Genomic DNA, 56,641 nt, shown 5'->3' on the forward strand with positions numbered 1-56,641 from the left:
AAGCGCGACTTCCGCACCGAGTTGAGCGACGAGCAGATCGAGCGCTTTGACCGCAAAGCCCTCGACAAGCTGGGTGCAGAATGCGCACAGTGGTTGGAGACCGGTGAAACCCCGACAACGGGCTAGTTTTCACCGTCACCACGTGGACGCCCGCGGGACCTCGCGTGACAATCCTGACAATGAGGTCCCGCGGACGCACGTGGGGCCCGCGGCCACGGCGCAGCGCGTGCTGATGCCGCGCCAGCGCCTCCTCATGGAGGCGGTGGCCGTGGGCTACATCGTGGTGGCCGCGCAGTGCGAAGGCCGGCACTACCTGTTCTTCCCGGGCCTCGCGGCCCTCGCGTACGACGTGCTGACCCGGCCCTGGGGCACGTGGGCGAGCCAGCCGGCGCGGCTCGTGCTGACGCCGTCGGTGGGCGCGGTCGTCGGAGTGTGGATCACCCGGCAGTTCCCGTACCACGTTGTGACGGTCGTAGCACTTGTCACCCTGTGCCTGCTGGTTGTCGCGGCGCTCAAATCGAGCATCGCGCCGACCATCGCGGCGGGCGTGCTGCCGCTGGTCCTGGGCATCACGAGTTGGGTCTATCCCGCCTCGATAGCGGCCAGTCTCGTTGTGCTGCTTTGCGTCTTACTGCCGTGGCAGCGATACTGCCGGCGCAGATACCCGTGGGCCGGCGCGACCGCGGCCACGAATCTCGACGACATCCTCGAGACGCCACCCGGCGGGCGCGCCTGGATCGTGCCGTTCTATGCCTTCGTGACGGTGATGGCGGTCTGCGCCGCGTCCTCGGGCCTGCGGTTGCTGCTGTTCCCGCCGCTGATCGTGATCGCCTATGCGATGTTTGCGCATCCCGAGTCATGTCCCTGGGCCGGCAAGCCGATCGCTCTTGTGGCCGCATGCGCAGTGATATCGACTGCAGGCTGGATCGTCGTAACCCTTTGGGGAAAGGGTGGTTTCGCGGCCGGATGCGCGATGGTGTTCGGCATCGTCGTGCTTCGCGTCCTGAAATTCCACCTGCCACCGGCGCTGGCGATCGGATTGCTCCCGCTCGTCATCGGTTCTCCCGGTAGCGAATTTCCCGTCTCCGTGACCATCGGGGCAGCGGCCCTGACGCTCGCCTACCTGCTCTACCGGCGGCTCAATATGAGGAGTGCATCGTGTCAAACGCCCAACTGACTCACGTCATCATCGTCCTGCTCTTACTGGTCGGGCTCGCCCAACTGCTGGGGTACCTGTTCGTGAAACTTCGGCAGCCCAAGGTGGTCGGCGAAATCCTGGCCGGCATCGTGCTGGGCCCCGCGGTGCTCGGCCAGATCCCGTTCATGGACCACCTCGTCACCAGCGCCACACATCAGGGCAACGTCTTGACGTTCGTCTACTGGCTCGGCCTGCTGCTGCTGATGTTCGTGTCCGGTGCGGAGATGCAGCAACTGTTCGGCCGCGGGGAGCGCCGCACGGTGAGTTGGCTCGTCATCGTCGGGACCGGCATCCCGTTCCTGCTCGGCCTGATTTTCGGGCCGCATCTCATCCGGCCCAGCCTGGCCGGGCCGCACGGAAATCGGTTGTCGCTCATCATCATTCTCGCTGTCGGCGTCGCGGTGACCTCGGTGCCGGTGGTGTCGAAGATCTTCGCCGACCTCAACATCATGGACACCCGCTTCGCGCGGCTCATCCTCGGCGTCGCCGTGCTGGAGGACATCGTGTTGTGGCTGGCCCTGGCCATCGCGACTGCGGTCGCGGCCAAGGCCGCGCTGCGGCCCGAGGAGATGGCCGTGCACCTGGCGGTCACGGTGGCCTACTTCGCCATCGGTCTCACGCTGGCGCCGCGCGTCATCAGGCGCATCAACGTGGCCAGGTGGAACGTCCTGGCGCAGCACTCGCCGACCGGCTACGCCATCTCGATTCTGTTGACCTATTGCGCCGTCGCCGGGGCACTCGACGTCAACCTCGTCTTCGCCGCGTTCCTGGCGGGCTTCGCCGTCGTGCACAAGGAGCGCAGGATCTTCGACGACTCGATGGAGGCGATCAGCAAGGTCTCCTTCGCGTTCTTCATCCCGGTGTACTTCGCGATCGTCGGCCTCAAACTGGACCTCATCCGCGGCGTGTCCCTGCCGATGATCGTGATCTTCATCGCCGCTACCTGCGCGGTCAAAGTGGTCTCGGTCGCCCTGGCCGGCCGGTTGGCCGGGTTCCGGGGGCTGGACCTGATCAACCTGGCGATCACCACCAACGCCCGCGGCGGCCCGGGGATCGTGCTGGCCAGCGTCGCCTTCGACGCCGGCATCATCAGCCCTAAGTTCTACACCACCCTCGTGGTGGCGGCCGTGCTCACCTCGCAGGTGGCCGGGGCGTGGCTCGACTACGTCCTGCGTAAGGGCTGGCCGTTGCTGAAATCCGACGTGGCCGAGACGGCCTCCGACACGGATGCGGCGGCCTCCGACGTGGCCGAGGCGGCCGAACCCGTTGGCGGGCCGCATGACTCCGAGGCGGATGCCGCCCGGCTCAGTGACCGGTCAGCCCCGCCAGCAGCAGTACACCGCCCACGACGGTGAGGAGGGCGGCCACCTCCAGGCGGTGCCGTGAACGAATCCAGTCGTGCAGCGCCGTCACGGAGGCGCGGGTCGCCCGCGGTGCCAGCAGGTAGGCCAGCAGTGGGATTTCGACGAACGCGAAGGCCACGGCGTTGAACATCAGCAACGCGCCGACCTGCGTCGCGGCGGCGGCGCCGGAGGCCAGGATCACGGCCAGCGCGGCCAGATAGTCCACCGACGGCAGTGCGATGCCCAGGCCGGCCACCCCGGCGACCCACAGCGACCGCCCGTGCAGCAGCCTGTGTGTCCGCGCGGGCAGCCCGACCGAACCGGATCGCCCGGTGGCGACCCGGCCGGCCAGGACGGCGGCGACGAGCAGCGCGAGCAGCCCGATCACGATCTGGACTCTGGGCAGGGTGAAGTAGGTCGAACCCAGCAGGATGCGCCGGAAGACGAACAGGACGGTCAGGCCCACCGTCATGCCCATCGCGAAGCCGCCGGACAAGAAGGCGAGCAGTTGCAACAGCGGTCGCGGCCGGTTCAGCATCAGCATCGTCAGGCCGATGCGGAACGGTTCGAGGCTTACGGCGACGGCCATCACCAGGATGGTGATCAGCATGGCGAATCCTGGTTGCGGACGGGCGTGTCCGCTCAGACGTGCAAGCGGGCGAGCCGCCTGACCTTGCCGCCCGTCGGCGTGGGCATCGATCCGGGCGACACGCCGACGTCGTGTTCGCCGACGCTGAGCTTGTGCACAACCTCATCGTGGCGATCGCCGCGCTCGGTGATGCTTTCCCCGACGGTCTGCGCGGCGCAATATCGCACTACCCTCTCATCCGGCTGCAGTCCGGTGCGTTCGCGCAGCAGGGAGAAAACGGACGAGTTCTGCATGGCGTCAGGTTACCGGTCCGTGCCTGGTCTGACGCTGGGCGTTCGGCAGCGTTGAAATGCCCGGCGGCTCAGGGCTTCAGCAGTGTGTTCTCCGTGACAAGGAGCCGGTCGTGACGTGCGGCAGACGGCCAGTAGATCGCGATTCGCCACAGCGGCTCGCCGCCATCCCGGCAGTCCCGGGGCGCGTCATCTCTTCGCTAACCCCATGCGAACTCGTTGGCGGCCAATTCCTCCTGCCAGTGCGGCGGCAGCGGTAGTGACGACGGTGCCGGCTCCGCCCGTCTGCGGTTGTTGTATGCCAGCGTCGATGCCAGCCAGCCGCTGGCCATGATCAGGGCGGCGGCCGGGCGCTCGCCTTCCTTCTCCTTGTCGTCCTTGCCCGGGCGGTTCTTGCCGTTTCGATCGCCGCCGTGGCTATCAGCCACCGCGGACGCCGCGCCTCCCCCGGACGTCGTGCCTACCATCGCCTCTTGCATCGCCATTCCCGGCGGCAGGCCGGCGGCGGCCGCCGGGGCGGCGCCGGCGTTGGTGGCCGCCAGCGACACCGCTACCGTCTTGGCCCCCGCGGCGGCCGTGGCCCAGCTGGGCGGCACCGACAGCGCTCCGATCGAATACGCCCCTGGCATGCCCGCAGTCGGCAAGCCGGCAACGTTCGGGCCGAGCAACGCAGTTTTACCCAGACCGCCGAGCGACCCGCCGACACCGGACAAGTTGTTGAACCCGCCCAGCCCCTCGAACCAGGTATAGCCCGCCATCCCGCCGCGCACGAGGCCTTCGCGCCAATAACCGAAGGCGTTGGTGCCTATGGTGTAGAAGGCCGTGAAGTAGCCGAGCGGGACGTTGGTAGTGTCGCCCACCGCCTGATTGACCCAACCCAAACCCTGTACGGTAAGACCACCAGCAGTGGAGTCCAAAAACGCCAGCAGCGCCGACGGACTCAACGTGCTCGCCGCGCTGGACGCCGCGGCCTGGGCGTGGGTCGCGGTGCTGGCGCCGGCCTGGGCGACCGCGCCGGCCTGGGTGTCCAGCCCCGCCGCGTTGGTGGTCAGTGGCGGCTCACGGAACGGTGTGAGCACGCTCGCCGCCGACGAAGCACTGGCGTAGGTGTACATCGCGGTGGCGTCCTGCGCCCACATCTCCGCGTAGTGCGCCTCGGTCGCCATGATCGCCGGGGTGTTCTGCCCGAAGAAATTCGTGGCGACCAACGCGGCCAGCGTCGCCCGGTTGGCGGCGATCACCGGTGGCGGCACGGTCGCGGCAAACGCCACCTCGTAGGCCGCCGCGGCGGCCTTGGCCTGGATTGCCGTCCGCTCGGCTTGCGCCGCGCTGGCCTGCAACCACTCCGCATAGGGAGCGGCCGCACTCGCCATGATCGTCGAGGACGGGCCGGTCCACTCGATGCCGGTCAGTTCCGAGACCACCGAGGCGTAACCGGTCGCGGTCAACTCCAGTTCGTTGGCGAGCGCGTCCCACGCCGCCGCGGCTGCCAGCAGCGGCGCCGCCCCGGGGCCCGCGTACATCCGCCCCGAGTTGATCTCCGGTGGAAGTGATCCGAAATCCATGGGTGTTTGCCCACTTTCGTGTCAGCGTGGCTAAGTAGTAGATACGAGCAAGTCCTTGCCAGATGGTGTGATTCGGGGAGCGCGACGACCATCCGGGCATGCGGGCGCGCGCACGCGCATCCGTTCCGGTCGTACCGTTCAGCCGCCCGCGGGGGAGCGCGACACCACACTGGGCCGGCGGGCGGCCGCGCGCGCCGTCGCCCCACCGAGACCACGGCCGGCCAGGGTGCCCAGCATGGTCTCGCCGAACGCCCCACCCGGGAAGCCCCCGGCGGCGGCCGGAATGGCGGTCGCGCTGCTGACCGGCAGGGTGAAGGACGCCGGCGTGATCGCCGCGGCAGGCGTCGCCCAGCTCGTCGGCACCGACAACGCGCCAATCTTGAGTGCCTGGCCCGCGCTCGCGGCCGCCCCCGCGGCGCGCGCCGCCCCGCCGCCGAAGCTCAACGCCGCCGGACCCACGAACGGCGGGTTCAGCGTTTCGGCCAGGCCGCCGGGGTTTTCGGCCGTCCACGTCAACAGACCGATCCCGTTGTTGGCGTTGCTGAGGGCATTTGCCATATCGGCCCAGGAGGCGGTGCCATTGCCGAACGCCTGGCCCCCGTAGCCGGCCGTCTGGTTGAGCAGGCCGTCCCCGTTCACGAGGTCGCCATTGCCGAGTATCTGCTGCAGCCACGACGGCAGGCTCGATCCGCCGCTGTTGCCGGAGGCCTGGGCGACCGAAGCGGATTGGGCCGCCTGCGCGGTCGGGTTGGTGTTCTGCGTCGGTTGGCTGAACGGGGTGAGTCCCGACGCAGCCGCCGACGAACGGGCATAGCCATGCATCGCGGTCGCGTCCTGAGCCCACATTTGCGCGTACTGGCGTTCGGTCTCCCCGATGGCGGCGGTGTACTGCCCGAAGTAGTTGTGCGCGATCAGCGCCACCAGCAACGAACGGTTGGCTGCGATCGCCGCCGGGGGCACGTGAGCGGCCAGCGCTGCCGCGTGCGCGCTCGCGGCAGCGCTGGCCTGGCCGGCCGTTTGTTCGGCCAAGGCGGCGGTGTTGTGCAACCACGTCACATACGTCTGGGCGGCGGTCGCCATGGCCGTCGCCGACGGGCCGGTCCACCGCGCGGCGGTCAAGTTCGAGATCACCGCACTGTATTGGGCCGCGGTGGAATGCAACTCCGTGGCCAGCGAATCCCAGGCCGCTGCGGCGGTCACCAGAGATCCCGCTCCGGGGCCGGCGTACATGCGCCCCGAATTGATCTCCGGCGGCAACACGCTGTAGTCCATAACCATCTGGCTCCCCATTCTCCTCGGTCGTGATCTACCTATGAATGTTGCTGCTCAGGCCCAACGGCCGTTAACAGCTCGATTCTTTCTGGCGGGAAAGGCTTTGATGACGAGGTATTTTGGCTACTGATCGCTCGTCGCGGCCGGCGCTTCGCCCGGGTGCGGCGACGTTGCGCATCGACACCTGCAGCGGCCGGGGAACTCGGCAGTTTCGCCCGGCAACCCGTGGACCGCGCACCACGGCGGGCGAAACGGCCATCATCGCCTCGTGCACCCCTTCGTGCAGATCGGTCTTCGACCGTTGGAATGACAGTCCCTCGCGGTGAACTCGCGGCACAGACACATCTTCGAATCGATTACTTCCAGATGAACTGTTGGTTACCGAGCAGATTCAGGCGGCCCCAAAATTCGGGCGGCGGGCGCTGCGACCCCACCGAGCACGAGGTTGTCCCGAAGTTCCGCGGGACTCGGGACAACGTCAACGACAGGGGCGCCCCGGCGTCTGGGGCGCGGTCTGCCCCGCCGGCGCGGCGTCAGCCTGCTGGTGTGCACGACCCCGAGGATGCCGATGACCGCCGATCATGTCCCCCTCGCCGGGGAAGCGGACAGACGGGGCATCCTCAGCGCCGAAACTGGCTGGGGATGAACCCGATTCGCGCGCGCCCTCACGTCGTCATCGAACGTCGCCCAACAGACGGACCGTCTCCGCCCGCACCGAGGGAATGACGCGCGTGTTGGCAACGCACGCTTCGCAACGAACGCGCTGATCCGGGCCCCGCTCGGTACGGTGAGCAGGGTGGCGGGTGTGGTCGCGCACCCGCGTTTCATCGACCGTGCCGGGCTACGGCTGGATCTAACCGGTTCGATCGTCACTTCGGGCAGGTGCTGCCATGCACGCACCTGTTGGTCAATGTTCACGCTTTCTTTACCTCGTGCCCAGGTGCAGTTCGTCGGCGGCGACAACACTTCCGTAACCATGGTGTGGGCGAGACTGCTCGTGAGCGCAGCAGGCACGTTGACGGCGATTGGCCTGTCCGCTTCCGCGCACGCCGACAACGGTGACGCTGCTTTGCTTGATCAGCTGGACCGTGCCGGCATCGAGTTCGCGGACCCGCAGGACACCGTATCCACGGCCAAGACCGTGTGCAGCTACCTGGCGGAGGGGCGGCCCGTGACCGTCGTCGCGCGGGCGCTGAAAATCCGTAATCACCACCTGTCGAACAACAATGCCCTGCAATTTGTCGAGATCGCCGGCGAGACGTACTGCCCGGCTGATCTGTCGGCTGCTGTCAGCGGGTAGCGGACGTGATCACCGAATCAGGCGAATTCGCCGTACCCGGTGCGTGCAGGTGTTTTCAGGACGTCCTTCGGGTCTCCGCAAGGAGCCGGCTGGCTACCTTGATGCCGACATTTAGGGAGCAGTGACAATGAGATTCGCGAAGAGTTTCGTTAAACCGTTGATGATCGCCGCCGGGATGGCCACCTTCGCCGTGCCCGCGGTCGCCCACGCCGACGATGCCGCCTTCTTGAACGCGCTCAACCAGGACGGAATCCAGTTCCCGGATCCGGCCTCAGCGAAAGCCGCGGCGCGGGAGGTGTGTGACTACATGGCCGACGGACACTCCGCGGCCCAGGCCGCTCGCGGGGTGAAAAACGCCAATCCCGATTTGACGCTGACGCACGCGGCCCATTTCGTGACCATCGCCCGAGGGATGTACTGCAATCAGGTGACCACCGCCGCCAGCGACAAGCAAGCCATCGGCGACGGCGTACAACCATAGCCCGTGGTCCGCATGATGGAATCGATTGCGGGCCTGTGGGAGTCGGAGTTAGTGGGCTGGCGCGCGACACCGGCTCTCGGTGCCGAGTTGGACTGCGAAACCCTTCGTCGCCTCAACGTCGGCTGTTTGGCGACGAAAGGCCGGGCTTGAGTCCTCGATCGGCTACCTTTCCTGCGGCGAGGTGCGGGTTTGCCAACCGGCCCCGAGCCCGTGTCGCCGGTACCCAAAGCTGTTATCGCTCATCGACTCCGGACTCGAAGACCACGGTCGCCGGGACGCGCCGCATGCGCAATTGGAGCTAGCCGCCGCCGCCACCCCCCATGGGCGGCAGGGGGCAATACGCGCCCCGGGCAAGGTTCACGAATTGGATTGCCTGGATCGACGAAAGCTTGGGGTTTTGTTCTGCCACCATTTGCACCGTCTCGTTTTCGGTGTGCCGTCCCGCGATGATGTAGGAACACACAGCTTTCCCGCTGGCGACGGCCTGGTCCGCATTCGGGTATTCGATCCCTACGTCATTGAGCGCTTCGATGAAGGCATCGTCGTTACCATCGTTGCCGTCAGCGTGCGCGGCGCCAGATGCGCCGATCAGGGCCGTCGTCCAGGTCACGGCCACAACCAGAAGTTTCCTCGCGCGCATGGTGTCTCCCGTCTCAAGGCCCGAAAGAGATTCAACAGAAAGCATAGGCCACGATCGACGAAGCGAGCCCCGTTGACCGCGATGCGGCGATGCGCTCACCGAGCGGCTGCTGGGTTCAATGGTGCCATGACCTTGATTTGGCTGTTCGCGTCGTTTGTCAGCGTGAGGTTTCCGGTCCAACCGTTGGTGCTGAGGCCTTTTCGGCAGCGTCGCTGTTCCGCTACTTGCCACAGCTGACGTCGACGGACGAGCTCCGAACTCCCGGTAGCTTACCTCGTTGTTGGTCGCCACCGGCGGCTTCCGTATGCCGCAATTGCTCCGCACCGGCGCCCGGGTCGCTGCAGCGATTCTGAAGGTGAGCCCCGGGACGGCAACGGGATTCACCTTCCACAGGACGCTATGGGGACGGTGACGGTGGGCGCGCCGCTCACTCCCGGCGGCGGAGCGGCTAAGGAGATCTCTTCAAGGCGCGCAGCGCGAGCGAAAACAGCAGCCGCGCTTCGGGATCGGCCAGTGAGGCCGACAACAGCTTCTCGATCCGCCGGACCCGGTAACGCACGGTGTTGGGATGCACCTGCAGCGCCTGCGCGGCGGCGCCGACGTCGCCGACGCTGTCCAGGTAGACGCGCAGGGTCTCGGCCAGCGCCGGGTCCCGGGCGTGCAGGTCGCGTATCCGCGGATCCACCAGCCGTTTCTCGGCGGCGACCGCGGTGACGATCTCGTCGAGCAGGACGGTGGTGCGCGCCTCGGCCAGCGAGGTGACCTGCCCGATCGAAACGGGGTGGCGTTCGGCGCTGTCGAGGACCCGGTCCACCTCGGTGCGTGCCGCCGCGACACCCGCCAGGCCGGCGACCGGCGCGGCGATGGCGGCCCGCAGCTCGATGCCGAGTTCGGTGCGCAGGGCGCCGATCGTGCCGCGGACCCAGGAGGTGACCGGCCGCGTCGTGGCGGTCGGGGGCAGCAGCACGTAGACCCGCGAGCCGTCTGAGGCCACCTGGGCGTCGGCGCGAAAAGCGCTGGCGCTCAAAGCCAGGACGTCGGTCAGCCGCGGGGGGCGGGTCCCATCGCCGGTAGTGCCGGCGGTGTCCCACCCGATCAGCACGGCGCTGCCGTCGACGGACAGGCCGAGTTCGGCGGCGATGGCGGACACCGCGGCCGACGAGGCGGGCTCGCCGTCCGTCAGACCCAGGAGCTGCTGCACCCGGCGTGTCTGCGGCGACGGCCGCGCCGCCAGCCGCGCCATGATGCGTGCGGCGAGCACGGACGCGCCCCGCAACATCTCCTCGGCATCCTCGGCCAGCGGCCGCGAACCCTGCTGCACCCAGATGGTTCCGGCGAACACCGGGGCGCGGCGCGCGCCGGCCGCGCGCTGGTAGATCCCGACCGCCAGCCGCGGCCGCAGCCCCAGGGCCGGGCGCTCGTCCACGCGCACCACCTCGCCGCCGGCGCGCAGCGCGTCGAAGATGCCCCACTGGCCGATCCACTTGAGGTGCTCCGGCGGGCCGGCCCTGCCGAGGATGGAGAGCCGGCGTAACTCGTCGGCTTCGTCGTTGGAGGCCGAATAGGCGAGCACCTGCGACTCCGCGTTCTCGATGCTGACCATGCCGTGGATGCGGTCGGCCAGCGACTGCGCCAGACCGAACAGGTCGGTGCCGGAGTCGTCGGTCGGGTCGGTGCGGTCCCCGTGATGCTCCAGCACGTGGTTGACCAGCTGGTAGAGCCGCTCCCAGCGGGCCCTCGGCTCCACGGCCACCACCGCCGACCCGGCCGCCACCGCGTTGGTCACCAGCGCGTCGGACGGCTCCTTGACGAAGATCGCCGCGGGCACACGCTCGCGCGCCTGCTTGTCCACCCAGCGCAGCGCCTCGTCATCGGCGACGCCGAGCAGGAAGAAGATGTCGGCCGAACTCGCCGCCGCCGCCAAACCCAGTCGCACGTCGTCGGAGTCGATCAGCGCCGCCGAGCCCACCGGCAGGTCCAGGCCGCGGGGCGCAGCCACCAGGGTGACCAGGGTCGCGTCCAGCGCGAGCAGCAGCTGGCCAAGCCCCACACCGGACGACCGCATATTGTCCGATTATACTACACTTCTGAAAAAAGCCTGTCCGATCAGACAAACATCTCGGGGGCCGCGGCGGGGACCCTGGCAGGCATGGATGCGATCACCCAGGTGCCGGGACCCGCCAACGAACCCATCCACGACTACGCTCCCCATTCCCCGGAACGCGCGCGGCTGATCGCCGAGCTTGCCAAGGTGGCCGAGAATCCGGTCGAGCTGCCGCACGTGATCGGCGGCAAGCACCGCATGGGCGACGGCGAGCGCATCGACGTCGTGCAGCCGCACCGGCACGCCGCGAAGCTGGGGACACTGACCAACGCCGGGCACACCGAGGCCGCGGCGGCCGTCGAGGCCGCGACAGCCGCCAAGAACGATTGGGCGGCAATGCCGTTCGAGGAGCGGGCCGCGGTGTTCCTGCGCGCGGCCGACCTGCTCGCGGGACCGTGGCGGGAGAAGATGGCCGCCGCGACGATGCTCGGCCAGTCCAAGTCCCCGTACCAGGCCGAGATCGACGCGGTCTGCGAGCTGATCGACTTCTGGCGCTTCAACGTCGCGTTCGCCCGGCAGATCCTCGACCAGCAGCCGCTCAGCGGGCCCGGGGAGTGGAACCGCAGCGACTACCGCCCGCTGGACGGCTTCGTTTACGCCGTCACCCCGTTCAACTTCACCTCGATCGCGGCGAACCTGCCGTCGGCCCCGGCGCTGATGGGCAACACCGTCGTGTGGAAGCCGTCGATCACCCAGACGCTGGCGGCCTACCTGAGCATGCGCCTGCTCGAGTCGGCCGGATTGCCGCCCGGGGTGATCAACCTGGTCACCGGCGACGGTTTCGCGGTCTCCGACGTGGCGCTGTCCGACCCGCGGCTGGCCGGGATCCATTTCACCGGGTCGACGGGCACCTTCCGGCAGCTGTGGCAACAGGTGGGCGCCGACATCGGCCGCTACCACGGTTACCCGCGGCTGGTCGGTGAGACCGGCGGCAAGGACTTCGTGGTCGCGCACACCTCGGCGCGCCCGGACGTGCTGTCCACGGCCCTGATCCGCGGCGCGTTCGACTACCAGGGCCAGAAGTGCTCGGCGGCGTCGCGCGCCTTCATCCCGCGTTCGGTGTGGCGGCGCATGGGCGACGAGTTCCTGGGCGAGGCCGCGGCGCTGCGCTACGGCGACGTCACCGACCTGACCAACTTCGGTGGGGCGCTGATCGACCGCCGCGCCTTCGCCAAGAACGTCACCGCCATCGAGCGGGCCAAGGGCGCCGCCGGTGTGACCGTCGCGGCGGGCGGCGAATACGACGACAGCGAGGGGTATTTCGTGCGGCCCACCGTGCTGCTGTCCGACGACCCGACCGACGAATCCTTCTCGACCGAATACTTCGGGCCGATCCTGTCGGTGCACGTCTATCCCGACGAACAGTACGAGCGCATCCTCGACGTCGTCGACACCGGCTCCCCCTACGCGCTGACCGGCGCGGTCATCGCCGACGACCGCCGCGCGGTGCTGACGGCGCAGGACCGGCTGCGGTTCACGGCCGGCAACTTCTACGTCAACGACAAGCCGACCGGAGCGGTCGTCGGGCGGCAGCCCTTCGGCGGGTCGCGGGGCTCGGGCACCAACGACAAGGCCGGATCGCTGCTGAACATGGTTCGCTGGGTGTCGGCGCGCACCATCAAGGAGACATTCGTCCCGCCGACCCGCCACACCTATCCGCACATGGGGGCCGACTGATGGCCGGCGTGTTCGCCACCACGCTGCGCCCGGCGATCCTGGCCGCCGGCCGCAGCCAGGGATTACGGCGCACCGCCGAACGGCTGCCGGTCACCCGCACGGTGGTACGGCGGTTCGTCCCCGGGGAGACGATCTCATCGGTGTTGAAAAGCGCTGCCGCGCTGCGTGATTCGGGTCTCTACGTCAGCGTCGACTACCTCGGCGAGGACGTCACCGGCCGCGACGACGCCGCGAAGGCGACGGGGGTCTACCTGGACCTGATCGGCAGGATGAGCGGGCTCGGCGATCGCGTCGACGACGGCGTCCGGCCGCTGGAGGTGTCGCTGAAGCTGTCGGCGCTGGGGCAGTCGCTCGACCGCGACGGCGAGAAGATCGCCCGGGACAACGCCTTCGCGATCTGCGAGGCGGCCCAGCGGGCCGGGGTGTGGGTGACGGTGGACGCCGAAGACCACACGACGACGGACTCCACGCTGGCCACCGTGCGCGACCTGCGGGGTGAGTTCCCTTGGCTCGGAACGGTTTTGCAGGCCTATCTGCGGCGCACGCTGGGCGACTGCGAAGAGTTCGCCGCGGCCGGCGCGCGGATCCGGTTGTGCAAGGGCGCCTACGACGAACCCGCATCGGTGGCCTACCGCGACCCCGCCGCGGTCACCGATTCGTACCTGAGTTGCCTGCGGGTGCTGATGGCCGGTTCCGGCTACCCCATGGTCGCCTCGCACGATCCCGCCGTCATCGATGCGGTGCCGGCGCTGGCGCGCGAATCCGGGCGTGGACCCGACGATTTCGAATACCAGATGCTGTTCGGCATCCGCGACGACGAGCAGCGGCGACTGGCCGCCGACGGCAATCGGGTCCGGGTGTACGTGCCGTTCGGTGACCAGTGGTACGGCTACTTCCTGCGGCGCCTGGCCGAACGGCCGGCCAACCTGACGTTCTTCCTGCGCGCACTGGCCGCCCGCGGCCACGGAGTGTGAACCGGTGGCTTCGCGTGTGAGGGCAGGGGGTGGACCGCCGGCGTGTCGTCGCCGCGGGTTCACCATCGACGCGGTCACTGGGCCCGGCGGGGCCGCCCGCCTTCGCCGGCGAAGCCGCGTACCACGTGCGCGCGCACGAACTCCGCCGCCACCTCGGGGTTCTCCATGTCCAGGGACGACGACGGCGTGCTGAACAGCGAGAACAATATGCGCGCGAACCATTCCCCGGCGGCTTTGACGTCGAGGTCCTTGCGCACCTCGCCGGTCAGCCTCGCCGCGGCGAGATGGGGCGCGAAGAAGTCGACGCACTCGCGCAGCAGCACGGCGGCGTCCTTGGTGAGCAGCAGGCTGACCGCGTCCTCGTCGAAGTATCGCTGCACGGCGATCACGCGCCGCGCCTGCGTGACGAAAACCGCTGCGCGGCTGAGCTTGTCCTCAAGAGAGTGGCCCTGATCCATCGCCTTGGACATCTCGCGGTAGAACCGCTCGGAGGCGTGTTCGACGCACGCTTCGACGATGGCTGCCTTGTCGCCGAAGTACTCGTAGATCGTGCTGCGGGACACCCCGGCCGCCTTGGCGATGTCGACGATCGTCGCCTTCCGCAGCCCCTGCCCGACGAAACAGGAATACGCGGCTTCGACGATGAGCTCGCGGGTGTCGGTCGCGTGAGCCGAAGTCATCCGGCTCCTAGCCGGCCGGCGCCAGGATCAGGCCGCTGGTGGGCACGCCGGTGCCGGAGGTGACCAACACGTGCTCGACGCCGCCAACCTGGTTGTGCGAGGTGCCGCGAACCTGGCGAACCCCCTCGGTGATGCCGTTCATCCCGTGGATGTAGGCCTCGCCGAGCAGCCCGCCGTTGGTGTTGATCGGCAACTCCCCACCCAGCGACAGCCGTTCCACGGTGGCGAAGTCCTTGGCCTCGCCGCGCCCACAGAACCCCAGTTCCTCGAGCTGGGTGAACACGAACGGCGTGAAATGGTCGTAGATGAAGGCGGTTTGGATGTCTTGGGGCTTCAGGCCGGAATCGCGCCACAGCTGCGCGGCGACCACACCCATCTCCGGGAGCCCGGTGATGTCCTCGCGGTAGTAGCTGGTCATCATCTCGCCGTCGGCGGCCGCGCCCTGGGCGGCCGCGGTGATGACGGCGGGCGGTTGCCGCAGGTCGAGGGCCCGTTCGGCGCTGGTGACCACCAGCGCGACCCCGCCGTCGCTTTCCTGACAGCAATCAAGCAGCCGCAGCACGGGTTCGATGATCCAGCGGGAATTCTGGTGGTCTTCCAGCGTGATCGGGCGCTGGTAGAACCACGCGTCGGGATTGGTGGCGGCGTGCTTGCGGTCCACCACGGCGATCCGGCCGAAGTCCTCGTTCCTCACCCCGTAGGTCGACATGTAGCGCTGGGCGTGCATCGCGACCCACGCTGCGGGAGTGAGCAATCCGAACGGTGCGTAGTGCGCCATGAACGGCGGGGTCCCCAGGTCGGTGCGCCCGCTTCCGCCGAACCGGAACCCGGACCGTTCGTTGAAGGCGCGCCAGCACACCACGACATCGGCGATGCCGGTGGCGACGGCCATCGCCGCGTGCACCACGGTGCCGGCCGCGGCGCCGCCGCCGTGGTGCACGCGGGAAAAGAAGCTCAGGTCGCCGATGCCCACGTTGCGGGCGATGTCGATCTCGTCGCTGGAGTCCATGGTGAAGGTGACCATGCCGTCGACGTCGGCGGGTGCCAGTCCGGCGTCGTCGAGTGCGGCGCTGACCGCCTCGCACGCCAATTGCAGTTCGCTGCGCCCGGATTCCTTGGAGAACTCGGTCTGGCCGATGCCGACGATGGCGCAGCTGCCGGGCAGCGACCTCGTCATGCTTGGTCCCCTTCGACGGCGCCGTCGAGCAGGCTCAGGACGGCGGTGCCGGAGACGTGATCGCCGAGACTGTTGGACGCCGTGAAGGTGACCTCGACGAAGTTCTCGCCGCCCGAGCCGCCGGTCTTGCCGGTCACGGTGCCGGTGAACCGCAGCGGATCGTCGGGAAAGCACGGAACACCAAGGCGAATGGACAGTTTCGTGACCATCGCCTCGGGTCCGGCCCAGTCGGTCAGGAAGCGCACGCAATAGCCGTTGCTGGTCAGGATGTTCATGAACAGGTTGGGCGAGCCCTGCTTGTTGGCGTAGTCGCGGTCGTGGTGCACCGGCATGAAGTCGCGCGAGGCGATCGCGCCGGCGACGATCATCGTCGTCGTGATGGGGATCTCGAGCGGTGTCAGCTCGTCGCCGACCTCGATGTCGGCCCACCGCAAGGTGGTGGTGCGGGTCTGGGTGGTCGTCATCGGTGTCCTTCCGGGTAGGTGCGTCGCTGCTCCGCGGAATCCATTGATTCAGCGGGCCGGCCGGAACTGGTGCAGCACAAGGTCGTCATCGAACGCCTGGTAGAAGACTTCGACGTCCATCCCGACCGTGACGCCGGCCGGGTCGATGTCGCACAGGTTCGACACCACCCGTATCCCCTCGGCGAGTTCGACCAGCACGACGATGTAGGGGTAGTCGAGGAACGGGAACCGCGGTTCGTGCGGCATCACGTAGCTGTAGACGGTGCCGCGGCCCGACGCCTCGATCGTGTCCCAGTCCAGGGACCGGCATTTCGGGCACATGGGCCGCGGCGGATGGCGCAGCGCCCCACACCCGTTGCAGCGCTGGATCAGCAGCTTGTGCTCGCGCAGCCCGTTCCAGAAGAACTCGGTGTCCGGGCCGATCGTCGGTGCCGGGCGCGACGCCATCAGTTCGCCGGCCTGAATCGCAGCACCCGGAATCGTTGCCGCCCGAGCACGTCGCCGTTCTGGTCGGTGTAGGTGATCACCCAGGTCAGAAAGAAGCCGGTACCCAGCGCAGTCTTCTTCTCCTGCGAGACGTCCTCATACACCGATGTCGCGCTGATGACATCGCCCAGCCGGGGGTAGCGCTCGATCTCGAACTCGGAGTTGGTCGCCACCGTGCTGGTGTATCCGGCCTCGTCGAGAAACGCCGTCGGATTGTCCTCGATCTCGACGGGAGCCCCGCCGCGTTCCCCGATGCCTTCCAGCTTCGGCGACGGCATCGTCCAGGTCTGCAGCATGACCGGGGGTGACACGATGCCGCCGAACCGCGACGCGGCCGCGAATTCCGGGTCGAGGTAGACCGGATTCATGTCGTCCAGGGCGTGGGCCCAGTGCCGGATCATCGGCTGGTTCACCGGATCCGGCGCCACCGAGGGCTTTCCGGTGCCGCCGGTGGGTTGGTCGACGAGCGCCCTTAGCTTGGCGTGAAACTCGGTATCTGGTTGGGTCACTAACCTGTCCTCCTTCGTCGGGGGCGCGAAGCTCGCGGGGCTCTCGGCGTGCCCGCGCCGGCAGGGGCGCCAATTGCGCTCCCACGCAGTAATTTTCGCCGCAGCCGAAAGCGATGTGCGGGTTGGGGTGGCGGGTGACCCCCGAACTCCTCGGAGTCGGCAGAGAAATCGGGGGAGTGCAACAGAGAAGCGGGCAAAGTGGTCTGCACGGCCGGCCTCCCTGGACCTCCCTGGACAAGCGATCCGACATATCGACGCAATATGTCTTGCGGCATTGTGTCTACTCGAGCCGACCGCTTGTGTCAACGCCGCGTACAAGGCGCTGAATCGGCTGGAACACCTGAAAATTCGCGTTGATGGTGATTGACGCCGCGGCGGCATGGGTGAACACTGACTCCGGAGATGACCGACCTTCGGTGAGGAAGCACATGGCCGAGTTACCGCCTCCGGATTCGCTGCTCGACACCTACCGGCTCTACATCGACGGCGCGTGGATCGAACCGGAGGACGGGCGCTACGACGACGTCGACCCGGCGACCGGGCAGGTCATCGCCGGCGCGCCGGACGCGAGCGTCGCGCAGGCCGGCGACGCGATCGCGGCCGCGCGCCGCGCTTTCGACGACGGCCCCTGGTCGGCGATGGGGCCCCAGGAGCGGGCCGGCTGCCTCAACCAACTCGGCGAGGCGCTGCTCGAGCACGCCGACGAGTTCTATGCGCTCGCGCAGGCGGAGTGGGGCTGCATTGCGAATGAACGCATGATGCAGATCGACGGCGCCGGATACACGTCCCTGCACGCCGCGCAGTTGGCCACGCAGCTGATCGACGAACCGGTCACCGGGATCGGCGCCGGCACCACCGTGCTGCGCCACGAGCCCCTCGGCGTCGTGTCCATCCTGACGCCGTGGAACTTCCCGCACATCCTCAACGTCATGAAGGTGAACAACGCCCTGGCCGCGGGCAACACCGTCGTGCTCAAGCCGTCGCCGCTGACGCCGCTGGCCGGGCTCGCGCTGGCCCGCCTCATCGACGAGCGCACCGACATCCCGCCGGGGGTGGTCAACGTCGTCACGCCGTCGGGCCTGGGGGCCGCCAAGCTGCTCACCACCGACCCGCGCATCGACATGATCAGCTTCACCGGCAGCTCGACCGTCGGCTGTGAGGTGATGCGGGCCGCGGGCGACACCATGACGCGGCTGCTGCTGGAATGCGGCGGCAAGTCGGCCGGCATCGTCCTGGACGACGCCATCGTCACCGACGAGATGCTCGAGCAGCTGCTGTTCAGCTGCTGCTCGCTGCATGCCGGGCAGGCCTGCATCCTGCACAGCAGGCTGCTGCTGCCCGATTCGCTGCACGACGACGTCGTCGACCGGCTCGTCGCGCTCGCCGGTGACGTGGTGGTCGGCGACCCCCGGGATCCCGCGACGCGGATGGGTCCGCTGATCAGCGCGGCCCAGCGCGACCGCGTCCAGCGCCACGTCGACGGCGCGGTCGCCGATGGGGCGACACTGGTGACCGGCGGCGGCCGTCCGGCCGGGCTGGATGCCGGGTTCTATTTCGCGCCGACCATTCTCACCGACGTCGACCCGGACTCGGCGATCGCCCAGGAGGAGGTCTTCGGCCCCGTCCTGTCGGTGCTGCGCTACTCCGACGACGACGACGCCGTGGCGATCGCGAACAACTCCCGATACGGTCTTTCCGGCGCCGTGTGGGGCACCGACGTGGACCGGGCGCTCGGGGTCGCCCGCCGCATCCGCACCGGGCAGGTGGCGATCAACGGCGTGGGACCCGGCGACGCCCCGTTCGGCGGCTTCAAGTTGAGCGGATTCGGCCGGGAGAGCGGCGGGATCCGCGGGCTGCACCAGTACATGGAGGTGAAGGCCATCGGGATTCCCGCATAACGGGACCGGGGATTCCGGCTCGACGAGATCGCGGTCCCGGTCCGCTGGTGGCACGGCGACCACGACCACATCGTCCCGTTCGCCCACGGCGAGCACGCGGTGTCGCGGCTGCCCGAGGCGGAGCTGTACGTGCTGCCGGGCGAAAGCCAGCCGGCCGGGGCTGGGGCGCGGGGAGGAGACTGGCCACCCTGCTGAAGATCTGGGACGAGCAGTAACCTGCTCACGTGCTGCTGGCTTCCCTGAACCCCGCGCTCGCCACCGCCACCGACATGGCCGACGCGGTGCGCATCGACGGCGTCGCGCTGAGCCGCGGCGACCTGCTCGGCGCCGCGACGTCGGTGGCCGAACGGGTCGCCGGCGCGGACCGCGTCGCGGTGTTGGCCACGCCCACCGCGGCGACGGTGCTGGCGGTCACCGGCTGCCTGATCGCCGGCGTCCCGTTCGTCCCGGTGCCCGCCGACATCGGGGCGTCCGAACGCCGCCACATGCTCGCCGACTCGGGAGTGCAGGCCTGGCTGGGGCCCCGGCCGGACGAGCCGGAGGGGTTGCCGCACATTCCCGTCCGGCTGCACGCGCGCTCCTGGCACCGCCATCCCGAGCCGCCGCCCGATGCCACCGCGATGGTCATCTACACCTCCGGCACCACCGGGCTGCCCAAGGGGGTGGTGCTGAGCCGGCGGGCGATCGCCGCCGACCTCGACGCGCTCGCGGAAGCCTGGCAGTGGACCCCCGGGGACGTCCTGGTGCACGGCCTGCCGCTGTTCCACGTGCACGGCCTGGTTTTGGGCCTGCTCGGGTCGCTGCGCGTGGGAAACCGCTTCGTGCACACCGGAAAACCGACGCCCGCCGGTTATGCCCGGGCGTGTTCGGAAGCCGGCGGCACGTTGTACTTCGGGGTGCCCACGGTGTGGTCGCGGGTGGTGGCCGACGCGGCCTCCGCGCGCGCACTGCGCCGGGCGCGGCTGCTGGTCTCGGGCAGCGCGCCGCTGCCCGTTCCGGTGTTCGACGGCCTCGCCGGGCTCACCGGGCACCGGCCCGTCGAACGGTACGGCGCCTCGGAGTCGCTGATCACCGTCTCGACGCGGGCCGACGGCGAGCGGCGGGCCGGCTGGGTGGGTCTGCCGCTGCCCGGCGTGCAGACCAGGTTGCTCGACGAGGACGGCGGCCCGGCGCCGCACGACGGGGAAACCGTTGGCAGGCTGCAGGTTCGCGGGCCGACGATGTTCGACGGCTACCTCAACCGGCCGGACGCCACCGCCGAGGCGTTCGACAGCGACGGCTGGTACCGCACCGGGGACGTCGCGGTCGTCGACGGCGCCGGGATGCACCGCATCGTCGGGCGCGAGTCCGTCGACCTGATCAAGTCCGGCGGATACCGCGTCGGCGCGGGCGAGGTCGAGACGGCGTTGCTCGGCCATCCGGGCGTGGGCGAGGTGGCCGTCGTCGGGTTGCCCGACGACGACCTGGGCCAGCGCATCGTCGCCTACGTCGTCGGATCGCCGGACCTGTCCGCCGACGAGCTGGTCAACCATGTCGCCGAGGAGCTTTCGGTGCACAAGCGGCCGCGCGAGGTGCGCTTCGTCGACGCGCTGCCCCGCAACGCGATGGGCAAAGTCCTCAAGAAGCAACTGCTGTCGGAGGGGTGAGGAACATCCGCGATCCCCAGCCAGTCGCCGGCGTTTCCGCCGAGCGCGACCGCGCACCTTCGCATACCGTCGTTACCGTGACCACCCAGGCCGGTGCCCCCGGCACATCGATGAGACGGGTGGCGGCCGCCTGCCTGGTCGGCTCCGCCATCGAGTTCTACGACTTCCTCATCTACGGCATCGCGGCGGCGCTGGTGTTCCCCGCCGTGTTCTTCCCGCACCTGAGTCCGGCAATGGCCACGGTCGCCTCGATGGGGACGTTCGCCACCGCGTTTCTCTCCCGGCCGCTGGGCGCGGCCGTGTTCGGGCACTTCGGCGACCGGCTGGGCCGCAAGAAGACGCTCGTCGCCACCCTGCTGATCATGGCCGTGTCGACGGTGGGGGTGGGCATGGTGCCCACCACGGCGACCATCGGCGACGCCGCCCCGCTGATCCTGGTCGTCCTGCGGGTGCTGCAGGGGTTCGCCGTCGGCGGCGAATGGGCCGGGTCGGCGCTGCTGAGCGCCGAGTACGCGCCCGCGGCCCGGCGCGGCCGGTACGGCATGTTCACCCCGCTGGGCGGCGGTGTCGCGCTGGTGCTGACCAGCCTGGTGTTCCTCGGCGTGAACGCGACCATCGGCGAGCGGAGCGCCGCGTTCCTGCAGTGGGGATGGCGGGTTCCGTTCCTGATCAGCGCGGCGCTGATCGTCGTCGCCCTGTACGTGCGGCTCAACATCGACGAGACGCCGGTGTTCGCCGGCGAGAAGGCCCGCACCGTTGTCTCCGAGGCCCCGATCAAGGAGGTGCTGCGCCGCCAGCACCGCACCATCGTCCTGGCCGGCGGCAGCGTCGTCAGCGGCTTCGCGTTCGTCTACATGGCCAGCACCTACCTGGCCCGGTACGCCCAGAGCGAGCTGGGCCATTCCCGCACCCTGATCCTGGTCGTCGGGGTGCTGGGCGGGCTGGCGAGCATCGCGCTCGTCGCGGTCTCGGCCAGCCTGTCCGACCGGGTCGGGCGTCGCCGCATGATGCTGGTGGGGCGGGCGGCGTCGCTGCCGTGGTCGCTGGTGGTGATCCCGCTGATGGACACCGGCAGCCCCGCCCTGTTCGCGGTCGCGATCGTCGGCATGTACGCCGTCGGCGCCATCGCCGCCGGCCCCACGGCCTCGTTCGTGCCCGAACTGTTCGCCACCCGCTACCGCTACACCGGCACCGCACTGTCCAGCAACCTCGCCGGCATCCTCGGCGGGGCGTTGCCGCCGCTGATCGCCGGCACGCTGCTGGCCACCTTCGGCAGCTGGGCCCTGAGCCTGCTGCTCGCCGCGCTGGTGTCGATCAGCCTGGTCAGCACCTATTTGCTGCCGGAGACCAACGGGGCGGCGTTCGGGCCGGCCCCGTCGCCCGACCTGCAGTCCAACGTCTGCCGCTGACTCAGTTGGCGTGCAGTTCGGCGTTGAGCGCGATGCCCCGGCCGTCGCGCGACACCACCTCGACGGCCCCGCTCACCGAGTTGCGGCGGAACAGCAGGTTGTCGGCGCCGGACAGGTCACGGGCCTTGACCGCCTTGCCGCCCGGCATGGCAATTTTGGTGCCCGCGGTGACGTAGAGGCCGGCCTCCACGACGCAGTCGTCGCCGAGCGAGATGCCCAGCCCCGCGTTCGCGCCCAGCAGGCAGCGCTTCCCGATCGAGATGACCTCCGTGCCGCCACCGGACAGCGTGCCCATGATCGACGCCCCGCCGCCGACGTCCGACCCGTCGCCCACCACCACGCCGGCGGAGATGCGGCCTTCGACCATCGAGGCGCCCAGCGTGCCGGCGTTGTAGTTGACGAAGCCCTCGTGCATCACGGTGGTGCCCGGCGCCAGGTGAGCGCCCAGTCGCACCCGGTCGGCGTCGGCGATGCGCACCCCAGTCGGCACGACGTAGTCGACCATCCGCGGGAACTTGTCTACGCCGTAGACGGTCACCGGTCCGCGGCGGCGCAGCCGGGTCCGGACCGCCTCGAAGCCGTCGATCGCGCAGGGGCCGTAGTTCGTCCACACCACGTTGGTCAGCACCGCAAACAGGCCGGTGGCGTTCAGGCCGTGGGGCGCCACCAGTCGGTGCGAGAGCAGATGTAACCGCAGGTAGGCGTCGTAGGAGTCGGTGGCGACGTCGTCCAGCGAGCCGATCACCGTGCGCACCGCGACGGTCTCGGTGCCGCGGTCCTCGTCGCGGCCGGTCAGGGCCGCCAGGTCCGGGGGAACCTCGGATCCGGTCAGTCGTGTGGTGACGCCGGTGCCCGATCCCGTCAATTCCGGTGCGGGGAACCAGGTGTCGAGGATCGATCCGTCGTCGGCCAGCGTTGCCAGCCCAATACCAACCGCGCCTGCAGCTCCAGTCACGGCGGTCAGGTTACTTTCTCCGGCCGAGCAGACACAAAAGCACCCGATTCGGGGCGGAAATAGGAGCTTTTGCGTCTGCTCGGCATACTTGGGATCGTGCTGGACTTGCGCGGGGACCCGATCGAGCTGACCGCGGCGCTGGTCGACATTCCCAGCGAATCGCGGCACGAGGCGTGCCTCGCCGACGAGGTGGAGGCCGCGCTGCGCGCCCAGACATCGGGCTTCGAGATCGTCCGCAACGGCAACGCCGTACTGGCGCGCACGCACCGGCGACGGCCGTCGCGGGTATTGCTGGCCGGCCACCTCGACACCGTCCCGGCCGCCGGCAACCTGCCCAGCCGCCGCGAGGGCGACATGCTGTACGGCTGCGGGGCGGCCGACATGAAATCCGGCGACGCCGTTTTCCTGCACCTGGCCGCCACCGTGGCCGAACCGGCGCACGACCTGACGCTGGTGTTCTACGACTGCGAGGAAGTCGAAGCCGCCGCAAACGGTTTGGGCCGCATCGAGCGCGAGCTTCCGGACTGGCTGTCCGCCGACGTGGCCGTCCTGGGCGAGCCCACCGGCGGCTACGTCGAAGCCGGTTGCCAGGGCACGCTGCGCGTGGTGATCGACACCACCGGCACTCGCGCCCATTCGGCACGTTCCTGGTTGGGCGACAACGCGATTCACAAACTGAGTCCCGTCCTGGACCGGCTGGCGCGATATCGGGCGCGCTCCGTCGACATCGACGGGTGCACCTATCGCGAGGGTCTGTCGGCCGTGCGGATCGAGGGTGGCGTGGCCGGCAACGTGATTCCCGACGCCGCCTCGGTCACGGTCAACTTCCGGTTCGCGCCCGACCGGTCGGTGGCCGCCGCGCTGCACCACGTGCACGAGGTGTTCGACGGGCTCGACGTGCGCATCGAGCAGACCGACGCCGCACCGGGCGCCCTGCCCGGCTTGACCCAACCCGCCGCCGGGGCCCTGGTCGAGGCCGCGCACGGGCGTGTCCGGGCGAAATACGGCTGGACGGACGTGGCGCGGTTCGCGGCGCTGGGCATACCGGCGGTCAATTTCGGTCCCGGCGACCCCAACGTCGCGCACATGCGCGACGAGGGGGTGCCGGCCGGCAACATCACCGCCGCCGTGGACGTGCTGCGGGCATACCTGGGCGGTTAGCGCTCGGCGCACCGCCGGGCCTGCGCGTCGGCGTCGGCAGCCGCCGCGTGCATCCCCACCGCGGCCAGCTCACCGGACACCGCTCGCAGCGCGGCCGCGTCGCCGTCGGCCAGCGCCCGCGCGTGAGCGAGCGCGAGAATTCCCATGGCGCAATCGATCTCATCGCACAGTCGGGCCAACGGATCCACGGCGCGGATGTCCCCGAGCCGCACGGCCTCATACCACGCCCGCAGTGCCGTGCCGGGCTGGCCGCCGCGTTCGGCCATGCGCGCGGCGTCCCGGGCGGCGGCCACCGCGCCATGTGCGTCGCGCACCGCGGCCAGCCGCCAGGCCCGCGCCACACCGAGCTCGGGGGCGAACAGCGCCGACTTGGTGCCGTGGCGGGATTCGGCCCTGCTCAACGCCTTTGCCGCCGCGGCGGTGTCGCCCCGCTGCGCCAGCGCGGTGGCCAGCAGGGTCAACGACAGTGGTCCCCACGAATACCCGGTGCGTTCCAGCGTGGTGGCCGCCGGCCCGAGCAGCTCGGCCGCCCGGGCGAATTCCCCGGTGGCGATCAGCACATGGGCCAGCAGCACCTCGCCGATCGCGCGGCCGGGCTGCTGCAGTTCAGCGAAGTCGGTGAACTGCTGGGCGAGTTCGGCGGCCGCGTCGAGCCGGCCCGCCATCAGCAGCGCGGTGGTCTGCCCCAACCCGATGGTGAAACGCAGCAGCCCGGGATGCTCTGCGGCCAGGGCGCGTTGAGCCAGCGGCTCGACATCGTCGAACCGGCCCTGCCGCGCCGAGCACAGCGCGGCCGCACTGGCCGCCCAGGCCACCGCCTGGTCGTCGGCGCACGGCGACGCCAGCACCTCGCCCGCGATCTGCACGGCATGTGCGACATTGCCCGCGTTCATCGCGAAGGTGGCGCTCAGCGCGTCGAGAGTGGTCAGCGAGGCGGCGTCGGCGATCCGGTTGCGGACTGTCCGCAGGAACGCGGCGGCGCGCTCCGGCTCGCTGAGCATCCAGAACTGGTTGGCCGCCCGCAGCAGCGCGAAGGCCATCAGGTCGGGTTCGGGCAACGCGGCGGTGTCGACCGCGCTCAGCACCGCCTCGGCCTCGCGGCCGCGACCCTGCCACGCCAGCGCGTGGGCCAGCGGCAGCCGCGCCGCGAGGTCCCCGGAGCGGTCCAGCGCCGAGCGGGCCAGCCGTTCACCCAGGTTGAGGTCCCCGAGCCGCAGGGCCTGCTCCGCGGCCGCGACCACCTCGGCGACCGGCTGCTGGGCGTCGCTGTCCAGCGCCAGGGACGCCAGCCGCAGCCGCTCGCCGAGGTGCTCGGGCGGACGCCGGGACAGCAACGTCACGATCTCGGTGCGCCGCCGCCGGGCGCCGTCGGTCCCGAGCGCGGCCCGCGCCCGCTCGGCGAACAGTGGGTGCGCGGTGTAGACCACCGGTACGCCGCGCTCCCGCGTCTCCGCCGCGCCCCACTCCTGCGCCTGCGTGACGGCGCCCTCTCCGGCCAGGACGGTCAGGTCGGTCAGCGCCAGCGGCTCCTCGACGGCCAGATAGTCCAGCACCGACCGCGCGGCCGCGGGCAACGCGGCGATGAACTCGTCGACCTCGGCCGGGTCGGTCGGCCCGCCGGGCGCCGCGATGTCGATGCGCTCCAGCAGGTCGTCGGTCCACAGCGCCGCGACCGGCTCGGGTGCTTTGTCCGCGCGGGCGGTGACGATCAACCGGACGGCGCCGGCCAGCGCCAACTGGTAAACCAGCGTGGCCGACAGGATGTCCAGTTCGTGGGCGTCGTCGACGACCAGCAACGGGTCCTCGCCGCCCAGCTCAGCTCCCAGCGAGGCCCGGGCCGCCCGCAACAGCGCGGCCGGCTTGCCGATGTCGGCGATCGCGACCAGATGGCTGAAGGCCCCGAACGGCACCGCGCGCTCGCCCGGGGTGCCGGTGACCCACCGGGTGGGCACGGTCGGGCGCCGGCGCGCGAGGTGCTCGGCGGCCAACCGCGCCAACGTGGACTTGCCGACGCCGTCGGGACCGAGCACGACGGCACCGCCGCCCCGGGCCAGGACGTCGTTCAGCCGGTCCAGCGCCGACGCGTGCTGCGGAACGTTCCATCGAATCGGCACTGCCGGATTTTATTGCGCACGCGTCCCCCGCGGGGCGCATCGGTGGGCGCACCGCCGGGGCGTGGTCTACCTTTGGCGGATATGAGCCCGCAAGGCGATGCGTGCGGCAACTGGGCCGTCTGCGTGTACTGCGCGTCCGCGCCGACGCATCCCGAATTGCTCGGGCTCGCTGCCGAACTCGGCGAGGCGATCGCCGAGCGCGGCTGGACCCTGGTGTGGGGCGGCGGCCGGGTTTCGGCGATGGGGGCGGTGGCCGGCGCGGCGCGGGCCCGCGGCGGCCACACCGTCGGCGTCATCCCGCAGAACCTGATGCGCCGCGAGATCGCCGACACCGACGCCGACGAGCTGATCCTCAGCGACACGATGCGCGACCGCAAGCGCACGATGGAAGACCTCGCCGACGCGTTCATCGTCCTGCCCGGCGGCATCGGGACCCTCGACGAGCTGTTCGACGCGTGGACCACCGGCTACCTCGGGATACACGGCAAACCGATCGTGCTGCTGGATCCGTTGGGGCATTACGAGGGGCTGTGGGCCTGGTTGTGCGGGCTGGCCGACAGCGGTTACGTCTCGCAGGCGGCGCTGGACCGGTTGGTGCTGGTCGACAAGGTGAGTGCCGCGATGGAGGCGTGCGCACCCGCCTGAGGCGCGGGCCGTCCCGGCCCGCATCGTCGACCGACGGGGCTGGATTGTCGGTCTCCTCAGCGGGCCGTCCCGGCCCGCATCGTCGACCGATATGCTGGCCGCCGAGCTGGACTGTCGACCGACTGTTGACAGGGAATCGAGGGATCGACGTGTCCGAACACGACGGGGGAGCGCGCAAGGCGGTCGGCCTGACCGACATCGCGTTCAGGCTGCCGGGCGTACTGGCCGACCTGCCGGTCATCCTGCGCGGCGTGCTCACCGGGCTGCTGGCCCGACCGAGTTCCAGGAAGTCGATCGGCACCGTCTTCCAGGAGCGGGCCGCCCGCCACGGCGACCGGGTATTTCTGAGGTTCGGCGACCAGGAAGTGACCTACCGCGACGCCAACGCCGCCGCCAACCGCTACGCCGCGGTGCTGGCCGCGCGGGGCGTCGGCAAGGGCGACGTCGTCGCGATCATGCTGCGCAACTCGCCCAACGCCGTGCTGGCGATGCTGGCCACGGTCAAATGCGGCGCCGTCGCCGGCATGATCAACTACCACCAGCGCGGTGAGGTGCTGGCGCACAGCCTCGGCCTGCTGGACGCCAAGGTGCTGATCGCGGAGACCGACCTGGTGAGCGCGGTCGCCGAGTGTGGAGCCGCCGGCAGCACCGAGACGCTCACCGGCGAAGACCTGGAGCGGTACGCGGTGAACGCCCCGGCCGGCAACCCGGCGTCCGCCTCGGCCGTGCAGGCCCGCGACACCGCGTTCTACATTTTCACCTCCGGCACCACGGGGTTCCCCAAGGCGAGCGTGATGACGCACCGACGGTGGCTGGCCGCGCTGGCCGCGTTCGGCGGCGTGGGGTTGCGGCTGAAGAGCTCCGACGCGCTGTACAGCTGCCTGCCGCTGTACCACAACAACGCGCTGACGGTGGCGTTGTCCTCGGTGATCAACTCCGGGGCGACGCTGGCGCTGGGCTCGTCGTTCTCGGCGTCCAAGTTCTGGGACGAGGTGATCGCGAGCGAGGCCACCGCGTTCATCTACATCGGCGAGATCTGCCGGTACCTGCTCAACCAACCGCCCAAGCCCACCGACCGGGCGCACAACGTCCGGGTGATCACGGGCAACGGGCTGCGCCCGGAGATCTGGGACGAGTTCACCGCGCGGTTCGGCATCGGCCGCGTGTGCGAGTTCTACGCCTCGAGCGAGGGCAACGCCGCATTCATCAACATCTTCAACGTGCCCAGGACCACCGGACTGTTCCCGATGCCGCTGGCCTACGTGGAATATGACCCCGACACCGGCGCGCCGCTGCGCGACGAGAGCGGCCGGGTGCGCCGGGTCCCGGCCGGACAGCCCGGCCTGTTGCTCAGCCCGGTCAACCGGCTGCAGCCGTTCGACGGCTACACCGACCCGGAGTCGAGCGAAAAGAAGCTGGTGCGCAACGCTTTCCGCGAGGGCGACTGCTGGTTCAACTCGGGGGACGTGATGAGCCCGCAGGGCCTGGGGCACGCCGCCTTCGTCGATCGGCTCGGTGACACCTTCCGGTGGAAGGGCGAGAACGTCGCCACCACACAGGTCGAGGCGGCGCTGGCGTCCGACGACTCGGTCGAGGATTGCACGGTGTTCGGCGTCGAGGTGCCCCGCACCGGAGGGCGCGCGGGGATGGCCGCGGTCAAGCTGCGCGAGGGCGCCGAGTTCGACGGTCGCGCGCTGGCCCGCGCGGTGTACGGCCAGCTGCCCGCGTACGCGCTGCCGTTGTTCGTGCGGGTGGTGGAGTCGATCGAGCAGACCACGACGTTCAAGAGCCGCAAGGTCCAGTTGCGCGAACAGGGCTATAGCTTTTCTGGCCCGGACGTCGACGATCCGCTGTACGTGCTGGCCGGCCGCGACGAGGGCTACGTGCCGTACTTCGACGAGTATCCCGAAGAGGTCGCCTCGGGTAAGCGGCCGCGGGGCTGAGCGCGGCTGACGCCGAGTGTGCGGCAGGCCGCGCACGCGCGACGGTGACCGGGCACTATTGGATGCGTGCACTCCACTCTGTGCGGCCGGCCGGTCGCAGGGGATCGCCCGCTGATCATGGCGATCGTCAACCGCACCCCGGATTCCTTCTACGACCGCGGTGCGACCTTCAGCGACGCCGCAGCCAGGGACGCCGTGCACCGGGCCATCGCCGACGGGGCCGACGTGATCGACGTGGGCGGGGTCAAAGCCGGGCCCGGTGAAACCGTCGATGCCGACACCGAGATCGCCCGGCTGGTGCCGCTCATCGAGTGGCTGCGCGGCGCCTACCCCGACCAGCTGGTCAGCGCCGACACCTGGCGCTCGGAGGTGGCCAGGGTGGCCTGCGCGGCCGGCGCGGACCTGATCAACGACACCTGGGGCGGCATCGACCCGGACCTGCCCGCGGTGGCCGCCGAGTTCGGCGCGGGCCTGGTCTGTTCGCACACCGGCGGCGCGCTGCCACGCACCCGCCCGTTCCGGGTGAGTTACGGCATGTCGGCCCGGGGCGTGGTGGACGCCGCGATCCGCCGGGTCACCGGGGCCGCCGAGAAGGCGGTGGCGGCCGGGGTGGCCCGCGATCGCGTGCTCATCGACCCGGCCCACGACTTCGGCAAGAACACCTTCCACGGGCTGGCCCTGTTGCGCCACGTGGGCGATCTCGTGGACACGGGGTGGCCGGTGCTCATGGCTTTGAGCAACAAGGACTTCGTCGGGGAGACTCTTGGGGTGGAATTGACCGAGCGGCTCGAGGGCACCCTGGCGGCCACCGCGCTGGCGGCGGCCGCCGGTGCGCGAATGTTTCGGGTGCACCAGGTCGCGGCCACCCGGCGGGTCCTGGAAATGGTGGCCTCGATCCAGGGAACGCGCCCGCCGGCGCGCACGGTGAGGGGACTCGCATGACGGCATCGGAGCTGTTCGCCGGCGAACTGGCCCGGGAGGGGACCGTGTCCGGCCGGCCAGGGGACGTCTGGGTGTCCGACCGCTGGCACCGGCCCGGTTGGACCGTCGAGGAGTTGGAGGCCGCGAAGGCCGGGCGGACCATCTCCGTGGTGCTGCCGGCCCTCAACGAGCAAGACACCGTCCAATCGGTCATCGAAAGCGTCTCCCCGCTGCTCCGCGACGGTGGCGGCCTGATCGACGAGCTGATCGTGCTGGACTCCGGCTCGACCGACGACACCGAAATCCGCGCCGTCGCCGCGGGCGCCCGCGTCGTCAGCCGGGAACAGGCGCTCCCCGAGGTGCCGACCCGGCCCGGCAAGGGCGAGGCGCTGTGGCGCTCGCTGGCGGCCACCAGCGGCGACATCGTGGTGTTCGTCGACTCCGACCTGATCGACCCGCATCCGATGTTCGTGCCGTGGCTGGTCGGACCGCTGCTCACCGGCGACGGTGTCCACCTGGTGAAGAGCTTCTACCGGCGGCCCCTGCACGTCGGCGACGCGGACGGCGCCGCGGGGGAGACGGGCGGCGGGCGGGTCACCGAACTGGTCGCCCGGCCGTTGCTGGCGGCGCTGCGGCCGGAGCTGGGCTGCATCCTGCAACCGCTCGGCGGCGAGTACGCGGCGAGCCGGGAACTGCTGATCTCGCTGCCGTTCGCCCCGGGTTACGGCGTGGAGATCGGCCTGCTCGTCGACACCTTCGACCGGTTGGGGCTCGACGCGATCGCGCAGGTCAACCTGGGTGTGCGGGCACACCGCAACCGGCCGCTGGCCGAGCTGGGCGCGATGAGCCGTCAGGTCATCGCGACCCTGCTCTCGCGCTGCGGGATCCCCGACTCCGGGGTGGGGCTGACCCAGTTCCTCGTCGACGGGCCCGAGGGTTTCGGCTTCACCCGGCGCACCTCGCCGGTGTCGCTGGCCGACCGGCCGCCGATGAAAACGGTCCGGCCACGCTGATCCCCGGGCTGTCGGCGCGATAGGGCAGTATCGGTCACGTGGCGTTGGTGTTGCTGTACCTGGTTGTGCTGGTGCTGGTGGCGATCGTGCTGTTCGGCGCGGCCAGCCTGCTGTTCGGTCGCGGCGAGCAGCTGCCGCCCCTGCCGCGGGGGACGACCGCGACGGTGCTGCCCGCCTACGGCGTGACCGGCTCCGACGTCGACGCCGTCAAGTTCACCCAGGTGCTGCGCGGGTACAAGACCAGCGAGGTGGACTGGGTGCTGGACCGCCTCGCCCGCGAACTCGAGGCCCTGCGCGGGCAGCTCGCGGCCGTTCACGCGGCGGCGGCCAAAGGGGAAACCGGCCCCGGGCGCGATCCGGTGGAACCGGAGGACGGCCAGGATCGTCGGGACTGACGTGATCGATGAGCTGGTTCGCTGCGGCTGGGCGTCGGTGCGGCCCGCACCCGATTGCGACCTGTACCGCGACTACCACGACCAGGAGTGGGGCCGCCCGGTGCGCGACGGGGTGGCGCTGTTCGAGCGGATGAGCCTGGAGGCCTTCCAGAGCGGCCTGTCGTGGTTGACCATCCTGCGCAAGCGCGAAAATTTCCGGTTGGCCTTCTCCGGGTTCGACGTCGAGAAGGTCGCCGGATACACCGACGCCGACGTGCGGCGGCTGATGGCCGACGCGGGAATCGTCCGCAACCGCGCCAAGATCGAGGCGACGATCGCCAACGCGCGCGCGGCCGCCGAGCTGGGATCTCCTGACGACCTGTCCGGGCTGCTGTGGACGTTTGCGCCGCAGCCGCGGCCCCGGCCGGCCGATGGCAGCCAAATCCCCTCGGCCACTGCCGAATCGACGGCGATGGCGCACGAGCTGAAACGGCGCGGATTCCGCTTCGTGGGGCCGACCACCGCGTATGCGCTGATGCAGGCGACCGGGATGGTCGACGACCACATTCGCGCTTGCTGGGTACCCCCGGCAGGCCGCTGAGGCCGGACAGCAGGGTCTTGGTGCAAGTCGTGACCTCCATAGGGGACAATAGGGGGGTGATTTGGCAGTTCGATGTCGGGCGTGGCAGGAAGTTCGCTGGCGGGGCATGCTCGACGCCGACCAGGCCCGCGGGAACGGGCCGGCCCGACTGTGGAGGGAGCACTCGATGGCGGCGATGAAGCCCCGGACCGGAGATGGTCCTTTGGAAGCGACCAAGGAGGGGCGCGGCATCGTGATGCGGGTACCACTCGAGGGAGGTGGTCGATTGGTCGTCGAGCTGACGCCCGACGAAGCCGCCGCCCTCGGTGACGAACTCAAGGGTGTTACCAACTCCACCTGAGGTCTGCGCGACCCACGGCCCGGCTGCTACGCAGACACCTTCCGGTAGATGTCGAGCGTCTGCTCGGCGACCTGGGCCCAGGAGAATTCCTCGATGCAGCGCTGCCGTCCCGCCCGGCCGTAGCGCTCGGCTCTTTCCGGGTCGGCGACCAGCTCGTTGACCGCCCCGGCCAATCCGGCCTGGTATCCGCACGCGTCGTCGGGGTCGTAATGCACCAGCGACCCGGTGATGCCGTCCGCGACGACCTCGGGTATCCCGCCGACGTCGGAGGCCACCACCGCGGTCCCGCAGGCCATCGCCTCCAGGTTGACGATGCCCAACGGCTCATACACCGACGGGCAGACGAAAACATCGGCAGCCGAGAGGATTTCGCGCAGATCGCTGGTGGGGAGCATCTCCCGCACCCAGAAGACACCGGCGCGCGCGCGGGCCAGTTCGGCGACCGCGCCGCGCACCTCCTCGGCCAGTTCCGGGGTGTCGGGGGCGCCGGCGCACAGGATCAGCTGCACCCCGGGGCTGAAATGGTGTGCGGCGGCCACCAGATGGGCGACGCCCTTCTGGCGGGTGATCCTGCCGACGAAGGCCACGATCGGTCTGCTCCGGTCGACCCCGAGTTCGGCCAGCAGCGAGCCGCCGGCTTCCGCGGGCCCGGTGGGATACCAGACGTCGGCGTCCACACCGTTGCGGATGACGTGCACACGTCCGGGATCCAGGGTGGGATAGACCCGCAGGACGTCGTTGCGCATGCCGGAACTGACCGCGATGACGGCGTCGGCGGCCAGCACCGCCGTGTGCTCCACCCACGTCGACACCCGGTAGCCGCCGCCGAGCTGTTCGGCCTTCCACGGCCGCAGCGGCTCCAGCGAATGCGCGGTCAGCACGTGCGGGATGCCGTAGAGCAACGCGGTCAGGTGCCCGGCCAGGCCGGTGTACCAGGTATGCGAATGCACGACGGTGGCCGCCGAGGCGGCGTTGACCATCATCAGGTCCGACGACAGCGTCGACAGGGCCGCGTTGGCGCCCCGCAACCGGGGGTCGGGTTGCTGGGCCCGGACGCCCGGCCGGGGCTCGCCCATGCAGTGCACGTCGACGTCACACAGCCGGCGCAGCTGGGCGACCAACTCGGTGACGTGTACCCCGGCCCCGCCGTAGACCTCCGGTGGGTACTCCCGCGTCATCATCGCCACCCGCATATCGGCACCGTAGTGCGGCCAAGGCGCAACCCGCGAGTCGGGCCGGGGAGAGGCCGGTCGATCCGGCCCGGCGCCGGGGCTGGCCAAATACCTTGACGGACAGCCCGTCAGAACGGTAAAAAGCCAGGCGCCCCCTGGCAGCGGTGCGCAACGGCCGATAGGTTTGTGCCATGAGGGAAGCGCCACACGTGCTGGGCATCGTCCTGGCCGGCGGTGAGGGCAAGCGGCTTTACCCGCTGACCGCGGACCGGGCCAAGCCCGCAGTTCCCTTCGGAGGTGCCTACCGGCTGATCGATTTCGTGCTGTCCAACCTGGTGAATGCCCGGTACCTGCGAATCTGTGTTCTCACGCAATACAAGTCGCATTCACTCGACCGTCACATTTCGCAGAACTGGCGGTTGTCCGGCCTGGCCGGTGAGTACATCACCCCGGTGCCGGCGCAGCAGCGCCTGGGCCCGCGCTGGTACACCGGCTCGGCCGATGCGATCTATCAGTCACTCAACCTGATCTACGACGAAGACCCCGACTACATCGTCGTTTTCGGCGCCGACCACGTGTACCGGATGGACCCCGAGCAGATGGTCCGGTTCCACATCGACAGCGGGGCCGGCGCGACGGTGGCCGGTATCCGCGCCCCGCGCGGCGAGGCCACCGCGTTCGGGTGCATCGACGCCGACGACTCCGGTCGCATCCGCGATTTCGTGGAGAAGCCTCTGGACCCGCCGGGAACCCCCGACGACCCGGATTCCACGTTCGTGTCGATGGGCAACTACATCTTCACCACCAAGGTGCTCATCGACGCGATCCGCGCCGACGCCGACGACGACCACTCCGATCACGACATGGGCGGCGACATCATCCCGCGGTTGGTCAACGACGGGATGGCGGCGGTCTACGACTTCAACGACAACGAGGTGCCCGGTGCCACCGACCGCGACCGCGCCTACTGGCGCGACGTCGGGACACTGGACGCCTTCTACGACGCACACATGGACCTGGTGTCGGTGCATCCGGTGTTCAACCTGTACAACAAGCGCTGGCCGATTCGCGGCGAGTCGGAGAACCTGGCGCCGGCGAAGTTCGTCAACGGCGGCTCCGCGCAGGAGTCGGTGGTGGGCGCCGGCAGCATCATCTCGGCGGCCTCGGTGCGCAACTCGGTGCTGTCGTCCAACGTCGTGGTCGACGACGGCGCGATCGTGGAGGGCAGCGTGATCATGCCGGGCGCGCGGGTGGGCCGCGGCGCGGTGGTGCGTCACGCGATCCTCGACAAGAACGTCGTGGTCGGGCCCGGTGAGATGGTCGGGGTGGACCCGGAACGGGACCGGGAGCGCTTTGCGATCAGCGCCGGCGGCGTGGTCGCGGTGGGCAAGGGCGTCTGGATTTAGGGCGCGAGCAGACGCAAAATCGCCCAATTTCGTGCCGAAATGGGCGATTTTGCGTCTGCTCGCCTAGGGGGTCTCCGGGATCAGCAGGTGCGCGTCGTAATCCGGGCCCCAGTGCAGCGTGACCCGGCCGCGCGGCGATGGAGCATAGGCCGCCGGGAATTGGCCGCTCAACGGGTTGCGCGGGCACAACCAGCGCCCGCCGACCACCAGCCGAAGCTGCTCGCCGGCGCGGAACAACGTCGCCGAGGGGCCCAGCGCGACGTCGACCGCCACCACCTCGCCGGCGGACACCGGCCGCGGCTCGGTGCATGCCGGTACCGGCTCCCAGGGCCGCGACAGCTCGGGGTCGAGCGCGCGGAGCGAGACCCGCTGCCAGCCCGTGGCCACCCGGTCGCGCCCGTAGCCGTAGGACCCCTCGAACCCTACGAACCGGCCCCCGCGCCACTTCTCCACCCCGACGAACAGGTTCGCGTCGTCGCAGCCGTCCAGCGAGACCCACAGGCGCGCCGCCATGGGGCCGGTCAGCTCGATGTCCGCGGGTACCGTCCAGCTGAAAGACGCTGCCCGAGAGTGGGTTTCGAATGTTATGCCGCCTGCCGTTATCGGCTGCTGTGCGGTCAGCGCTCCGGCTTCGGCCAGATACATTGGCCGCCAACGGGTGTGGGCCAGCGGCCACTCGGCTTCCTCGCGCACCGCGGCGACGGTGTCGCGGTCCTCGCGCACCTCGAGGCGCACGCTGCGGGAACCGGATTCGCCGTCGAGCACGCCGCGGAAGAACGCCAGCTGCTCGGCCAGCGCGGCCTCGGAGTAGAACGTCGCCCATTTGCCGCCCCGATGGGTGTAGAGGCGAGCGTGGCCGGAGCCGCCGTGCGTGAACGCCCGGATGGAGCCGCGGCTGTGCAGGTTGTTGTCCGAGAAGCTGCCGCACACCAGCATGGGCACCTTGACGGCCGATAGGTCGGGCACCAGCGCGCGCCAGAAGTCGTCGCGCAGCGGGTGCTCGTCCTGCATCCGCGCCAGGTCGTAGCTTTGCCGCGTGCTGCGCCGAACGCCGCGTGCCCACAACCGAAAAAAGCCGCGTTCGCGCACACCGCCCGGAAAAACCAGGTCCCGGTAGGCGTCGGTGAAGCCCTCCCAGGGGCAGATTGCCCGCAGCGCCGGCGGCCGCAGCGCGGCGACGGCGTACTGGCTGATGGCCAGATAGGACACCCCGAGCATGACCACCCCGCCGTCGCACCAGGGCTGCCCGGCGATCCACTGCACGAGGTCGTAGGTGTCCTCGGCCTCCTGGTGCGACAACAGCCGTCCGGTGCCGCCGGAATGGCCACACCCACGCGAGTCGGCGTTCACGACGGTGAACCCGCGCGCGGTCCACCACGCCGGGTCGGGCGATTCCCAACCCGTGAGCGCCGAGAACCTCACCGGCTGCGGCTGGCGCAGCATGCGGTATTGCGCCGGGAACGTCCACCGCTTGCCCCGCCGCGCCGGCAGGTTGTCCTTACCGTAGGGGTGGATGCTCAGGACCACTGGCCGGGGCGGATCACCGCCCTTGCGAATGACGTTGACCCGCAACGTGGTTCCGTCGCGGGTCGCAACCGCGACGTCGCGGTCGACGACGACGTCGGCCGGCGGGTCGGTGACGGTGACGGGCGGCCTGGCGAGGCTGCGGATACGGCTCAGGGCGTACCGCAGGGCGCCGGGCCGTCGCCACGGCCGGTCCAGGGCAGGCGCCGCGTTTCGAGCCACGCCGATACCTTAAGGCGTGTGTCCAGGGGTCACCACACGTGCGGCAGCAACCGGTAGCGCACGTCCCGGCTGTATTCGCGGTAGCCGGCCAGTTCCGCGATGAGCAACTTCTCCTCGTCGAGGATGCGGAAGACGAGCATGGCGACGCCGGGGATGACGAAGACAAGACCCCAGTAGGAGCCGAGGGCCAGCGGCATGCCGACCATCATCACCACGTCTCCGGCATACATCGGATGCCGCACCAACCCATAGAGACCGCCGGTGACCAGCGTCTGGCGCGCCTCCACCGTGACCGTGGCGGCGGCATAGCCGTTCTGAACGACCACCAGCATGGCGATCCCGAGTCCCGCCGCCACCAGCACGTCGCCGATCACGGCCACCGCCGCAGGCACCGATGACCAGCCCATCCTGCGGTCGAACGCACTGAACGCCATCGTCGCGAATATGGCCAGGAACGAGCCGGTGATGATGATCTTCTGGGCGGCTCGGCGTTCCGCCCAGGGCCCGGCGTGCATGCGTCGCCGCAGAGCGGCGGGGTTGGTCCGGGCGAGGTAGATGGTCGGCACGGTTGTCACCACCGAGAAAACGGCTATGAAAAGCCATGCCTGCCAGTAATCCAGCGTGCCGGCCGGTAAGAAGAGGACCAGGCCGAACAGGGCCAGTCCCAGAATCGATGACGTCGTCAGCCGAACGGCGGTCTTCACCAGGCCCCTAGCAACGCAGGTCTCGGCGGCGGAAAGCCATGGCGCCCAACATGGTCAGCGCGACGTCGATCGCCAGCAGCCACAGCAGCGGCACGGCCGTGAAGTCGGCGCCCACCCGCGGGACGTGCGCGAACGGCTCGAGGTCGAGCAGCCACTGCGGGAATCCGGCCAACGAACCGATCAGGTACAGGGCCACGAAGGCGACCAGCACCCCCCAGGCCATCGGGGTGAACCGCGGCGCGACCCCGAACAACCCGACCGTGACCGCGGCGGGCAGCCAGATGGCGGGCAGCTGGGCGGCCGCGGTGCCGACAACGACGAGCAGCTTCCCGTCGACATCGCCGGCGGCAATGCCGTAGGCCAGCCCGCCCACTAATCCGCTGACCAGCATCGCCGTCGCGGAGCCACCCAGTGCGGCCGCCAAATGGCTTGCCAGCCAACGTGTTCGCGACACGGAACCCGCCAATATCGTCTCGGCGCGTTGGCCGGACTCTTCCTGGTGCGGGCGCAGGATCAGCGAGACGGCGAACGCTGCAGCCACCATGCCCAGCATGGTGAACGCCACCGCGATGAACGCCTGCTCCAGCGCGCCGGTGCCGCCCATCCGCGCGACGATGTCGCGCGCCGCGGTGCTGTCGCCCAGCTCGTCGCCGATGCCGTGCACCACGCTGCCCATCACCAGGCCGTACGCGCACAGCCCCACGCTCCACAGCAGCAGCGCGCCGCGGTCCAGCCGCCATGCCAGCCCGAAGACGTTGCCCAACGCCGCTGCGGCGGATCCGGGACCGGCGCGTTCGTCGAACAGTCCGGCGCCGACGTCGCGCGCCGCGAGCAGTCGATACGCCACCGCGGTGAGCGCGGTCGCCGTCGTCAGATGCAGTAGCAGCACCCACCAGTGGTCGCCGGCATACGGCCTGAGCTGCAACGACCACCCGAGCGGGGACAGCCATGACAGCGCGCCGTCACCGGCGTCGCCGATGGCGCGCACCGTGAACGCGGCCGCCAGCACGGCGAACGCGGCGCCGCGGGAGAATCGCGCACTCGATGACAGCTGCGCGGCCACCGCCGCAACGGCGGTGAACACCACGCCGGAGCCAGCCAGTGCCGCCCCGAAGGCAAGCGAGCCGCCGGCCGGCACGGTCGTGGCGAGCAGTCCGGCCGCGCCGATCGCGCCGGTGGCCAACGACGCCCCGAACGACAGCAGCAGCGCCGCGCTCAGGCCGGCGTAGCGGCCCACCGCGGTCGAGTCGACCAGCTCGGTGCGGCCCGTCTCCTCGTCGGCGCGGGTGTGCCGGATGACCGTGAGGATGACGGCCACCGCGATCAGCACGTGGAACATCCCCGCCTTCCAGATGCCGACCGCACCGAGGCTGTCGTTGTAGACCTGACCGTAAAGCGCGCGCTGGGCCGGGCTGGCCATGATGGAGGCCGCGAGTCCCGCGCGGGCGGCCTGGGTGGGGTAGACCTTCTCGATGCTGCCGACATACACCGTGGCCAACGGCACGGACAACAGCAGCACCCACAGCGGCAGGGAGACCCGGTCGCGGCGCACATAGAGCCGCAGCATCCCCAGCGTGCCGGCGAACTGCGAACGGCATTGCGGGGCAGTGCCCCTCGGGGGGCCTGGCCGATTCAGCGTCGCGGTGCTCGTCACGACGAAACCTCCGCCGTGTGGTAGTGGCGCAAAAAGAGCTCCTCGAGCGTCGGCGGCTGGCTGATCAGGCTGCGCACGCCGGCGTCGCCGAGTGCCCGGATGACGGCTCCGAGGCTTTCGCTGTCGACCTGCGCGCGCAGCGTGTTGCCCTCGACGGTGACGTCTTCGACGCCCGTGATCCGGCTCAGATCACCCGGATCGCCGATCATTTCGGCTTTGATCGAGGTGCGGCTGAGGTGCCGCAAGGAGTCCAGTGACCCGCTCTCGACGGTTCTGCCGTCCCGGATGATCGTCACCCGTTCGCACAGCGCTTCGGTTTCGGCCAGGATGTGGCTGGACAACAGGACCGTCACCCCCCGGTCGCGCGCTTCGCCGACGCATTGCTGAAACACGTTCTCCATCAGCGGGTCCAGGCCGCTACTGGGCTCGTCGAGGAGCAGCAGCTCGGCGTGCGACGAGAAGGCCGAGATCAGCGACACCTTCTGGCGATTGCCCTTGGAGTAGGTGCGGGCCTTGTTGTGGGGATCGAGGGCGAAGCGCTCGATCAGCTCCGCGCGACGCTTCCCGTCGATGCCGCCGCGCATCCTGGCCAGCAGGTCGATGGTCTCGCCGCCGGTCAGCGAGGGCCACAACGTGACATCGCCCGGCACGTAGGCGATGCGGCGGTGCAATTCGACGGCGTCGCTCCACGGGTCGCCGCCCAGCAACCGCGCGCTGCCGCCGTCGGACTTCACCAGGCCCAGCAGGATGCGGATGGTGGTGGACTTGCCGGCACCGTTGGGCCCGAGGAAGCCGTGCACCTCGCCCGCCCGCACCGTGAGATCCAGGCCGTCCAGCGCCCGCACGGCGCCGAAGTTCTTTGTCAGGGAACGGATCGCGATGGGATCGACCTTGTTAACCGGCATGGGGTTCTCCTTGTTCGGCTTCGTTCAGGAACGTGTCGTACATGGTGCGATCGGCCATCAGGCCCTCGGTGTAGATCTCCAGCGCGGGCAGCACCATGTCGCGGGCGTAGTCGCGTAGCACGGCACGCAGATCCGTTGGGGTGTCGTGCATTTGCAGATATAACAGGAATCCGCCGCCGCCGGTGATCGACAGATATTTCGCCCTGGCCCGGGGATCGCGGCTCGGCTTGAGCGCTCCCGACCGCACGCCCTCGTCCAGGTAGATCTCGGCATTGTCGATCATCTTGCGCCACAGTGTCTTTGCCAGTTCGCCGCCGGCCTGCATGCTGCGCACCAGGTAGGCCATCAACGGCGCGTAGGACTCGATCTCGGCCAGCTGCGCGAACCACGCGGCCGGATCGGGGGACCGCATCGCCTCGAGCTTGCCGCTGCGGATCTCTTCGGCGATGTAGTCGTCGCATGCCTTGCGCAGCCCGTCCTTGGAGCCGAAGTGGTGGATGACCAGAGCCGCGCTGACGCCGGCCGCGTCGGCGATCGCGCGCAGGCCCACGCCGAACCCGTGTTCGCCGAACTGCGCTATGGCCGCGTCGCGGATCCGCGCGGCGGCGGTCAGATCGGCTGAACGCATGTTCAGGATACTAAACAAGGGTTCAGCAGCGAGTCAAGGGCACTGTGCGAGCAGACGCAAAAAGCCCCGCACGCCTGGCGTGTCGGGGGCTTTTGCGTCTGCTCGCGGGGAGGTACGGGAGTTAGTCGCGGACCGCGGCCAGCAGCCCGTCACCCAGGGGCACCAGTGCGGGGGTGAGCCGCTCGTCCTCGGCGATGAGCCGTGCCGCCTCGCGGACCGCGACCACCTCGGGGTCGCGCGCCGAGGGGTCGCCGGCCCGCCCGCCCAGGGCCGACCGGTGCACGACGATGACGCCGCCGGACCGCAGCAACCGCACCCCCTCGACCACGTAGTCGGGCTGGTCGATCGGGTCGGCATCGATGAACACCAGGTCATAGGACTCGTCGGCGAGCCGGGTGAGGACCTCCTGGGCACGTCCGCTGATCAGCCGGGTGCGTGACGGCCCCACCCCGGCCTCGGAGAAAGCCTGCTTGGCCAGCCGCAGATACTCGGGCTCGATGTCGATCGTGGTCAGCACGCCGTCGTCGCCCATGCCCGAGAGCAGCCAGAGTCCGCTCACCCCCGCGCCGGTGCCGACCTCGGCGACGGCCTTGCCGCCGCTGAGCTTGGTCAGCAGGCTCAACAGCGCGCCGACCGCGGGTGTCACCGCTCCCGCACCGATGTCCACGGCGCGCTCGCGGGCGGCGGCCAGGATCGCGTCTTCCGAGATGGAAGCCTCGGCGTGCGCGAACAGCGCCTCGGCCCGGCCGGGGGCCGGCTGGTCGGGGGTGACGGAGCTGCTATCGGTACCGTCCATGCCCGCAGCGTATGTCGAATCCGCGGCGCAGTCCCTCAGGCGCGCCTGCCCCGGCCCCGGCGACACGCCCGCGGGACCTTGAGGGTTTAAGGTTGCCGCGCGGCGGATATCCCCTGCACAGCGCAAGTAACGATCTGGTTTCTCAGCTTCAGCTCAGATTGCTCATATATCGCGCACACCCCGGTACGCCACGGTAGCCGTATGGAACGCGGAGGGCGATGGACCGGGAATACAGATTGGCGGCTTCATGTTGCCGCCGGTGACGTCATGCCGATCACCGGCAGACCGATTTCGGAGGATTCGATCATCACCACGCTCTTGAGCCCGGCCAGCATGTCGCACCCCCAGGAGTTTCCCGACGACACATGGGTGGAGACCTGCGACGAGTTGCAGGGCACCGCGGTATTCGACGCGACCGGTGACAAGTCGACGATGCCCTCGTGGGACGAACTGGTCCGTCAGCACGCCGACCGCGTGTACCGGTTGGCCTACCGGCTTTCCGGAAACCAGCAGGATGCCGAGGACCTGACCCAGGAGACGTTCATCCGGGTCTTCCGTTCGGTGCAGAATTACCAGCCCGGGACGTTCGAAGGCTGGCTGCACCGCATCACCACGAACCTGTTCCTCGACATGGTCCGGCGCCGCGCCCGCATCCGGATGGAGGCGTTGCCCGAGGACTACGACCGGGTGCCCGCCGACGATCCCAACCCCGAGCAGATCTACCACGACGCCCGGCTCGGCCCCGACCTGCAGGCCGCCCTGGATTCGTTGCCGCCGGAGTTCCGTGCCGCGGTGGTGCTGTGCGACATCGAAGGCCTGTCCTACGAGGAAATCGGCGCCACGCTGGGGGTCAAGCTGGGCACCGTGCGCAGCCGCATCCACCGCGGACGTCAGGCCCTGCGTGACTACCTGGCCGCCCACCCTGAACATGGCAGCCGCGCCGACGCCACCAGGTCGGCTTAGGTCGACCGGTCGCCCCCGGCGGCCGGTCACGGGTCGACGCAGCGGCTCGAACTCGGGGCCCCAACACGGATTCATCGTGACCTCGCGCCGAAAAACCAGCGGTGTTGCGGCCTTGGGCGGGCTGACGGGCATCACGTCGCGCTACATTCGAGATGGCGGTACTCGAGGTGCGGGGCGACGAAGGGAGCTGGCGATGGCCGACCGGGGACATGTGTTCCGCCGTGCGTTCTCCTGGCTGCCCGCCCAGTTCGCCTCCCAGAGCGATGCGCTCGTCGGTGCGCCCCGCCAGTTCGGCTCCACCGAGCACCTGTCCGCCGAGGCGATCGTGGCCTTCGTCGACGGTGAGCTGCGGATGAACGCGCATCTGCGCGCCGCGCATCACCTGTCTCTGTGTCCGCAGTGCGCGTCGGAAGTCGACGACCAGAGCCGGGCCCGCGCCGCGCTGCGCGAGTCGCACCCGATCCGGATTCCCAGCACGTTGCTGGGCCTGCTGTCCGACATCCCGCGCTGTTCCCCCGATGAGGCGTCCCCGCCATCGGAGCGTTTCGCCGACCGCGATGCGCGCGACGAGCGCAAGCGCCGCTAGGTTGCCCCCGCCACCCGGTGGCCCGCCGTGGGCGCGCACGCGGAACGACCGGCAGGCATGGATACTGGGGCAGGCATGGATACTGGGGAATGACACGGGCCATGCCGGTCCCTTGTTATCGCCCCGTAAACGGGCTGTCTCAAGTGCTCAGAAGAGGATCCAAAAGAGGATGATGTGACCTCCGACCAAGACAGCGGCAAAAACAGCGCCCCGCGTTTGGCGCCGCGCCCCATCTCCCGGCCACCCGTCGATCCCGCGTCGCGGCAGGCGTTCGGTCGCCCCGCCGGCCTGCGGGGGTCTTTCGTGGCGGAGCGCGTGCGACCGGCGAAGTACCGCGAACAAGGCGAATTCAGGCCCGAGGACCAACCGGCCGACCCCGTGCTCCAGGAGGCGTTCAGCCGGCCGGCCGGGGTTTCCGAGTCGCTGCAGCGCCACCCGATCGATGCCGGCGCGCTGGACGGCGAACGCAACGGTGCCGGGCCCGACGACCTCGACGACCCGTGGCGCGACCCCGCGGCCGGGGCCGCGCTCGGGACCCCGGCGGTGGCGCCGGCCGCACCGCAGGCCGCGCCCGGCTATCGCGGCAAGCTCGGCGTGCGCGACGTTGTGTTCGGTGGCCGGGTGTCCTACCGGGCGCTGGCCGTCCTGGCGTTGGTCGCGCTGCTGATCGGTGTGATCGGCGGGGTGATCGGGCGCAAGACGGCCGAGGTCGTCGAGGCGTTCACCACCTCGAGGGTGACACTGGCCACCGACAACAATCCGCAAGGCCCCGCCGGCCGGTTCGCCAAGGTTGCGGCCGCGACCGCCGACTCCGTGGTGACCATTGAATCCAAGAGCGACCAGGAGGGGCTGCAGGGCTCGGGCGTCGTCATCGACGGCCGCGGCTACATCCTGACCAACAACCACGTGATCTCCGAGGCCGCCAACAACCCCAGCCAGTTCAAGACCACCGTGGTGTTCAACGACGGCAAGGAAGTTCCCGCCAACCTCGTGGGGCGCGACCCCAAGACCGACCTGGCCGTCCTCAAGGTCGACAACGTCGACAATCTGACGGTGGCCCGGCTCGGCGACTCCGCCAAGGTGCGGGTCGGCGACGAGGTCCTCGCCGCCGGCGCTCCGCTGGGCCTGCGCAGCACCGTCACCGAAGGCATCATCAGTGCGCTGCACCGACCCGTCCCGTTGTCGGGGGAAGGGTCGGACACCGACACCGTCATCGACGCGATCCAGACCGACGCCTCGATCAACCACGGCAACTCCGGTGGTCCGCTGATCAACATGGATTCCCAGGTGATCGGCATCAACACCGCCGGTAAGTCGCTGTCGGACAGCGCGAGCGGGCTGGGCTTCGCCATCCCGATCGACGAGGCCAGGCAGGTCGCCGAGACCCTGATCAAGGACGGAAAGATCGTGCACCCGACGCTGGGCATCAGCACCCGGTCGGTGAGCAACGCGATCGCGTCCGGTGCCCAGGTCGCCAATGTGAAGGCGGGCAGCCCGGCGCAGAGGGCGGGAATCCTGGAAAACGACGTGATCGTCAAGATCGGCAACCGCACCGTTGCCGACTCCGACGAGTTCGTCGTCGCCGTGCGGCAGCTGACGATCGGCCAGGACGCCCCGGTGGAGGTCGTCCGCGACGGCCGTCACGTCACGCTGACGGTCAAGCCCGAAGCCGACACCGGCTAGATGTTCGCCAACGTCGGCTGGGGGGAGATGCTCGTCCTCGTGGTGGTCGGGCTGGTGATCCTCGGCCCGGAGCGGCTTCCGGGAGCCATCCGCTGGAGCGCGACCGCACTGCGGCAGGCGCGCGACTACCTCAGCGGTGTGACCAGCCAGCTGCGCGAGGACATCGGGCCCGAGTTCGACGACCTGCGCGGCCCGATCAGCGAGCTGCAGAAGCTGCGGGGCATGACGCCGCGCGCCGCGTTGACCAAGCACCTCTTCGACGGCGACGACTCCTTCTTTACCGGCAACTTCGACGGGCCGGTCAGGCCGGTCAACGGAGCTCCGGCGGGGCCGACGGCAGAGCCGGCGGGGCCGACGTTCGCGGCCGAAAAGCACGACGGCCCGGCGCCGTTCGACACCGACGCGACCTGAGTTCTCAGCGCCGGGTGGGGTCCAGGCCCAGCGACACCCCAGCCAGGCCGCGCCGCCGCGAGGACAGGACGTCGGCGACCCCGCGCAGTTGTTTGCCCACCGGTGAGTCGGGCGCGCTCAGCACGATCGGGGTGCCCTCGTCACCGGCGGCCACCAGGGCGGGGTCCAGCGGGATCGTGCCCAACAGCGGCACGTCGGCGCCGACCGCGCGGGACAACCGCTCGGCGACCTGCCGGCCGCCGCCCTCGCCGAACACCTGCACCGTGGACCCGTCCGGCAGTATCAGCCCCGACATGTTCTCCACGACCCCCACGACGCGCTGGCGGGTCTGCAGGGCGATGCTGCCGGCCCGTTCGGCGACCTCGGCCGCGGCCAGTTGCGGGGTGGTCACCACCAGGATCTCGGCGTTCGGGATCAGCTGCGCCACCGAGATGGCGATGTCTCCGGTTCCCGGCGGCAGGTCGAGCAGCAGCACGTCCAGGTCGCCCCAGTACACGTCGGCGAGGAACTGCTGCAGCGCCCGGTGCAGCATCGGGCCGCGCCACACCACCGGCGCGTTGCCCTCGACGAACTGGGCGATCGAGATGACCTTCACGTCGTGCGCGATGGGCGGCAGGATCATCGACTCGACCTGGGTGGGCCGGTCGGTGGTGCCCATCATCCGCGGGATGGAATGGCCGTGGATGTCGGCGTCGAGCACGCCGACCGACAGCCCGCGGGCGGCCATCGCCGCGGCGAGGTTGACGGTGACGGTGGACTTTCCCACCCCGCCCTTGCCGGAGGCGACCGCGTAGACGCGGGTCAGCGAGCTCGGCTGGGCGAACGGGATGACCGGCTCGCCACCGGGCCCGGATTTCGAGCCGCGCAGCTGCTTGCGCAGCTCGGTGCGCTGCTCGTCGCTCATCACGTCGAGGCTGACCCGCACCGCGCCGGTGCCGGGAACGTCGGCCACCGCGCTGGTGACGCGCTCGGTGATCTCGGTCTTCTTCGGGCAGCCGGCGATGGTCAGGTAGATCGCGACATGCACGGCGCCATCGGGTTCGATGTCGATGCTCTTGACCATCCCCAGCTCGGTGATGGGGCGCCGCAGCTCGGGATCGATCACCTTGCCCAGAGCCGTGCGGATGGCTGCGGTGAGATCGGCAGTGTTAGGAGATGACATCACCGCCGAGTGTATGCGGAGGAGCCGGACGGCCGGGTGTCAGCCGCCCGGTGCGGGCGGCGGCGCCATCCACGGCGGCAGGGCCGCCGGCGGCGCCATCCACGGCGGCAGAGCCGGCGTCGGCGTCTGTTGGCCGATGCAGATCACCGTGCAGCCCGGCAGCCGGCTCGGCAGCTGCGACTGGGGCGGGGTCATCCACGGGAACATGGGCTGCTGGCCGGTGGGCTGCTGCCCGCTGAGGTCGATCAGCGGTATGCGCGCCTGCGGGTCGTCGATCCCCAGGCCGTTGATGTTCATCGGCAGGTCGGGGCCGAGCCCCTCCGGGTGCTCGAGGTGGGCGTCGCCCAGCGGGGGTGGCGGCCCGGTCATCGGAGGCAGGTCGACCGGCACCACGCCGGTCGCGTACGCCGACGCCCAGCCCAGCACGTTCTGGGCGTAGGCCGACGAGTTGTTGTAGCGCAGGATCGAGGCCATCACCTGCGACGGGTCGCGCAGGTTGAGGCCCCCGCTGCACAGGTACCGCGCCGCGGCCAGTGTCGAGTCGAACAGGTTCTGCGGATCGGCCACGCCGTCGCCGTCCCCGTCGGAGGCGTACCGGGCCCAGGTGCCGGGCAGGAACTGCATGGGGCCCATCGCGCGGGCGTACGTCACGCGGTTGCCGACGCTGCTCTGGATGATGACCTCGTTGCCGGGCAGGGTGCCGTCCAGCGCGGGGCCGTAGATCGGCGTGACCGCGGTGCCGCGCGCATCGACGGCGCCGCCGCCCGCGTGGCCGGACTCGATGCGCCCGATACCGGCCAGCAGGTTCCAGCTGATGCCGCAATTCGGATCGGAGACGGCCATCTTCTGTTCGGCGTTGCGGTACGCCGACAGCGCCGTCGTCGGGATGCCCAGCGCACCCGGGGCGTTCACGATCTGCGGTGGCGGTGGCGCCGCCAGCGCGCCCTCGGCGACGTGGAAGACGGTCGGCTCACGGCCGGCGGCGACGACGGCCGGGCCGGAGTTCGCCGGAACGGCGGGCGAGATCGCGGCCACCGGGGTGATGGCGGTGCCCTTCGGCGGGGGTGGACCCTGCAGCGGCGGAGCTTCGCCCCCGACCGCGCCCGCGAGTATCAACGGAGTGATGACGGCGACACCGAATGCCGGCGTCCGTGTGAGCCGGCGCGCCCGCTGCCGGACCGCCGCCGCGGCCGGGCCTCGATTTCGGCGACTCCAGCGTCCCCCAATGCGCACTCGACCGTCCTAAGCAATGTGACCTGGCCGTGACCGGTTCTTATTAGCTTCGTGAACCAGATCACCATACATAACTCTTGTGACGGGAGTGGCGCAATGGTCAGTTCCGCTCTCACCCCGAATTCTTAAGAGCTGCGGCCCCGACCGTCGCCGGCGCCGACCGCGTCGGCATCCGCCGCTCCCGGCGCCGGCGCGTCGAGTTTCGCGCGCAGGTCGTCCAGCTCATCACGCAGGTATCCGCGGGTGACGACCCCGCGGTCCTCCTCCAGCGCGACCCGGTCCCGGTTCTCCCGCACGGCGGAGCCAGTCGCCCGCGCCGCCGGCGCGCATGGATGCCGAAGACGGCGACGGCCGAGCCGATCAGCAGGGCGCCGATGCCGATCAAACCCGGCCCGGGCGGCCACCGCGGCCGCGACGTCGCGCAGGCGCGGGCCGGACCGGACCGGTTGCCTCGCGTATTCGCAGCTCGCCGCGAGGTCGCGTCGATAGGGTGGAAGGGCCGAAGATGGGACATGACGGCGAGCAACGCCGAGGCGGAGGATAATGAGCACCCATGACTAGTCCATTCCAGCGTGGACAAGTTCCCGGCGGCACGCCCACCGGCGCTCCGGCCGGCCGGCGCGGTGCGCCGGGTCTGCCCACCCCGCCGAAGGGCTGGCCGGTCGGGTCCTATCCCACCTACGCCGAGGCGCAGCGCGCCGTCGACTATCTGTCCGAACAGGACTTCCCCGTCCAGCAGATGACCATCGTCGGCGTCGACCTCATGCAGGTCGAGCGGGTCACCGGGCGGCTGACCTGGCCCAAAGTGCTCGGCGGCGGCGTACTCAGCGGGGCCTGGCTCGGGTTGTTCATCGGGCTGGTGCTGGGCTTCTTCAGCCCCAATCCGTGGGCGGCGCTGGTCACCGGGCTGGTCGCCGGCGTTTTCTTCGGCCTGATCACGTCTGCGGTCCCGTACGCGATGGCCCGCGGGACGCGCGATTTCAGCTCCACGATGCAACTGGTGGCCGGCCGCTATGACGTGCTCTGCGACCCGCAGAACGCGGAGAAGGCGCGGGACCTGTTGGCGCGTCTGGCGATCTGAGGCCGCACCGGGAAACGCGCGAGAGGCCGATGAAGGTGAGTCGCCGCCGGCCGCACCGGCGCGGGCGCCGTCTGGGTGCGATCGTGCTGGCGACCGCGGCCCTTGCGGGCGCCGTGTCGGCCTGCGGCTCCGGTGCCCACGGGCTGGTGATCAGCCTGTACACGCCGGCCGGCGACGGGGCGACGTTCACCGCGGTCGCCCACGACTGCACCCAGCGGGCCGGCGGCAGATTCGCCATCCGGCAGATCAGTCTGCCCCGGGCCCCCGGCGAGCAGCGCCTGCAGCTGGCCCGGCGGCTGACCGGGCACGACCGCACCCTGGACCTGATGGCGATGGACGTCGTGTGGACGGCGGAGTTCGCCGAGGCGGGCTGGGCGCTGCCGCTGTCCGACGACCCGGCCGGGCTGGCCGAGTCCGACGCCACCGCGGACACCTTGCCGGGACCGCTTGCGACCGCCCGCTGGAAGGGCCGGCTGTACGCCGCACCCGTCGTCACGAACACCGAATTGCTCTGGTACCGAGCTGATTTGGTGAAGCAACCGCCCCAGGACTGGAGCGCCATGGTGGCCGAGGCCGCCGCGCTGCGGGCCGCCGGCCGGCCCAGCTGGATCGCCGTGCAGGCCAACGAGAACGAGGGCCTGGTGGTGTGGTTCAACACGCTGCTGGTGAGCGGCGGCGGCCAAGTGCTCTCCGAGGACGGCCGCCACGTCACGCTGACCGACACGCCCGCACACCGGGCCGCCACGGTCAACGCGCTGCGCATCCTCAAGTCGGTGGCCACCGCCCCGGGCGCCGACCCGTCGATCACCCGGACCGACGAGGGCACCGCCCGGCTGGCGCTCGAGCAGGGCAGGGCCGCGCTGGAGATCAACTGGCCCTACGTGTTGGCATCCATGCTGGAGAACGCGGTGAAGGGCGGGGTGAGCTTCCTGCCGCTCAACGAGGACCCGGCGCTGGCCGGCAGTATCGACCGGTTCGGCGCGTTCGTCCCCGACGACGAACAATTCCGCATCGCCTATGACGCCAGCACGAAGGTGTTCGGTTTCGCGCCGTACCCCGGTGTGGCGCCCGACCGGCCGGCCAGGGTGACGATCGGTGGGGCGAACCTGGCGGTGGCCGCCACCACCCGCCACCGCGCCCAGGCCTTCGAGGCCGTGCGCTGCCTGCGCAGCATGCAGAGCCAGAAGTACGTTTCCATCGAAGGGGGCCTGCCCCCGGTGCGCACCTCGCTGTACTCCGACCCGCAGTTCCAGGCCAAGTACCCGATGTACGCCGTCATCCGCCAGCAGCTCACCGATGCCGCGGTGCGGCCGGCGACGCCGGACTACCAGGCGGTGGCCATCCGGCTCGCGGCGACGCTGAGCCCGATCACCGACATCGACCCGCAGCGCACGGCCGACGAACTCACCCGGCAGGTGCGAAAGGCCATCAACGGGGAGGGTCTGCTGCCATGACCCGCCGCGACGATGCAGAGCGCAGCGATGAACGCAGCGATGAGGAGGAGCGACGGCATAGGGTGCGCCGCGACGAGCAGCGGCTGGCCTTCCTGCTGGTGGCGCCGGCGGCGACGCTGATGCTGGCGGTGACGGCCTATCCGATCTGCTATGCCGTGTGGCTGAGCCTGCAGCGCAACAACCTCGCCACTCCCGACGACACCGCGTTCGTCGGCCTGGGCAACTATCAGACGATCCTGACCGACCGGTACTGGTGGACCGCGCTGGCGGTGACGCTCGCGATCACGGGGGTTTCGGTGTCGATCGAGTTCGTGCTGGGCCTGGCGCTGGCGCTGGTGATGCACCGCGGCGTCGTCGCGAAGGGTCTGGTGCGCACCGCGGTCCTGATTCCGTACGGGATCGTCACGGTGGCCGCCTCCTACAGCTGGTACTACGCGTGGACGCCGGGTACCGGCTATCTGGCCAACCTGCTGCCGCAGGGGACCGCTCCCCTGACACACCAGATCCCGTCGCTGGGCATCGTCGTCCTCGCCGAGGTGTGGAAGACCACGCCGTTCATGTCGCTGCTGCTGCTGGCCGGGTTGGCGCTGGTCCCCGACGATCTGCTGATGGCGGCACAGGTCGACGGGGCCGGTGCCTGGCGGCGCCTGACCCGCGTCACCCTCCCGATCATCAAGCCGGCGGTGGTGGTGGCCCTGCTGTTCCGCACGCTGGACGCCTTCCGCATCTTCGACAACATCTACGTGCTGACCGACGGCGCCAACGGCACCGGCTCCGTGTCGATCCTGGGCTACGACAACCTGTTCAAAGGCTTCAACGTCGGCCTCGGTTCGGCGATCAGCGTGCTGATCTTCTGCTGTGTGGGCGTCATCGCGCTGATCTTCATCAAGGTGTTCGGCGTCGCGGCACCCGGCGGTGATGCCGATGCCCGCTGACCACGGGGACTCGCGGCGCACCGCCGTGTGGGCCGTCATCGACACCATGGTGGTGGTCTACGCGCTCCTTCCGGTGCTGTGGATCCTGAGCCTGTCGCTGAAGCCGACATCAATGGTCAAGGACGGCAAGCTGATTCCGTCATCGGTGACCCTGGACAACTACCGCGGCATCTTCCGTGGCGACTTCTTCTCCGCGGCGTTGGTCAATTCCATAGGTATCGGGCTGATCACCACACTGATCGCGGTGCTGCTGGGCGCGATGGCGGCCTACGCGATTGCCCGGCTGAACTTTCCGGGCAAGCGTCCGCTCGTGGGCGCCACCCTGCTGATCACCATGTTTCCGGCGATCTCGCTGGTCACTCCGCTGTTCAACATCGAGCGCTTCATCGGCCTGTTCGACACCTGGCCGGGGTTGATCCTCCCGTACATCACGTTCGCCCTGCCGCTTGCCATCTACGCCCTGTCGGCGTTCTTCCGGGAGATCCCGTGGGACCTGGAGAAGGCCGCCAAGATGGACGGTGCGACGCCGGCGCAGGCGTTGCGGAAGGTGATCGTCCCGCTGGCGGCGCCCGGACTGGTGACCGCGGCGATCCTGGTGTTCATCTTCGCCTGGAACGACCTGCTGCTGGCGCTGTCCCTGACCGCGACCAAGGCGGCGATCACCGCACCCGTGGCGATCGTGAACTTCTCGGGCAGTTCGCAATTCGAGGAGCCAACCGGGTCGATCGCGGCCGGCGCCATCGTGATCACCGTCCCGGTCGTCGTCTTTGTTTTAATCTTCCAGAGGCGAATTGTCGCCGGTTTGACCTCCGGCGCCGTGAAGGGATGACTCGATGGCCGAGATCGTGCTCGAGCACGTCAGCAAGAGCTACCCCGACGGCGCGACCGCGGTGCGGGACCTGAGCATCACGATCGCCGACGGCGAATTCCTGATCCTGGTCGGCCCTTCCGGATGCGGCAAGACGACGACACTGAACATGATTGCCGGGCTTGAAGACATCTCGTCGGGAGAGCTGCGGATCGGTGGGCAACGGATGAACGAGAAGGCGCCCAAGGACCGCGACATCGCCATGGTGTTCCAGTCCTATGCGCTGTACCCGCACATGACCGTGCGCCAGAACATCGCGTTCCCGTTGACCCTGGCGAAGATGAAGAAGGGTGAGATCGCCCGGAAGGTCGAGGAAACGGCCAAAACCCTTGACCTGAGCGAGTTTCTGGACCGCAAACCCGCCCAGCTGTCGGGCGGCCAGCGCCAGCGGGTCGCGATGGGCCGCGCGATCGTGCGTCATCCCAAGGCGTTTTTGATGGATGAGCCGCTGTCCAACCTGGATGCCAAACTGCGGGTGCAGATGCGCGGTGAGATCGCGCGGCTGCAGAAGAGGCTCGGCACCACCACCGTCTACGTCACCCACGACCAGACCGAGGCCATGACCCTCGGTGACCGGGTGGTGGTGATGCACGGCGGTGTCGCCCAGCAGATCGGCACGCCCGACGAGCTCTACGAGCGCCCCGTCAACCTGTTCGTCGCGGGGTTCATCGGCTCCCCGGCGATGAATTTCTTCCCCGCCAGGCTGACGGCGTTCGGGCTGACGCTGCCCTTCGGCGAGGTGATGCTCGCCCCGCAGGTCCAGCAGGTGATCGCGCGGCACCCGAAGCCACGCAACGTCATCGTCGGCGTGCGGCCCGAGCATCTCACCGATGCCGCGCTGATCGACGGCTATCAGCGCATCGGGGCGCTGACCTTCCAGGTGAAGGTCGACTTGGTCGAGTCGCTGGGCGCCGACAAGTACGTGTATTTCAGCGCGGCGGGTTGTGCCGTGCACTCCCTGCAGCTGGACGAGTTGGCCCAGGATGCGGATTGGCATGAGAACCAGTTCGTGGCAAGGGTTCCCGGCGAGTCCAAGGCGCGCATCGGACAGTCGGTCGAGTTGGCCTTCGACACCGCGAAACTCGCCGTCTTCGATGCCGACTCCGGGGCCAACCTCACCGTCGCTCCCGCCGTGGCGCGATGACGCGGGTGCTGGAGCTGGTGCGCGCGCACCTGCATGCCCATTTCGCCGGCGCCGAGCCCGCCGTTGCACGCGTGACGTTTCTGGGCGCCGACCCCGTAGAGGTCCTGAGATTTCGATGTGGGACAAGTGAATTGGTGCACTATGTGACGCTGGGGTGCTCGCGTCGCCCGATGGGTGATCCGGCGGACGCCTTCGCCGAGCAGGTGCGGGGACCGCGCGCCGAAGTCGTGCTGTGCCTGCGCGATCCCGGGCCGGCCACCGGAATCGCCCGCAGCTTGGCGGTTCTGGCGGCCACTCCAGCCGTCGAGGGGGTGGTGCTCGCCCCCGACGCGCTGATCGACCTGGGCTCGCCGCTGTGGGCCCGGCCGTCGGGGAGCGTGTCGTTCACCGCGGCGTTGTTGGGCCGCAGCGACATCGCGGACCTGGCGCTGGGGCCGCCCCGCGACCCCGTGCACTTCCTGTCGGCGACCCCCATCACCGCGACCGAGGGGGCCTGGGTGCGCCTGAAAGGCGCGGAGGCCATGCGGCAGGCGTGGCACAACGACGGCGTGGACGTCCGCGACCCGAATCGCCGCGCGGCGCAACCTACCTGACGTCAGAGCCAGTCCCGCTTGCGGAAGTTGCGGTACAGGAACAAGCAGACCAGGACCATCGCGCTGATCACCGTCGGGTAGCCCCACTTCTCGTGCAGCTCGGGCATGTTCTGGAAGTTCATGCCGTAGATCCCGGCGACCATGGTGGGCACCGCGACGATGCCGGCCCAGGCCGAGATCTTGCGCATGTCGCTGTTCTGCTGCATGCCCACGCGGGCCAGCGCCGCCTGCACCAGCGAGTTGAGCATGTCGTCGTAGCTGCTGATCTGGTCCGCGGCCTCGGTCTGGTGGTCGGCGACGTCACGCAGGTAGCGCCGCACCTCCTTGGAGATCAGGTCCTTGTTCTCGGTCTGGATCCGCTGGAACGCGGTGGACAGCGGGCTCACGCATCGGCGCAGCTCGACGACCTCGCGCTTGAGCAGATAGATCGGCTCGACGTCCAGCGCGCGGCCCGGGGAGAACGCGACCTCTTCGATGGCGTCGATGTCGGCCTCCATCAAATGGGTCACGGCCAGGTAGTGGTCCACCACGTAGTCGGAGATGGCGTGCATCACCGCATAGGGCCCCAACCGCAGATGCTCGGGATCGGCATCCATCCGCGCGCGCACGTCGGCCAGTCCGCCGTGCTCGCCGTGGCGGACCGTGACGACGAATTGCTTCCCGACGAAGATCATGATCTCGCCGGTTTCGACGATCTGCCGGGCCAGCGCGACCGACTCGTGCGGCACGTAGTTCACCGTCTTGAGCACGAGGAACAGCGTCTCGTCGTAGCGCTCCAGCTTGGGCCGCTGGTGGGCGTGCACCGCATCCTCGACCGCCAGCGGGTGCAGGCCGAACACGTCGGCCACCTCCTGCATGTGCGCGACGTCCGGTTCGTGCAACCCGACCCAGGCGAAGGCCTCGTGGCCGAGCACCCCGAGCTCGCGCACCTTGTCCAGCGCGGCCGCGTAACCGTACGTGCCGGGCAGCCGCCGGCCCTCGACGTACACGCCGCAGTCCACCAGAGGCTGGGCCTGGCCGGCGACGGGATGAACGTGATGCTGGTAGACCCGGGGCGCAGGCTTGGCGACCGGCCTGAGCGCCTCGGGCAGTGCCTCGAATCCCTGGAACACGTCGACCTCCGATCGCAGCGCAGGTCTGACCGGTGGTGCCCAATGCTACGCGTGTTCCCGCTCGTCGGCGCGACATCCGGGTGCGGGGGACGGGCGCCGGGCACGGTGCGATAGTTTCGACCCGAAACCCGAACCGCACGACCTTCTCCACAAGGAGCAAACCGACGTGAGCGCAAGTCCCCTCAAGGTCGCCGTCACCGGCGCCGCCGGCCAGATCGGCTACAGCCTGTTGTTCCGCCTGGCCAGTGGCTCGCTGCTGGGGCCCGACCGCCCGATCGAGCTGCGCCTGCTCGAGATCGAGCCCGCGCTGAAGGCGCTCGAGGGCGTCGTGATGGAACTCGACGACTGCGCTTTCCCGCTGCTGGCGGGCATCGAAACCGGTTCGGACGCCAACAAGATCTTCGACGGCGCGAACCTGGCCCTGCTGGTCGGCGCCCGCCCGCGCGGGCCGGGCATGGAGCGCAGCGACCTGCTCGAGGCCAACGGCGCGATCTTCACCGCGCAGGGCAAGGCGCTGAACTCGGTTGCGGCCGAAGACATTCGCGTCCTGACCACCGGAAACCCGGCCAACACCAATGGCCTGATCGCGATGAGCAACGCCCCGGACATCCCGCGCGAGCGGTTCACCGCGCTGACCCGGCTCGACCACAACCGGGCGCTGACGCAGCTGGCCAAGAAGACCGGCGTGGCGGTCACCGACATCAAGAAGATGACGATCTGGGGCAACCACTCGGCCACCCAGTACCCCGATGTGTTCCATGCCGAGATCAACGGCAAGAACGCGGCCGAGGTCGTGGGCGACCAGGCCTGGATCGAGAACGACTTCATCCCGACCGTCGCCAAGCGCGGCGCGGCCGTCATCGACGCCCGCGGCGCCTCCTCGGCCGCGTCGGCGGCGTCGGCCACCGTCGATGCCGCCCGCGACTGGCTGCTGGGCTCGCCCGCGGGCGACTGGGTCTCGATGTCGGTCATCTCCGACGGTTCCTACGGCGTGCCGGAGGGCCTGATGTCGTCGTTCCCGGTGACCACCAAGAACGGCAACTGGTCGATCGTCACCGGCCTCGAGATCGACGACTTCTCCCGTGCCCGCATCGACAAGACGACCGCGGAACTGGCCGACGAGCGCACGGCGGTCACGGAGCTGGGCCTGATCTGACGCCGGCCAGCGAGGCGCCGATTAGGTCTACTAATCGGTAATTCAGTACCCTGGGCCCGTGCCGCAACACGAGCATTCCCCGATCGTCATCCACGACGAGGAGATTTTCGAGGCGCACGCGGGCGGAAAGCTTTCCGTGGCGCTGAACGCCCCGCTGGACACCCAGCGCGCCCTGTCGATCGCCTACACCCCGGGGGTGGCGCAGGTCAGCCGGGCGATCGCGACCGATCACACGCTGGCCGCGCGCTACACGTGGGCGAACCGGCTGGTGGCGGTGGTCAGCGACGGCAGCGCGGTGCTCGGCCTGGGCGACATCGGGCCCGCGGCGTCGCTGCCGGTGATGGAAGGCAAGTGCGCGCTGTTCCAGGCGTACGGCGGCCTCAACGCCATCCCGGTCGTGCTGGACACCAAGGATCCCGACGAGATCGTCGACATCCTGGTGCGGTTGCGCCCGACGTTCGGCGCGGTCAACCTCGAGGACATCTCCGCGCCGCGCTGCTTCGACATCGAGCGGCGGCTGGTCGAGGCGCTGGACTGCCCGGTGATGCACGACGACCAGCACGGCACCGCGATCGTCGTGCTGGCCGCCCTGATGGGCGCCACCAAGCTGCTCGGTCGCGACATGTCCTCGCTGCGGGTCGCGGTCTCCGGAGCGGGTGCCGCGGGCGTCGCGTGCACGAATCTGCTGATGGCGATGGGGGTGTCGGACATCACCGTGCTGGATTCGCGCGGCATCCTGCACACCGGGCGCGACGACATGAACAGCGTCAAGGTCGGCCTGGCCCGGCGCACCAACCCCGACGGCCTGACCGGGGGCATGGTCGAGGCCCTGGCCGGCGCGGACGTGTTCCTCGGGGTGTCGGGCGGTCTCATCCCCGAGGAGCTGATCGCCACCATGGCGCCCGACGGGATCGTGTTCGCGCTGTCCAACCCCGACCCGGAGATTCATCCCGACGTCGCGGCCAGGCACGCGGCGGTGGTGGCCACCGGGCGCAGCGACTTCCCGAACCAGATCAACAACGTGCTGGCTTTCCCCGGGGTGTTTCGCGGCGCGCTGGACGCCAAGGCCTCCCGGATCACCGAGAAGATGATGGTCGCCGCCGCCGAGGCGATCTTCTCCGTGGTCAGCGACGACCTGGCCACGGACCGGATCGTCCCGAGCCCCCTGGACCTGCGCGTCGGGGACGCGGTGGCCAAGGCGGTGGCCATCGCCGCGGACACGGCGATCTCCACGGGGTGAGGATCGGCAGGCCGGCCGCGCTGCTGCTCGCCGCCGCGCTGACGGTCGCCGGCTGCGGGGGCGACGACCACCGCGCCGCTGCTCTGGTCGTCGGGTCCCGCCCCGACTCCGAATCCACGCTGCTGGCCGCCGTCTACGTGGCGGCGTTGCGGTCCTACGGTTTCGGGGCCCAGGGGGCCCAGACCACCGCCGACCCGATGGCGCAACTGGACTCCGGCCGGTTCACCGTCGTCCCCGCGT

Annotated in this window: 55 protein-coding genes and 2 pseudogenes (1 of these 57 cut by a window edge); 32 read left to right on the forward strand and 25 right to left on the reverse strand. The window is 69.7% G+C overall.

Translation table 11 applies throughout. The features are described from left to right. Positions 1-253: 253 nt before the first annotated feature. Positions 254-1,177, forward strand: a complete 924-nt coding sequence (locus tag FPZ47_RS02405) for a hypothetical protein (RefSeq protein WP_144947715.1) — start codon at positions 254-256, stop codon at positions 1,175-1,177. Next, positions 1,159-2,553, forward strand: coding sequence for a cation:proton antiporter (locus FPZ47_RS02410; RefSeq protein ID WP_144947718.1), 1,395 nt, complete (start codon positions 1,159-1,161; stop codon positions 2,551-2,553). Before FPZ47_RS02405 ends, FPZ47_RS02410 begins: the two co-directional genes overlap by 19 nt. Here the strand turns inward: FPZ47_RS02410 and FPZ47_RS02415 are convergent. The 4 genes from FPZ47_RS02415 to FPZ47_RS02430 all read right to left on the reverse strand — a co-directional run bounded on the left by FPZ47_RS02415 (position 2,504) and on the right by FPZ47_RS02430 (position 6,263). After that, complete coding sequence (locus tag FPZ47_RS02415) at positions 2,504-3,151, reverse strand: GAP family protein (RefSeq protein WP_144947721.1); 648 nt, start codon at positions 3,149-3,151, stop codon at positions 2,504-2,506. The genes FPZ47_RS02410 and FPZ47_RS02415 overlap by 50 nt on opposite strands. A gap of 32 nt (positions 3,152-3,183) precedes the next feature. Further along, positions 3,184-3,423, reverse strand: a complete 240-nt coding sequence (locus tag FPZ47_RS02420; protein ID WP_144947724.1) for a hypothetical protein — start codon at positions 3,421-3,423, stop codon at positions 3,184-3,186. Between the two features lie 197 nt (positions 3,424-3,620). Then, a complete protein-coding gene (locus tag FPZ47_RS30135) occupies positions 3,621-4,985 on the reverse strand; it encodes a PPE family protein (protein WP_144947727.1) in 1,365 nt (454 codons plus the stop codon). A 138-nt stretch (positions 4,986-5,123) separates the two neighbouring features. Beyond that, the gene (locus tag FPZ47_RS02430) at positions 5,124-6,263 is read right to left on the reverse strand and encodes a PPE family protein (RefSeq protein ID WP_246133249.1); all 1,140 of its coding nucleotides are present in this window, start codon (positions 6,261-6,263) and stop codon (positions 5,124-5,126) included. Between the two features lie 790 nt (positions 6,264-7,053). Here FPZ47_RS02430 and FPZ47_RS02435 point away from each other — a divergent pair. Both FPZ47_RS02435 and FPZ47_RS02440 read left to right on the forward strand, forming a co-directional pair. Beyond that, positions 7,054-7,557 (forward strand): DUF732 domain-containing protein, encoded by a 504-nt coding sequence (locus FPZ47_RS02435; RefSeq protein WP_144947733.1) that lies wholly within the window; start codon positions 7,054-7,056, stop codon positions 7,555-7,557. 160 nt (positions 7,558-7,717) lie between these two features. Next, the gene (locus tag FPZ47_RS02440) at positions 7,718-8,038 is read left to right on the forward strand and encodes a DUF732 domain-containing protein (RefSeq protein ID WP_246133254.1); all 321 of its coding nucleotides are present in this window, start codon (positions 7,718-7,720) and stop codon (positions 8,036-8,038) included. A gap of 298 nt (positions 8,039-8,336) precedes the next feature. On the opposite strand, the gene FPZ47_RS02445 is transcribed toward FPZ47_RS02440, so the two are convergent. Together FPZ47_RS02445 and FPZ47_RS02450 are read right to left on the reverse strand one after the other, a co-directional pair. After that, on the reverse strand, positions 8,337-8,654 hold the full coding sequence (locus FPZ47_RS02445; RefSeq protein WP_210419814.1) for a DUF732 domain-containing protein: 318 nt from the start codon (positions 8,652-8,654) through the stop codon (positions 8,337-8,339). Between the two features lie 472 nt (positions 8,655-9,126). Continuing rightward, complete coding sequence (locus FPZ47_RS02450) at positions 9,127-10,743, reverse strand: PucR family transcriptional regulator (protein WP_144947742.1); 1,617 nt, start codon at positions 10,741-10,743, stop codon at positions 9,127-9,129. Positions 10,744-10,827: 84 nt separating this feature from the next. On the opposite strand from FPZ47_RS02450, the gene pruA reads away from it, so the two are divergent. Then, entirely contained in the window at positions 10,828-12,459 is a 1,632-nt protein-coding gene (gene pruA / locus FPZ47_RS02455) for an L-glutamate gamma-semialdehyde dehydrogenase (protein WP_144947745.1), read from the forward strand. After that, positions 12,459-13,433, forward strand: a complete 975-nt coding sequence (locus FPZ47_RS02460) for a proline dehydrogenase family protein (protein WP_144947748.1) — start codon at positions 12,459-12,461, stop codon at positions 13,431-13,433. The genes pruA and FPZ47_RS02460 overlap by 1 nt, the downstream gene beginning before the upstream one ends. 74 nt (positions 13,434-13,507) lie before the next feature. Here the strand turns inward: FPZ47_RS02460 and FPZ47_RS02465 are convergent, their stop codons facing one another. From FPZ47_RS02465 to FPZ47_RS30555, 6 genes and pseudogenes are all read right to left on the reverse strand, one after another. Further along, on the reverse strand, positions 13,508-14,113 hold the full coding sequence (locus FPZ47_RS02465) for a TetR/AcrR family transcriptional regulator (protein WP_144947751.1): 606 nt from the start codon (positions 14,111-14,113) through the stop codon (positions 13,508-13,510). A 7-nt stretch (positions 14,114-14,120) separates the two neighbouring features. Then, positions 14,121-15,290 carry a lipid-transfer protein gene (locus tag FPZ47_RS02470; protein ID WP_144947754.1) on the reverse strand — a complete coding sequence of 390 codons (1,170 nt, stop codon included), beginning with the start codon at positions 15,288-15,290 and terminating at the stop codon, positions 14,121-14,123. Next, positions 15,287-15,754: a MaoC family dehydratase gene (locus FPZ47_RS02475; protein WP_144947756.1), complete on the reverse strand. Its 468-nt coding sequence runs from the start codon at positions 15,752-15,754 to the stop codon at positions 15,287-15,289. Before FPZ47_RS02475 ends, FPZ47_RS02470 begins: the two co-directional genes overlap by 4 nt. A gap of 48 nt (positions 15,755-15,802) precedes the next feature. Next, positions 15,803-16,201 (reverse strand): Zn-ribbon domain-containing OB-fold protein, encoded by a 399-nt coding sequence (locus tag FPZ47_RS02480; protein WP_144947759.1) that lies wholly within the window; start codon positions 16,199-16,201, stop codon positions 15,803-15,805. Further along, a complete protein-coding gene (locus tag FPZ47_RS02485; RefSeq protein ID WP_144947761.1) occupies positions 16,201-16,749 on the reverse strand; it encodes an FAS1-like dehydratase domain-containing protein in 549 nt (182 codons plus the stop codon). Before FPZ47_RS02485 ends, FPZ47_RS02480 begins: the two co-directional genes overlap by 1 nt. A gap of 34 nt (positions 16,750-16,783) precedes the next feature. Continuing rightward, positions 16,784-16,916, reverse strand: a pseudogene (locus FPZ47_RS30555) (cytochrome P450); the annotation flags it as partial. A gap of 261 nt (positions 16,917-17,177) precedes the next feature. Here FPZ47_RS30555 and FPZ47_RS02490 point away from each other — a divergent pair. The 4 genes and pseudogenes from FPZ47_RS02490 to FPZ47_RS02505 all read left to right on the forward strand — a co-directional run bounded on the left by FPZ47_RS02490 (position 17,178) and on the right by FPZ47_RS02505 (position 21,702). After that, a complete protein-coding gene (locus FPZ47_RS02490) occupies positions 17,178-18,647 on the forward strand; it encodes an aldehyde dehydrogenase family protein (RefSeq protein WP_144947909.1) in 1,470 nt (489 codons plus the stop codon). After that, positions 18,648-18,862, forward strand: a pseudogene (locus tag FPZ47_RS29200) (alpha/beta fold hydrolase); the annotation flags it as partial. It lies immediately after the preceding gene. Between the two features lie 9 nt (positions 18,863-18,871). Continuing rightward, a complete protein-coding gene (locus FPZ47_RS02500; RefSeq protein ID WP_144947764.1) occupies positions 18,872-20,293 on the forward strand; it encodes an acyl-CoA synthetase in 1,422 nt (473 codons plus the stop codon). A 110-nt stretch (positions 20,294-20,403) separates the two neighbouring features. Further along, the gene (locus tag FPZ47_RS02505) at positions 20,404-21,702 is read left to right on the forward strand and encodes an MFS transporter (RefSeq protein ID WP_144947912.1); all 1,299 of its coding nucleotides are present in this window, start codon (positions 20,404-20,406) and stop codon (positions 21,700-21,702) included. A gap of 1 nt (position 21,703) precedes the next feature. On the opposite strand, the gene dapD is transcribed toward FPZ47_RS02505, so the two are convergent. Next, positions 21,704-22,657 (reverse strand): 2,3,4,5-tetrahydropyridine-2,6-dicarboxylate N-succinyltransferase, encoded by a 954-nt coding sequence (gene dapD / locus FPZ47_RS02510; RefSeq protein ID WP_425461735.1) that lies wholly within the window; start codon positions 22,655-22,657, stop codon positions 21,704-21,706. Positions 22,658-22,753: 96 nt separating this feature from the next. Between dapD and dapE the strand changes: the two genes are divergently transcribed. Beyond that, positions 22,754-23,818 (forward strand): succinyl-diaminopimelate desuccinylase, encoded by a 1,065-nt coding sequence (gene dapE / locus FPZ47_RS02515; RefSeq protein WP_144947767.1) that lies wholly within the window; start codon positions 22,754-22,756, stop codon positions 23,816-23,818. Here the strand turns inward: dapE and FPZ47_RS02520 are convergent. Then, positions 23,815-25,932 (reverse strand): AAA family ATPase, encoded by a 2,118-nt coding sequence (locus tag FPZ47_RS02520; protein ID WP_168209336.1) that lies wholly within the window; start codon positions 25,930-25,932, stop codon positions 23,815-23,817. The two genes, dapE and FPZ47_RS02520, sit on opposite strands and share 4 nt — an antisense overlap. Before the next feature lie 81 nt (positions 25,933-26,013). Here FPZ47_RS02520 and FPZ47_RS02525 point away from each other — a divergent pair, with 81 nt between their 5' ends. The 7 genes from FPZ47_RS02525 (at position 26,014) to FPZ47_RS02555 (ending at position 31,769) form a co-directional block, all read left to right on the forward strand. Beyond that, positions 26,014-26,577 carry a TIGR00730 family Rossman fold protein gene (locus FPZ47_RS02525; RefSeq protein WP_144947770.1) on the forward strand — a complete coding sequence of 188 codons (564 nt, stop codon included), beginning with the start codon at positions 26,014-26,016 and terminating at the stop codon, positions 26,575-26,577. A gap of 149 nt (positions 26,578-26,726) precedes the next feature. After that, positions 26,727-28,520, forward strand: coding sequence for a long-chain-acyl-CoA synthetase FadD6 (gene fadD6 / locus FPZ47_RS02530; protein ID WP_144947773.1), 1,794 nt, complete (start codon positions 26,727-26,729; stop codon positions 28,518-28,520). Between the two features lie 117 nt (positions 28,521-28,637). After that, positions 28,638-29,462: a dihydropteroate synthase gene (gene folP / locus FPZ47_RS02535; RefSeq protein WP_144947919.1), complete on the forward strand. Its 825-nt coding sequence runs from the start codon at positions 28,638-28,640 to the stop codon at positions 29,460-29,462. Beyond that, positions 29,459-30,454 (forward strand): glucosyl-3-phosphoglycerate synthase, encoded by a 996-nt coding sequence (locus tag FPZ47_RS02540; protein ID WP_144947775.1) that lies wholly within the window; start codon positions 29,459-29,461, stop codon positions 30,452-30,454. Before folP ends, FPZ47_RS02540 begins: the two co-directional genes overlap by 4 nt. Positions 30,455-30,492: 38 nt before the next feature. Beyond that, entirely contained in the window at positions 30,493-30,849 is a 357-nt protein-coding gene (locus FPZ47_RS02545) for a DivIVA domain-containing protein (RefSeq protein ID WP_144947778.1), read from the forward strand. A 1-nt stretch (position 30,850) separates the two neighbouring features. After that, entirely contained in the window at positions 30,851-31,429 is a 579-nt protein-coding gene (locus FPZ47_RS02550) for a DNA-3-methyladenine glycosylase I (RefSeq protein WP_144947781.1), read from the forward strand. A gap of 166 nt (positions 31,430-31,595) precedes the next feature. Then, the gene (locus FPZ47_RS02555; protein ID WP_210419815.1) at positions 31,596-31,769 is read left to right on the forward strand and encodes a DUF3117 domain-containing protein; all 174 of its coding nucleotides are present in this window, start codon (positions 31,596-31,598) and stop codon (positions 31,767-31,769) included. A 26-nt stretch (positions 31,770-31,795) separates the two neighbouring features. On the opposite strand, the gene glgA is transcribed toward FPZ47_RS02555, so the two are convergent. Further along, positions 31,796-32,962: a glycogen synthase gene (gene glgA, locus FPZ47_RS02560; protein ID WP_144947788.1), complete on the reverse strand. Its 1,167-nt coding sequence runs from the start codon at positions 32,960-32,962 to the stop codon at positions 31,796-31,798. Positions 32,963-33,132: 170 nt separating this feature from the next. On the opposite strand from glgA, the gene glgC reads away from it, so the two are divergent. Next, positions 33,133-34,347, forward strand: coding sequence for a glucose-1-phosphate adenylyltransferase (glgC, locus tag FPZ47_RS02565; RefSeq protein ID WP_144947791.1), 1,215 nt, complete (start codon positions 33,133-33,135; stop codon positions 34,345-34,347). 63 nt (positions 34,348-34,410) lie between these two features. Here the strand turns inward: glgC and FPZ47_RS02570 are convergent, their stop codons facing one another. The 6 genes from FPZ47_RS02570 to FPZ47_RS02595 form a co-directional block, all read right to left on the reverse strand. After that, a complete protein-coding gene (locus FPZ47_RS02570; RefSeq protein ID WP_144947793.1) occupies positions 34,411-36,093 on the reverse strand; it encodes a CocE/NonD family hydrolase in 1,683 nt (560 codons plus the stop codon). A 29-nt stretch (positions 36,094-36,122) separates the two neighbouring features. Beyond that, positions 36,123-36,797, reverse strand: coding sequence for a methyltransferase family protein (locus FPZ47_RS02575; protein WP_144947796.1), 675 nt, complete (start codon positions 36,795-36,797; stop codon positions 36,123-36,125). A gap of 7 nt (positions 36,798-36,804) precedes the next feature. Then, positions 36,805-38,433 carry an ABC transporter permease gene (locus FPZ47_RS02580; RefSeq protein WP_246133255.1) on the reverse strand — a complete coding sequence of 543 codons (1,629 nt, stop codon included), beginning with the start codon at positions 38,431-38,433 and terminating at the stop codon, positions 36,805-36,807. A 14-nt stretch (positions 38,434-38,447) separates the two neighbouring features. Further along, positions 38,448-39,356 carry an ABC transporter ATP-binding protein gene (locus FPZ47_RS02585; RefSeq protein ID WP_144947799.1) on the reverse strand — a complete coding sequence of 303 codons (909 nt, stop codon included), beginning with the start codon at positions 39,354-39,356 and terminating at the stop codon, positions 38,448-38,450. Then, positions 39,346-39,984: a TetR/AcrR family transcriptional regulator gene (locus tag FPZ47_RS02590; RefSeq protein WP_144947802.1), complete on the reverse strand. Its 639-nt coding sequence runs from the start codon at positions 39,982-39,984 to the stop codon at positions 39,346-39,348. The genes FPZ47_RS02585 and FPZ47_RS02590 overlap by 11 nt, the downstream gene beginning before the upstream one ends. Positions 39,985-40,105: 121 nt before the next feature. Continuing rightward, positions 40,106-40,780 carry an O-methyltransferase gene (locus FPZ47_RS02595; RefSeq protein ID WP_144947806.1) on the reverse strand — a complete coding sequence of 225 codons (675 nt, stop codon included), beginning with the start codon at positions 40,778-40,780 and terminating at the stop codon, positions 40,106-40,108. A 318-nt stretch (positions 40,781-41,098) separates the two neighbouring features. On the opposite strand from FPZ47_RS02595, the gene sigE reads away from it, so the two are divergent. From sigE to tatB, 4 genes are all read left to right on the forward strand, one after another. After that, on the forward strand, positions 41,099-41,743 hold the full coding sequence (sigE, locus tag FPZ47_RS02600; protein WP_246133256.1) for an RNA polymerase sigma factor SigE: 645 nt from the start codon (positions 41,099-41,101) through the stop codon (positions 41,741-41,743). A gap of 193 nt (positions 41,744-41,936) precedes the next feature. After that, positions 41,937-42,329, forward strand: coding sequence for an anti-sigma E factor RseA (gene rseA / locus FPZ47_RS02605; RefSeq protein ID WP_144947812.1), 393 nt, complete (start codon positions 41,937-41,939; stop codon positions 42,327-42,329). A gap of 174 nt (positions 42,330-42,503) precedes the next feature. After that, positions 42,504-44,012 carry a serine protease HtrA gene (htrA, locus tag FPZ47_RS02610; RefSeq protein ID WP_144947815.1) on the forward strand — a complete coding sequence of 503 codons (1,509 nt, stop codon included), beginning with the start codon at positions 42,504-42,506 and terminating at the stop codon, positions 44,010-44,012. Continuing rightward, complete coding sequence (gene tatB, locus FPZ47_RS02615; RefSeq protein ID WP_144947818.1) at positions 44,013-44,423, forward strand: Sec-independent protein translocase protein TatB; 411 nt, start codon at positions 44,013-44,015, stop codon at positions 44,421-44,423. A gap of 4 nt (positions 44,424-44,427) precedes the next feature. On the opposite strand, the gene FPZ47_RS02620 is transcribed toward tatB, so the two are convergent. From FPZ47_RS02620 to FPZ47_RS28230, 3 genes are all read right to left on the reverse strand, one after another. Continuing rightward, positions 44,428-45,585 (reverse strand): Mrp/NBP35 family ATP-binding protein, encoded by a 1,158-nt coding sequence (locus FPZ47_RS02620; RefSeq protein WP_144947821.1) that lies wholly within the window; start codon positions 45,583-45,585, stop codon positions 44,428-44,430. Between the two features lie 39 nt (positions 45,586-45,624). Next, positions 45,625-46,818, reverse strand: a complete 1,194-nt coding sequence (locus FPZ47_RS02625; RefSeq protein ID WP_210419817.1) for a lytic transglycosylase domain-containing protein — start codon at positions 46,816-46,818, stop codon at positions 45,625-45,627. 125 nt (positions 46,819-46,943) lie between these two features. Beyond that, positions 46,944-47,114 (reverse strand): hypothetical protein, encoded by a 171-nt coding sequence (locus FPZ47_RS28230; protein ID WP_168209337.1) that lies wholly within the window; start codon positions 47,112-47,114, stop codon positions 46,944-46,946. Positions 47,115-47,371: 257 nt separating this feature from the next. On the opposite strand from FPZ47_RS28230, the gene FPZ47_RS02630 reads away from it, so the two are divergent. The 6 genes from FPZ47_RS02630 to FPZ47_RS02655 are packed head-to-tail and all read left to right on the forward strand — an operon-like array spanning position 47,372 to position 52,893. Beyond that, positions 47,372-47,899 carry a YflT domain-containing protein gene (locus FPZ47_RS02630; protein ID WP_144947823.1) on the forward strand — a complete coding sequence of 176 codons (528 nt, stop codon included), beginning with the start codon at positions 47,372-47,374 and terminating at the stop codon, positions 47,897-47,899. Positions 47,900-47,928: 29 nt separating this feature from the next. Continuing rightward, positions 47,929-49,353: an extracellular solute-binding protein gene (locus FPZ47_RS02635; protein WP_144947826.1), complete on the forward strand. Its 1,425-nt coding sequence runs from the start codon at positions 47,929-47,931 to the stop codon at positions 49,351-49,353. Continuing rightward, the gene (locus FPZ47_RS02640) at positions 49,350-50,288 is read left to right on the forward strand and encodes a carbohydrate ABC transporter permease (protein ID WP_144947829.1); all 939 of its coding nucleotides are present in this window, start codon (positions 49,350-49,352) and stop codon (positions 50,286-50,288) included. Before FPZ47_RS02635 ends, FPZ47_RS02640 begins: the two co-directional genes overlap by 4 nt. Beyond that, entirely contained in the window at positions 50,278-51,117 is an 840-nt protein-coding gene (locus tag FPZ47_RS02645) for a carbohydrate ABC transporter permease (RefSeq protein WP_144947835.1), read from the forward strand. Before FPZ47_RS02640 ends, FPZ47_RS02645 begins: the two co-directional genes overlap by 11 nt. Before the next feature lie 4 nt (positions 51,118-51,121). Next, a complete protein-coding gene (locus FPZ47_RS02650; RefSeq protein WP_144947838.1) occupies positions 51,122-52,300 on the forward strand; it encodes an ABC transporter ATP-binding protein in 1,179 nt (392 codons plus the stop codon). Further along, positions 52,297-52,893 carry a suppressor of fused domain protein gene (locus tag FPZ47_RS02655; protein WP_144947841.1) on the forward strand — a complete coding sequence of 199 codons (597 nt, stop codon included), beginning with the start codon at positions 52,297-52,299 and terminating at the stop codon, positions 52,891-52,893. Before FPZ47_RS02650 ends, FPZ47_RS02655 begins: the two co-directional genes overlap by 4 nt. Positions 52,894-52,895: 2 nt before the next feature. On the opposite strand, the gene corA is transcribed toward FPZ47_RS02655, so the two are convergent. After that, positions 52,896-54,005, reverse strand: a complete 1,110-nt coding sequence (corA, locus tag FPZ47_RS02660; protein WP_144947843.1) for a magnesium/cobalt transporter CorA — start codon at positions 54,003-54,005, stop codon at positions 52,896-52,898. A 166-nt stretch (positions 54,006-54,171) separates the two neighbouring features. On the opposite strand from corA, the gene FPZ47_RS02665 reads away from it, so the two are divergent. The 3 genes in view from FPZ47_RS02665 to FPZ47_RS02675 are tightly spaced (at most 58 nt apart) and all read left to right on the forward strand, a layout consistent with a single transcriptional unit that may run on beyond the window. Beyond that, complete coding sequence (locus FPZ47_RS02665) at positions 54,172-55,161, forward strand: malate dehydrogenase (protein ID WP_144947846.1); 990 nt, start codon at positions 54,172-54,174, stop codon at positions 55,159-55,161. A 58-nt stretch (positions 55,162-55,219) separates the two neighbouring features. Next, positions 55,220-56,401: an NAD(P)-dependent malic enzyme gene (locus FPZ47_RS02670; protein ID WP_246133250.1), complete on the forward strand. Its 1,182-nt coding sequence runs from the start codon at positions 55,220-55,222 to the stop codon at positions 56,399-56,401. Beyond that, a protein-coding gene (locus FPZ47_RS02675) for a glycine betaine ABC transporter substrate-binding protein (protein ID WP_144947851.1) crosses the window boundary here: on the forward strand, positions 56,398-56,641 show its 5' portion. It continues 620 nt past the right edge of the window; only the first 244 of its 864 coding nucleotides appear in the window; it begins with the start codon at positions 56,398-56,400; the stop codon falls past the right edge of the window. Before FPZ47_RS02670 ends, FPZ47_RS02675 begins: the two co-directional genes overlap by 4 nt.

The organism is Mycobacterium helveticum, from assembly GCF_007714205.1.
GTDB lineage: Bacteria > Actinomycetota > Actinomycetes > Mycobacteriales > Mycobacteriaceae > Mycobacterium > Mycobacterium helveticum.

Bases quoted from the DNA above. Each gene is read 5' to 3' on its own strand.
- FPZ47_RS02405 (WP_144947715.1), top strand. From the start codon at position 254: ATGGAGGCGGTGGCCGTGGGCTACATCGTGGTGGCCGCGCAGTGCGAA.
- FPZ47_RS02415 (WP_144947721.1), bottom strand. From the start codon at position 3,151: ATGCTGATCACCATCCTGGTGATGGCCGTCGCCGTAAGCCTCGAACCG.
- FPZ47_RS02420 (WP_144947724.1), bottom strand. From the start codon at position 3,423: ATGCAGAACTCGTCCGTTTTCTCCCTGCTGCGCGAACGCACCGGACTG.
- FPZ47_RS30135 (WP_144947727.1), bottom strand. From the start codon at position 4,985: ATGGATTTCGGATCACTTCCACCGGAGATCAACTCGGGGCGGATGTAC.
- FPZ47_RS02430 (WP_246133249.1), bottom strand. From the start codon at position 6,263: ATGGTTATGGACTACAGCGTGTTGCCGCCGGAGATCAATTCGGGGCGC.
- FPZ47_RS02440 (WP_246133254.1), top strand. From the start codon at position 7,718: ATGATCGCCGCCGGGATGGCCACCTTCGCCGTGCCCGCGGTCGCCCAC.
- FPZ47_RS02450 (WP_144947742.1), bottom strand. From the start codon at position 10,743: ATGCGGTCGTCCGGTGTGGGGCTTGGCCAGCTGCTGCTCGCGCTGGAC.
- pruA (WP_144947745.1), top strand. From the start codon at position 10,828: ATGGATGCGATCACCCAGGTGCCGGGACCCGCCAACGAACCCATCCAC.
- FPZ47_RS02460 (WP_144947748.1), top strand. From the start codon at position 12,459: ATGGCCGGCGTGTTCGCCACCACGCTGCGCCCGGCGATCCTGGCCGCC.
- FPZ47_RS02465 (WP_144947751.1), bottom strand. From the start codon at position 14,113: ATGACTTCGGCTCACGCGACCGACACCCGCGAGCTCATCGTCGAAGCC.
- FPZ47_RS02470 (WP_144947754.1), bottom strand. From the start codon at position 15,290: ATGACGAGGTCGCTGCCCGGCAGCTGCGCCATCGTCGGCATCGGCCAG.
- FPZ47_RS02475 (WP_144947756.1), bottom strand. From the start codon at position 15,754: ATGACGACCACCCAGACCCGCACCACCACCTTGCGGTGGGCCGACATC.
- FPZ47_RS02480 (WP_144947759.1), bottom strand. From the start codon at position 16,201: ATGGCGTCGCGCCCGGCACCGACGATCGGCCCGGACACCGAGTTCTTC.
- FPZ47_RS02490 (WP_144947909.1), top strand. From the start codon at position 17,178: ATGGCCGAGTTACCGCCTCCGGATTCGCTGCTCGACACCTACCGGCTC.
- FPZ47_RS02505 (WP_144947912.1), top strand. From the start codon at position 20,404: ATGAGACGGGTGGCGGCCGCCTGCCTGGTCGGCTCCGCCATCGAGTTC.
- FPZ47_RS02525 (WP_144947770.1), top strand. From the start codon at position 26,014: ATGAGCCCGCAAGGCGATGCGTGCGGCAACTGGGCCGTCTGCGTGTAC.
- folP (WP_144947919.1), top strand. From the start codon at position 28,638: ATGGCGATCGTCAACCGCACCCCGGATTCCTTCTACGACCGCGGTGCG.
- FPZ47_RS02540 (WP_144947775.1), top strand. From the start codon at position 29,459: ATGACGGCATCGGAGCTGTTCGCCGGCGAACTGGCCCGGGAGGGGACC.
- FPZ47_RS02555 (WP_210419815.1), top strand. From the start codon at position 31,596: ATGGCGGCGATGAAGCCCCGGACCGGAGATGGTCCTTTGGAAGCGACC.
- glgA (WP_144947788.1), bottom strand. From the start codon at position 32,962: ATGCGGGTGGCGATGATGACGCGGGAGTACCCACCGGAGGTCTACGGC.
- glgC (WP_144947791.1), top strand. From the start codon at position 33,133: ATGAGGGAAGCGCCACACGTGCTGGGCATCGTCCTGGCCGGCGGTGAG.
- FPZ47_RS02585 (WP_144947799.1), bottom strand. From the start codon at position 39,356: ATGCCGGTTAACAAGGTCGATCCCATCGCGATCCGTTCCCTGACAAAG.
- FPZ47_RS02590 (WP_144947802.1), bottom strand. From the start codon at position 39,984: ATGCGTTCAGCCGATCTGACCGCCGCCGCGCGGATCCGCGACGCGGCC.
- FPZ47_RS02595 (WP_144947806.1), bottom strand. From the start codon at position 40,780: ATGGACGGTACCGATAGCAGCTCCGTCACCCCCGACCAGCCGGCCCCC.
- rseA (WP_144947812.1), top strand. From the start codon at position 41,937: ATGGCCGACCGGGGACATGTGTTCCGCCGTGCGTTCTCCTGGCTGCCC.
- tatB (WP_144947818.1), top strand. From the start codon at position 44,013: ATGTTCGCCAACGTCGGCTGGGGGGAGATGCTCGTCCTCGTGGTGGTC.
- FPZ47_RS02620 (WP_144947821.1), bottom strand. From the start codon at position 45,585: ATGTCATCTCCTAACACTGCCGATCTCACCGCAGCCATCCGCACGGCT.
- FPZ47_RS02630 (WP_144947823.1), top strand. From the start codon at position 47,372: ATGACTAGTCCATTCCAGCGTGGACAAGTTCCCGGCGGCACGCCCACC.
- FPZ47_RS02635 (WP_144947826.1), top strand. From the start codon at position 47,929: ATGAAGGTGAGTCGCCGCCGGCCGCACCGGCGCGGGCGCCGTCTGGGT.
- FPZ47_RS02640 (WP_144947829.1), top strand. From the start codon at position 49,350: ATGACCCGCCGCGACGATGCAGAGCGCAGCGATGAACGCAGCGATGAG.
- FPZ47_RS02645 (WP_144947835.1), top strand. From the start codon at position 50,278: ATGCCCGCTGACCACGGGGACTCGCGGCGCACCGCCGTGTGGGCCGTC.
- FPZ47_RS02650 (WP_144947838.1), top strand. From the start codon at position 51,122: ATGGCCGAGATCGTGCTCGAGCACGTCAGCAAGAGCTACCCCGACGGC.
- FPZ47_RS02655 (WP_144947841.1), top strand. From the start codon at position 52,297: ATGACGCGGGTGCTGGAGCTGGTGCGCGCGCACCTGCATGCCCATTTC.